Origin of the sequence: Agrobacterium tumefaciens str. B6, assembly GCF_001541315.1 — a bacterium.
Taxonomy (GTDB): Bacteria; Pseudomonadota; Alphaproteobacteria; order Rhizobiales; family Rhizobiaceae; genus Agrobacterium; species Agrobacterium radiobacter.
In genome coordinates this window covers 1-46,984 of the sequence record NZ_LMVK01000020.1, presented here as the reverse complement: position 1 = coordinate 46,984, position 46,984 = coordinate 1, and the positions used below count along the sequence as shown (strand labels likewise).

The window sequence follows — 46,984 nt, the reverse complement described above, 5'->3', positions numbered from 1 at the left end:
CCACCAGACCGCCCGGCGGCAGCGGCAGAGGTGTCTGAGAGCCAGCCCCCATCCCGGAAACAGACCCCCCGCGGCCGTGACGGGGTGCGCCCAACCCGTGATACCGAACGGCGGGATGGCCACAATGACGGCCGCCAGAAGATAGCGACACGGAAGCGCACCGGCAGTCCTTGTCCAGAGGAGTGTATGCAGGGTGACAAAGCTGAAGGAAGCACACAACCAGAGCAATAAACCCGGCCAGAGATCTGACGAATAGAACGCCGCAACGCCCTGCGGCAATCCGCGTGATGCTGCCAGAAAATATCCAGATGACACAAGCATTGCCTCCGGTCTGCTTCGTGCTTTCGACCACAGGATTGGAAACGCCAGGGCGACGGGAAGGAGCAGGGTATAGCCGCTCCAGCCCACCGCACCTGCGATGGCCGCAGCCCCTGTCAGAAGCATCGATTGAAGGCGCTTACGGCGCATAGGTGAGTACCTCCTGCGCCAGACCGAGGATAGCTGAGGCAGGCAGGGGACCGAAATATCGGGAGTCGTAGGAACCGGGAAAGGCGGAATGCAGGAAAACATGTTCTGGGGGCACGATACCACTGGCAAACGGCGGCAACCTCCGACCCGTTCCATCGTGTTGCGCGAGACGTGAAGAGGAAACCATGCGCCCGTCCACGCTGACGCTGGCACCGATTTCGACATGCTGTCCCGCGACTGCGATCACCGTCTTGATGAGAGGCGCAAGACCGGCCGGGCAAAGACCGAAGCGGAGATAGCCACGCGCTTTCGCGTCCCGCATTTCCGCTGTTTCCGGTGGGCATATAAACACGATGTCGCCGACACCCACGGGTCGATGGAGCGGGGCAATGTGCCATATACCGAGCGGCTTGCTTTGGGTCAGATTAATGCGGTAGCCACCGGCAAAGGCGACGACCGTCGCCAGAATGGCCACCATCGCCGCAATTGAAATGATCACGATCGCTCGCCGCTGTTGCGGTGTCATGGCCCGGCGTGTTTCGACACAGATCGTCATTTGAGCGATAGCCCCCGGTTCTTCGTCTGGCGCAGCGTCTCCGCCTGCCTGAGCGCCTCGGTGGTGCGTTGATGCGCGGAAAGTAGCTGTATGGTGCGCATGAAGTTCCACGCGCTCTGGACCTCCGCCTTCTGGCCGCCGGTCATGCCTGCCGTGACGGTTTCGAAGGTCTTGCCATCGGTGTCTTTTGCGGCCAGCGGCAGGAAGGTCCGTTCGCCAAAGCGTCCGGCGACAGCCCTGGCGAACCCTTCGAGCTCCGCCTTCACCATCTTGTCGGCCAGCGCATATTCGAGGCCGGCGGGTAGATCGTTGCGATCGATCGCATCGCGGACGCGTTCGAGCGTTTGCCGGGCCAAGGGTGAGAGCGCCGGGATGTCGACCGACACCTTCAAGCGTACGGCACGCTCCTCCGTCTCATGCTTGTGTTCCGCCTCTGCCCGCCCACGAAGGTAGCGTTCAAGGTTTCGGGCGAGCGCCGGCACATTGGCGATGGCTTTTTCCCGATCCTGTCTGTCCGTGCGACTGGCCCGAAGGCCGGTCTTGCCCTTCAGCGCACCGAAGCTCTCGGCTTCGCCAGCGATCCTTGCAAGGATGGCCTGCGCGACCGATTGCTCCTTGAGCATGGCGTCGACATTGATCGCCTTGAAGGCTGCTTCCGGCTGCGCGTAAACGAGATGGAAGCGGGTCGACACATCCTCCCATTGCTTCTTGAGGCCGGGATCGGCGGCGAGCCTGTCCTCTACGGCCTGCGCGAGTGATTTAGCGAAAGTGGTGATGCCTGAGACCATGGGTTTCGTCTCCGTGAAGGGTCTGGAATCCGATTGGGTTGCTGTGCGCCTGAAGCCGATCTTTTCGCCAATTGCGGCAAGGCGGGCGGTGAGACCGGCCAGCCTCTGTTTCTGCCGAACCGTCCGATCGAGCCGGTCGCGAACCAGGTTTCGGGCGACCCTGACGAGATCGAGGCCGCGAGCTTCGGCATAACGAAGTGCCTGGCGGTAGAAGGGACCAGCCGAGTAATCGAGGGTCGTCTCTTTTGCATTTTTCCGCGACAGGATCGGGATCAGCCCGCCCGCCTTGGCAAAAGACCGTCGACCGTAGTAGACGCCAAGATCTTCTCGATGACGGGTCATGGCGACATAGGTGAGATGCCGGTCAAGCGACAGTGATGCGAGCACCTTGACGCGATCGACGGTCGCACCCTGGCTCTTGTGGATTGTCGTCGCGTAACCGTGATCGATGTTGCCATAGAAGCGCTGCTCGACCGCGACCTGACGGCGGTGGTCACTCTCCCCGATCTCAGCGACGATAGAGCCAGGCGCCGCCTCGACAACCTTTGCCAGCATGCCGTTCCTGACGCCCAGCGAGCCTTCGTTCTTCAAGAATACGATCTGGTCGCCGACGGCGAACTTGCGCGTTCCGTCCTCGGTCCTGAAGACAAAACCTTCGGCGACGATGCCGCGTTCGACCAGCATGGCCCGCGCCATATCGTTGAGCATCCGAACGTCGCGGCGCAGGTGGGCGAGGATCAGGCTGGTCTTCGAGGGATCGTAGTCGCGGTTCCAATCGGCGATCAGACTTTCGACCGCGTGTGCCTTGAGGTCCAACCCGTTGAAATGCCCGTGGACGTGATAGGCGTCGATCGCTCGACCAACATTGCCGCGCGCAAGATCGAGCGAGGCGTCGCGCATCCACTGCTCGCGCTGGCGATAGATGGTCTCGAGTTCCGCATAGCCGATCCGGTCTGCGATCGCGCGGAAGGCGGCGCCCGCCTCGATCGGCTGCAACTGTTCCGGATCACCGACCAGAACCAGCTTGGCTCCGGTCTTCGTTACGGCTTCGACGAATAGTGCCATCTGCCGTGACGACACCATGCCGGCCTCGTCCAGCACGAACACCGTCTTGTCATCAAGCTGGTTGCGGCCATCGCTCCAGCGGAGCTCCCAGGACGACAGGGTGCGAGAGACGATGCCGGCTTCCTTCTCCAGTCCCTCGGCTGCCTTGCCGGCAAGCGCGCCACCGACGACGCGAAAGCCTGCTGCTTCCCAGGCTTCACGCGCTGCCTTCATCATCGTCGTTTTGCCGGCGCCGGCGCGGCCGACCACCGCAGCAATCCGCTCGGGTCCTGCGACATGCTCGATCGCTGTTTCCTGCTCATCCGAAAGCCGGTCATGACGTGCCAGGGTCGCCGAGAGCACGACGTTGCGGACGCCATACGAGGACCGCTGCGACAGCCAGATCGCACGACTGGCCATCTCGGCTTCCAGTCGGATCATTTCACGCGTGGTGTATTTTGCCGGCGCCCGGATACCCGTTGCAAGACCGATCCGCTCTCGTTCGAGACGAAGTGCTTCCGGGCTCTGCAGGATCCTCGCCATCAGGCTTTGGAAGAGTCCTGCATCGTCGATATAGCGGTGGAGGATCTTTGCCACATCGCGTTCGTCGAAGACGCTTCTCTCCCGCGTGATCAGGTCCAGCACGATTTCAGGATGCCGCTGGATGCGACGTGCGTTCTCGGCACGGCGCTCTTCCTGGAGTTCGATGCGTTCGACCTTGCCGGCAATATCCTCCTGCCTGTCACCGGATCGATCCGCCTTGCGCTCGATCGCCTTCGTGCCGACGCCCAGGTGAATGGTTGGTTCGAGATCGATCCCTTGTTTTTCGAAGGAACGGCCATCAATCCTGATATCAAGACCGGCGAGCGCCAGATGCTTGCTCTGGCAGACAAACCAGCCATTGCGAAACGCGTTGAAATCTTCAAGGCTTCCGGCCCAAAGCTCATAGACGATCCTGCCGGCATCGTTGCGCATCGGCGCGCCGTCCGGACCGGACACAGCGATCTTTTTCGCGCCGAGCCCGTCTTTAGTAAGTGGCCGCAAGGTGGTCATGAGATGGACGTGCGGATTGCCCGGCGCATCGTGATAGACCCAGTCGGCGACCATTCCCTGCGGCGTTATATGTCGTTCCACAAAATCGCGCATCAGCGCGATGTTCTGTTCGCAGGTCAGCTCGAGCGGCAAAGCGATGGTGACATCCTTGGCGAGTTGCGCATCGGAGCGCTTCTCAAACGCTTCCACCTTGTTCCAGAAAGCCTCGGACGCACCGGCGACCGAGCGATCGGCGATCATCGTTCGCAGCCATCCCGGGGCATCGGCAGGGATGACGAACTCTTCGTGGACGAGACCCTGCTTGGCGCGATAGTCGACGGTGCGAGCCTCCCGCTCGAACTCCATCCTGGCGCAGTGCCGATAGGCGGCCGACAGGACAGCGCTACGGCCGGAGCCGCGGGCGACGACACTGACAGAGAAATGGGGGATGGCCACGGCAGAATTCTTTCCCGGTTGCAAACGAGATCAATTGGTTCGTCGGAAGTAACGGCCCCGCCGGGGCGGAAAAGCAGAGCGTCGCGCCAGCGACGTATAATTGCGCCCTTGGAAGCCGCTTCTTCGAAACGGCCGGGATCATTCACCAAAGCATCGCCCTTGGCGATTGCAGGATTAACAGTAGTGCGTTCCGCACCCTGTTGCGAAAAACTGGGTTCGAAAGACAGGCTTTCTCACCCAGGGAGACGAACGGAATGAAGAAACCATCCTCGAAAATCCGCGATGAAATCGCCAGGCTGCAGGAACAACTCAAGCTTGCCGAGACAAGGGAAGCCGAGCGCATCGGCCGTATCGCGCTCAAGGCGGGCCTTGGGGACATCGAGATCGATGAGGGGGAGCTTCAGGCGACCTTCGAGGACGTGACCAGACGGTTTCGCGAAAGCAGGCCTGCTTCGATCGGAAAAGAAAGGGGAGGATCAGTTATCGCCTCGCAGCAAACCGCACCGATCCCGGCTGGTGCGGATGCGGGCGGGAATGGCGAGGCTTGAGCGGATGGCGAGGACGATGACATCCGAGGCCCGCAAGAAGGATACGCGGGAAAAGATCGAGCTTGGCGGCCTGATCGTCAAAGCCGGACTGCGCTACCAGAAGCGAGCGCTGCTGCTCGGTGCGCTGATCGACATCGCCCGCCGCATCGAGGGCGACGAGGGCGAGCGGTCGAGGCTCATTGCGATCGGGGCGGAGGCCTTCGGCAATGACGCTCAATAGGATTGCGCTTATTGTCGTGCCAGCGGCGCTGATGATCCTGGTCGTGATCGGAATGACCGGGATCGAGCACCGGCTTTCCGGCCTCGGCAACACAGAAGCCGCACGACTGGCATGGGGGCGGGCGGGCATTGCCTTGCCCTATGTGGCCAGCGCGGCGATCGGGATCGTCTTTCTATTCGCAAGTGCCGGTTCGATCAGTATCAGGCAGGCAGGTTGGGGCGTCGTTGCAGGGAGCAGCGGGGCAGCCTTGATTGCAGCCATCCGCGAAACAATCCGACTTTCTGCCTTCGCAAAGACACTGCCGTCCGACAAGACGGTCTTCGCTTATCTCGATCCAGCAACGTCGATTGGAGCGAGCGCCACGTTTCTCTCTGCCTGCTTCGCGCCCCGCGTTGTGTTGATCGGCAACTCGGCCTTTGCAAGCGTCGCGCCGAAACGCATTCGGGGGAAGCGAGCACTTCATGGCGAGGCGGACTGGATGACGCTCGCAGAAGCGGCAAAGCTGTTTCCGGACGCCGGCGGCATGGTCATTGGCGAACGTTATCGGGTCGACAAGGAGGCTATCGCCGCCCACGCGTTTCGAGCCGATAATGCAGAGACCTGGGGTGCCGGCGGGAAGTCACCCTTGCTGTGCTTCGGCGGTTCTTTTGGCTCGGCGCACGGGGTCGTCCTTGCCGGGTCCGGCGGTTTCAAGACAACCTCGGGGACAATACCGACGGCGCCCAAATGGGGTGGCACGTTGATCGTGCTCGACCCTTCGAACGAGGTTGCACCGATGGTCTCAGCGTATCGCAGCGGAGCGGGAAGGGACATGTTCGTCCTCGATCCGAGGAAACCCGACGTCGGCTTCAATGTGCTGGACTGGGTTGGCCGTTTCGGCGGAACGAAGGAAGAGGACATCGCCTCGGTCGCGTCATGGGTCATGAGCGAGGGCGGCGGGCCGCGGGGTGTTCGTGACGATTTTTTCCGGGCATCGGCGCTGCAGTTGCTCACCGCGCTCATCGCCGATGTCTGCCTCTCCGGTTACACGGATGAGAGGGATCAGACGCTTCGGCGGGTGCGCAGGAATCTTTCAGAGCCCGAGCCGACGTTGCGCAAGCGGCTGCAGGAAATCTACGAGAATTCCGGCTCGAACTTTGTGAAGGAAAATGTCGCGGCCTTCGTCAACATGACGCCGGAGACCTTCTCCGGCGTCTACGCCAATACCGTGAAGGAAACACACTGGCTTTCCTATCCGAACTACGCGGCACTTGTCTCAGGCCGGAAATTCTCGACCAGCGACGTCGCCGCTGGAAACAGCGATGTCTTCATCAACCTCGACCTCAAGACATTGGAGACCCATGCCGGCCTCGCGCGCGTGATCATCGGCTCGCTTCTCAACGCGATCTACAATCTTGACGGCCAGATCGAGGGACGCGCGCTGTTCCTCCTCGATGAGGTCGCCCGCCTTGGCTACATGCGAATCCTGGAAACCGCGCGCGACGCGGGTCGCAAATACGGGATCACGTTGACGATGATCTATCAGTCGCTCGGCCAGATGCGCGAGACCTATGGGGGTCGCGATGCGACGAGCAAGTGGTTCGAGAGCGCCAGCTGGATATCGTTTGCAGCGATCAACGATCCCGAGACCGCCGACTACATATCGAAACGATGCGGTATGACCACGGTCGAGGTTGACCAGGTCAGCCGTAGTTTTCAGGCAAAGGGATCGTCGCGGACGCGCTCGAAGCAGCTTGCCGCAAGAGCGCTGATCCAGCCGCATGAGGTCCTGCGCATGCGTGCGGATGAACAGATCGTCTTCACCGCCGGCAACGCACCGCTCCGCTGTGGCCGCGCGCTCTGGTTTCGACGTGATGACATGAAGGCATGCGTCGGCGAAAACCGGTTTCATTCACTCCCGGAAACGTGAAGGACTGGTGGTACTCGACACATGCCGCAAAGACGATGCAACTGCGAGCAATATAACGTCTGCCATCGAGAAAGGGGGAGAGTTTGGTGCAGAAGACCGTCGTATCATCCAGGAAAAATCGCAAACCCGACAACCACCGTTTCGACCTTGGTCGTCTCGCCCGAACAATCGTTTTGGTTACACGAAACATCACGACGATGAATCGATTGACACCCAATGATTCAAAACTGTCGTTGGACGTGTTGCTGCCGATCGGCGAATCTGTGCCGATGATGATCCAACCCTACCAACTCTACGTCGAACGTATTGACGCTGCGAAGAACATGGCCCGTTTCTACGCCATGCAGATTTCCGTATCGCTGTTCGGGGAAACCTGTCTGACCAGACGATGGGGAAGAATCGGAACATCGGGGCAAATGATGATCCAAAATTTTGGACGGGAGGAAGAGGCGGTCAGACTGTTTCTCGACCTTACGCGGCAGAAGAGGGCACGAGGCTACCGACCGAGAGCTATTGCACAACGACCATTGAGCTGATTGATAGCGGCGTCGAAGCCGGAACAAAAAAGAGCGGCCGCCGAAACGGCCATGGCCAGAGCTTTCCCTTGCGGAAAAGCGAACGATCACCTTGCCGGGATTGCAAAACGACACCCATGGCGACGAGGAATCTGGCGAGTTTTTGCATCGGAGATTCTGCTTTCGAATTGGCGATGTCGCGGCATCGAAAGTTGGTCGGGGCGGGTGATCGTTCTTCATCGAGTCCGTCAGTCGAACAGGCAACCTCGGGCGATCCAAGCCGCGTCCTTCGTCTCCATATCTCACCGAAAGGCCGGAACCGGGCTCGATGCCTTGGTACCGCCTTCTCCTGTAGTTTGAAGAGGCCCCGCCCGTGGGCGGAGCCTCGAGGACTTCAGTCACGGTTGGGTCGGGACCATATGAGCTGGAAGCCGTCTTCACCTTCGACTTCGGAGAGGGTAGCGTAGATCGGAGCCGGAAAGCTCGGGTCGTCCAGCTTGACCGAGAGGTAGTCGCGTTCGGTCTCTGCGGAACGCTTCTGCCAGGCTGCACCCAGTTCGACGTTACCCGCATAGATGCGGAAGTGCGGGCCTCTGTCGGAGGGGCTTTCGATGCGGGCGATGCGAGCCTTGACGTTGAGGGCCAGCGTGCGGATGGAGCCGTTGAAGCCGCTTTCAGAGGTGGTGAAGGTGCCGATGGTTGCCATTATCATGTTCCTTTCGTTTGTTTCGGACCGCGCCCTTCGCGGCCTCGATGGCTGTCGCAAAGATCGGGGACGATTGGACCGCACCTGCAAGGACGAAACAACGTGGAGGGCGGCCCGGAGGAGCTTTGTTGTTGCGCGAGGAATGCGGCAAAGCCGCAGGGGAAGAAAGTTTCGGAGGGTCGTTGCGGGAGAACGATCGAGGCGAAGCCGCTCACCGATCAGACATGCCTCATCGAGCCCGCGAAGGACGTGGCCCGTGACACTGATGGAAGGAACCGGCAATGTCGGCACTTGTCACCAGCTTGCCGCGCTGAAACGGTCCCCGGGGCGAATTCTTTGCCCATTCTCCACGCCGGGCGGTAGAACCCGGTCGAGTGGTTGCCGGGCAGGGAGTTGCGCTTCTTCCAGCGGATAGCGTGGGCCCTCCCGCGCTCCCTCCATACGCACTGGAGCTGTTATTGTAAGGTTACTAACGATGCGACACAGGCGGCTGATTACGCCCGTTCAGCTTACTCTGCCGGCCCGCGAGGACGGTCAGATTGCATCTCGGCATGCAATTTGCGAAAGTAAGAGCACAAATGGAGGCTCAAGTATTTGGGTAGTCAACAATCTAACGGATCGTCGAACCTCAGACGTGTACGCGTATTTGAGCTTCTTTGGTTTCCGTTGAGAACTTCACTTGTCGTTACGCCGGTGTGGGCCGTCTACGGGCTCTTCCAACGATTTTCTCCTGGCGATGTAACGGGGCTTTATGATTTTGCGCTATGGCTGAGTTTCGGATTGGTATTGCTCAGCACCGGTCGAACGATTGTGGCGGTGAGGGGACAACCGGACAGTCTTCTGCTTCGTGGTGCCGGACACTCGGCTCGTTTGCCCAAACGATCAAACCCGCAAAGAGCTATTCTGACCTTTCGTGGACTGCGGGCCGACGTTTATTTCTCGGATCCGCTGCCAGCCGAAGATGTGAAAGTATTGCGCAGGTTGGAGCTGTTTCTTTTGACTCCATTGCGCATTCTGGCCGGAACCATTGTCTTCTGGATCGTGAACAACCTGGTTGTGTTTTTGACAGCGGGAGCGGGCCTAACTTTCGTGTTCAACATACTTTGGTACACTATTGTCATTCTCTACGTGATCTATGTTGCCCTTCAGGCCATCGTCCCCATTATTGCGTCCGGCGGGCCAGGATTTGATGATGCACTCAGGGTGCGGGCGTGGTTTAGGCACTTTCGCAGATAATTGGAGCCATAGTCCAGTGTTTCGCGGGTGCCATGCCAACCGCGCTGAGTTTCTCGAAAATCCTGTGATACCGATTTGTTCCGGGGCGTCGCGGTACGACGTGTTTCGCGGTCGCCCCGCCAGACGGTCGCAATTCTTGGGGAGGTGCGGTTCATGGATGAACTCCAAAGGCGAGGCCACGGGCAAGACCGATAAGCGCGCTCGCAGCCAACACGGTCAGAAGACCAGTTTTGAAGCGGAAGACCGCGATGACGGGTGGCCACGCCTTCCTATATGGCGGGCAAGATACCACCTCACGACCCTTCGGTACTGCCGGAGGGAGGGCATCGTCACGTGCTCGCTGCGGACAGGCCGCACCGGCAGTGGCAGATGCGTGATGCGGCGAGGAGGGAAGAACCCGGAGGCTGTGGGCCACGGTGGTGGTCAATAATCCTGCCGCAATGCGCATGGGCGCTGATTGGCATGGGGGTGACGATGATCGCCAAGCCCGACGCTCTTTCCTATCTGGAAAGCGCGGATCTGACGCGGGTTCTGCCCCATTGGTATGCCGATGCCCGGGCCGATCTCGATCTACTACGCCAACCGTACGCTTCTGCCGCTAAAACTCGCGTTTTCATCGATTTCGTCGTGGAAGCCTTCCAGCGTGAAAAGTGGCCGGAACGCTTTGCCGGAAGTATGGGATAGTGAAACAGTTTTCGGACATTCCGTCGCGGCACAGAAGGAAGATCAGCGCCTGAGCGCGATCAGTTGTAGCGGAGATGTTGCAACCGTCCTGGTCCAAGATACACAGCTGAAAATGCGGCATAGCCTAGAATTTTTGCGTTCTATTGATTTGAGTTTTTATTTGTCTTCAGTCGATTGATTTGCTCATCATGTTGATAATAATATGAAATTACAGTTTCATAAAAATTGGCATGAAATCTGCATCCTCTTTTTCGACTGGGCAGGGCCCAGGGGTAAACAAAAAGAGGGAACAGCATGATGCAGATATCCGGGAAGATGCCTCCTATGGTGAAAGGTCTGCGGATGGCGGCGCTGGCGGGCGGCGCCATAGTTTCGCTGATGGCCGGGCATGTGTCTGAAGCCCTGGCGGCGGGGACGCTTCGTATCGGCATGACCGCCTCCGATATACCGCTCACCACAGGCCAGACCGACCAGGGCGGCGAAGGCCAGCGCTTCATGGGGTACACACTCTATAATGCCTTGATTGAATGGGACCTTTCGAGCGCAGACAAGCCCTCTGCTCTGATCCCGGCGCTTGCGACTTCGTGGGACGTCGATCAGAATGACAAGACCAAGTGGACGTTCAAGCTGCGTGATGGCGTGAAATTTCATGACGGCAGCACATTCGATGCCGCGGCAGTGGTCTGGAACCTTGACAAACTGCTGGTGACGGATGCGCCGCAGTTCGACAAGCGTCAGTCAGCACAGGGCAAGTCTCGCATTCCGGCGGTTGCCTCCTACAGGGTCATCGATCCGCTGACGGTTGAGATCATCACCAAGAGCCCCGATGCGACGCTTCCCTATCAGTTGAGTTGGGTTCTCATGTCCTCCCCGGCAAACTGGGAAGCGCAGGGCAAGAACTGGGATGCCGTTGCCCAGAAGCCTTCCGGTACCGGGCCGTGGAAGATGGAAAGCGGCTTTACACCACGTGAGCGCGCTGAACTGACACCCAACAAGGACTATTGGGACAAGGCGCGTGTGCCGAAGCTCGACAAACTGGTGCTTGTCCCGCTTCCAGAACCCAACACGCGCGTGGCGGCTCTGCGGTCTGGTCAGGTCGACTGGATCGAGGCGCCCGCGCCGGATTCCGTCAAGTCGCTGAAGAGTGCCGGATTCAACATCGTCACCAATTCCTATCCGCATAACTGGACATGGCATCTTTCGCGCGTCGAAGGGTCGCCCTGGAACGATATCCGCGTTCGCAAGGCTGCCAACCTTGCCGTTGACCGTGAAGGCCTCAATGAACTGCTCGGCGGCCTCTCTGTCCCGGCTCAGGGTTATCTGCCTCCTGGCCATCAGTGGTTCGGCAAGCCGACCTTCAAGCTCGAATATAACGTCGAGGAAGCCAAGCGGCTGATGGCCGAAGCTGGTTATGGCCCGGACAAGCCCATCACCACAAAGGTTGTGATTTCTTCCTCCGGTTCTGGCCAGATGTTGCCGCTCGCCATGAACGAATACATCCAGCAGACCCTGTCGGAAATCGGTATCAATGTCGAATACGAGGTTGCCGACTGGAACACGGTCATCAACATCTGGCGCGCCGGCGCCAAAGACCCAAGTGCAAAGGGTGCGACGGCCGTCAACTACAGCTACTTCATCCAGGACCCTTTCACAGCGTTGATCCGCCAGTCGCAGTGTAATCTGGCGCCGCCGAACGGCACCAACTGGGGTTTTTACTGTGATCCGGATATGGATGCCCTGTTCAGTCAGGTACGCACCACCTTCGATGCGGCAGAGCAGGACAAGGTGCTCCAGAAGATCCATGAGAAATATGTCGATGACGCGCTCTTCCTGATGGTGACACACGACGTCAACCCGCGCGCCATGTCCACCAAGGTCAAGGGCTTTGTTCAGGCACAGAACTGGTTCCAGGATTTTTCGACGATCTCCATCGATCCCTGATTTTTGCGCGGTGGCAGGGCGGGTTCGTTACCCGCCCTGCCATTTTCGATGCCCGATCTGACTCTCACGAGGACATCATGCTGCTCTACGCACTAAAACGACTGTTGCATGTCATTCCCGTCACGATCGGCGTGAGCATTGTCTGCTTCATGCTGATCCATATCGCCCCCGGTGATCCGCTTGCTGCGATCCTGCCTTCGGACGCCTCCGCCGACATGCAGGCGCAGATGCGTGCGTTCTACGGTCTCGACCGTCCTTTGCCGGTCCAATATGCGCTTTGGGTATGGCATGCCGTGCAGGGCGATCTGGGTACGTCGATTGCAACAGGGCGTCCTGTTCTCGCCGACATCATTGATGCATCGATCAATTCGATCATTCTTGCCCTGTCCGCGGCGGTGATCGGCTTCGTCGGCGGAGCAACACTCGGGTTTCTTGCCGGTGTTTTTCGCGGTGGGTGGGTCGATCGCCTGTCATCGGGAATATCCATGCTCGGCGTGAGCGTGCCGCATTATTGGCTGGGCATGGTGCTGGTCATCACCTTTTCCGTTACGCTGGGCTGGCTGCCGGCAATGGGGGGCGGTCCGGGTGGGTCGTCGGGTCGAAGCTTCAGTTGGGATTATCTCCAGTATCTCGTGCTGCCGGCAGTCACCATGTCGGTCATTCCAATGGGCATCATTGCCCGTACAATCCGCTCTCTGGTGGCAGATATTCTTGCCCAGGATTTCACCCAGGCGCTTGCGGCCAAGGGATTGTTGCGAGGTCATATTCTGCGCCACGTGGTACGGAATGCCGCGCCAACAGCACTTTCCGTCATGGGTCTGCAACTGGGATATCTTCTCGGTGGGTCAATCCTGATCGAGACGGTGTTTTCCTGGCCTGGCACGGGCTTTCTTCTGAACGGTGCAATTTTCACCCGTGACCTGCCGATCCTGCAAGGCACCATCCTGGTGCTGGCAATGTTTTTCGTCGTCCTCAATCTTCTGGTCGACGTCTTGCAGAGCGCCATCGATCCCCGCATTCAGAGGAGCTGACCATGGTTGCCATCACCACAGCATCCGAAATTCCCGTCGAGAGAATTGCCAAGTCCCCCGGTTTTTGGAGCGGCGTTTTGAGGCGCCTCAGTCGCGATCCGGTCGCGATGGCGGCGCTGGCACTTCTCGTTGTTCTCGTCCTGATCGCCCTTTTCGCTCCCTATCTCGCGCCTTACGACCCAGCGAAGGGTAGTGTGATCCGCCGCCTGAAACCGATTGGAACGGAGGGATATATTCTCGGTACCGATGAACTCGGCCGCGATATGCTGTCGCGTTTGATCTATGGCGCGCGGCTGTCGCTGATCATGGGCGTCGTGCCGGTGCCGATCGCGTTTGTAATCGGTTCGGCAATCGGTATCACCGCCGGTTACGCTGGTGGTTTGACAAACACCCTGATCATGCGCACGGTTGATGTGTTTTATGCCTTTCCATCCGTGCTGCTTGCCGTCGCGCTTTCGGGAGCACTCGGGTCCGGTCTCACCAACGCGCTGGTGTCTTTGACGGTTGTATTTATTCCGCAGATCGCCCGCGTCGCCGAAAGCGTGACAACACAGGTGCGCAAGCTGGATTATGTCGATGCGGCACGCGCATCGGGTGCTGCGGCCTTCACCATCATTCGTGTCCATATCCTTGGAAACGTCCTCAGTCCGATCTTCGTCTTCGCCACGAGCCTGATTTCGGTGTCGATGATCCTTGCCTCCGGCCTGTCGTTCCTTGGGCTTGGAGTGCGCCCGCCTGATGCAGAATGGGGCCTGATGCTCAACACGCTGCGCACGGCGATTTATACCAATCCCTTCGTCGCGGCTCTTCCCGGCGTGATGATCTTCATCACTTCGATCTGCTTCAACCTTTTCTCAGACGGGCTGCGCACAGCCATGGACGTGAAGTCATGATCAGCATCGTAGGAAAACCGGCTTTCGCACTGCCAGTTGGTGAACGGGGCGGCCCTGCCCAGCCGTTGATCTCCGCTCGCGGGCTCCTCAAACACTTCCCGGTCAAGGGCAGCGGCTTTCTCAAGCCAAAGAAAGTGGTACGCGCGGTAGACGGGGTCGATTTCGATATCCTGAAGGGCGAGACGCTGGGCGTCGTCGGTGAAAGCGGCTGCGGCAAGTCGACGACGGCGCGACTTCTCATGCAACTGATCGAACCGGACGCAGGCGAAATTCTCTTCGACGGTGAAACGGTTGGAGGTGCCCTGCCGCTTTCGGCCTATCGCCGTCAGGTCCAGATGGTTTTTCAGGATAGTTACGCCTCCCTCAATCCGAGGCTGACAATCGAGGAATCCATTGCCTTTGCCCCAAAAGTTCATGGAACGCCGGCCGCAAAGGCAATTGCGGCGGCTCATGATCTGCTGCACCGCGTTGGCCTCGAGCCGTCCCGGTTCGCAGGCCGCTATCCACATGAGCTTTCTGGCGGTCAGCGCCAACGCGTCAATATCGCCCGCGCCCTGGCGATAAAGCCTCGCCTCGTCATTCTGGATGAGGCGGTCTCGGCCCTCGACAAATCGGTGGAGGCGCAGGTGCTCAACTTGCTTCTCGATCTCAAACGCGACTTCGGCCTGACTTATCTGTTCATCTCGCATGACCTCAACGTCGTCCGCTTCATGTGCGATCGGGTCATGGTCATGTATCTCGGCAAGGTGGCGGAAGTCGGCAGTCGCAACGCGATTTACGGCAATACGACTCACCCCTATTCGGCGGCGCTTTTGGCCTCTATGCCGAAAATGGACCCGGCCGAGCGAACCGAAGCGCCGCCGTTGACGGGCGATCCGCCGAACCCGATCGATCCACCGTCCGGTTGCCGTTTCCACCCCCGCTGCAGTCTTGCGGAGGATGTCTGTCAACGGACGTTGCCACCATTGACCGATATTTCCGTTGATCAGGCGGCAGCCTGTCTCACGGCGGTGCCTGGCTCCGGTCATAGCCGCGCGCCTGTAATGATGGAGGCATGACCCATGCAGAATGATGCGATGATCGATATCAGCAGCCTTTCGGTGACATTTCGGCGTGGCGGAAAGACGGTAAAGGCCGTCAGCGGTGTTAGCCTGTCCGTAAAACCAGGAGAAGTGGTCGCACTGCTTGGTGAATCCGGTTCGGGCAAGAGCGTGACGATGCGCTCGTTGCTGCGGCTTCACCCCAGGGGGACGCTGATCGAAGGTGGCATGACCATCGATGGGCGTGATGTCTTGGGGCTGTCCAACCGTGCGCTTGCCGATTTGCGAGGGGCTGTGGTCTCCATGGTTTTTCAGGAGCCTCGTCTTGCACTTGATCCCGTCTACACAGTTGGTCGGCAGATCGAGGAAACCATCATGCGGCATGAAAAAGTGTCTCGCAGTGTGGCCGCTGCGCGGGCGCTTGCGCTGTTCCAGAAAGTCCGTATTCCCTCGCCAGAGCGGCGCCTTGCCAATTATCCTCACGAAATGTCGGGTGGTATGCTTCAGCGTGCCATGATCGCAATGGCGCTTGCCTGCAATCCCAAGGTCTTGCTGGCCGACGAGCCGACGACCGCACTCGATGCGACGGTTCAAATCCAGATCTTGCTGCTCATTAGAGAGCTACAACGGGAATATGGCCTGTCAGTCATCTTCGTCACCCATGACATCGGCGTGGCGGCCGAGGTAGCGGACCGTGTCGCGGTCATGTATGCCGGTCGTATTGTGGAGGAGGGGCTGGTCGGCGATATCATCCGCAATCCGCGTCATCCCTATACGAAGGGCCTGCTTGGCGCCCGCGTCGAACTCGCCGATGGACGTGACCGATTGATCACCATTCCTGGGGCACCACCCGATCTGGCCGCCATGCCACCGGGGTGTGCTTTTGCACCACGCTGTACACAGGTCAAGGATCTCTGCCGCACGCAGGTTCCGCCACTCGCTCCACTTTCCGGCCGGGCGGGTGTCGCATGTCTTTTCCCGAATTGAACGCGCGTAAGCGCCGGTCGCCATAGAAACCAGATAGGGCGGGTGACCCCTCGTGGTCTCGCAGGAATGATGAAACGCATAGGACTTATCAACCCGAATACGTCGCACGCCACCACGGCGATGATGACCAACATCGCCCGCAGCTACCTGCCGGGGAGCTTTGAAATTGAGGGGGTGACGGCAGGGCGTGGCGTGCCGATGATCCTCAATGATGCCCAATTGGCTGCCGCCGCCGATGGCGTCGTGGAAATGGGGCTCGAACTGGCAGGTCGTAACGACGGTTTGATCGTCTGCGCGTTCGGCGATCCGGGTTTGGAGCGTCTCGCGGCCGTAACCGGTCTGCCGTCGGTCGGGATTTGCCATGCCAGCATGATGGAGGCTTCAGCCGGTGGGCGACGTTTCGGGATCGCCACTGTGACGCCCGACCTTGTCGAGAGTTTTGCTGCCAAGGCGCAGACATTCGGCGTCGCATCGTTCTTCACCGGCACCCGATTGACGAAGGGAGATCCGCAACGACTTGCTTCAGATCCTGAGGCGTTACACGCGGCGCTCGAAATCGCGGCTCGGGAATGTATCGAAAAGGACGGTGCCGATGTGGTTATCATCGGCGGCGGGCCGCTCGGCCAGGCGGCCGATGATCTGCAACGCGTCCTCTCGGCGCCCCTTATCGCACCGATCCGTTCGGCGGTGGAACGTCTTGTTGAGGTGTTGGAAATGGAAAGCCACGCATCGACCTTGCAGCGGTGATGGATATCCGACGTTGTCGATCGTGCACCTCGTTGCTTTTTCTGTTGCAAGCCGTGTGACGGCGGCTGAAGCTTGGTGCGTTGAGAGTTTGCCGGAGTATCCCGTGCCAAAGGAAAGATCGTTTCTGTTTCGCGTCAGGCAGGCCCTGCCGGAGCTTCATCCCGCCGAAAAGCGGATTGGAGAGTTTGTCTGCGATTTCCCTGGCGAACTCGCCAGTTACTCAGCTCAGGAGCTTGCAGCCCTCGCGCATGTTTCCAAGGCAACGGTAACACGTTTCATCAAGCGGCTTGGATACGAGAATTACGAAGAAGCCAGACGCCACGCCCGGGCGGAAAAGCAAACGGGCTCCCGGCTCTTCCTGGCAAGCGCTACCGATGTCGGGGCGGAACAATCGATCAAGGCACATGTCGCACAGGCTGTTGCCAATCTGGAAGCAACATTTCTCGGAATTTCGGAAAGCCAACTCGACGGCGCCGTCACCGCGCTGCTTCATGCACGCAAGGTCTGGGTAATAGGCTTCCGCAGCAGCCACCCCTTTGCAGCCTATCTGCAATGGCAGCTTACACAGGTCATCGAAAGCATCGCTGTCATCCCGGGTGCCGGACAGACCATGGGCGAACATCTGGTCAGCGTCGGCGAAAATGATGTCGTGGTTTTCTTCGGGCTGCGTCGCAGAACCACCCAATCCAATGCAATCATTGATCATATCCGACGCACAAAGGCGCAGCTTCTTTACGTGACCGACGAGGGAGCCCCCTTTGAGACGAATGCGGCTTGGCATTTTCAGTGCCAGACGCTGGCGCCAGGCCCGCTGTTCAATCATACGGCAGTGATGGCCCTTTGCCATATTCTCATCACCCGTTGCCTTGAAAAGGCTGGTACGAATGGCCGTATCCGCCTGCGCAGTATCGAGTCACTCAACGAAACACTGGACGAACTGTGACACTCGACTTGTATCTCCAGGGAAATCAGAAAACCGATGCCGCGCACAACGACAGTGGATTAAGTCCGTCCACGCAACAAGTCCAGTTTATGCACCTGACGTTCGATCAGCTTTTCGATTTCCTTTACGGCAAGCACACTTAGCGCCGGACCCGGACGACGCTGGGTCGCGCTGGCGATAGCGCCGCGTTTTGCCAGAACATGTTTTCGCACTGCAAGGCCAAGACCGGGCTGCTGTTCGTAGCGCATCAGCGGCAGATAGGCGTCGAACAAGTCCTGTGCGGCCTCGTATCTGCCCTCATTGCTGAGACGGACGACATCCACCATCATTTCCGGATAGGCGAAGCCGGTCATGGCACCATCGGCGCCACGTTGCATTTCCTCGGTCAGAAAAACACCGGCATTGCCGCACAGGATCGAGGTGCGGCGACGACCTTTGGCCTCCGCTTCACGCAGGTCGGTGATCTTCTGTAAACCCGGCCAATCCTCGTGCTTGAGCATGACGATGCTGGGATGGGCCTCGAAGATGACGCCCAGCGTTTTCGAGCTTATCTGAACGCCGGTGGAGAGCGGGAAGTCCTGCAGCACCACAGGCACGTCGGCGCCGACAGTATCGACCACGTTGCGGTAATAGGTGATGATCTGCTCGTCGGTGCGTAGTGCGGATGGTGGAGCGACCATGACACCGGCGGCACCCAGATCCATGGCTGCCTTTGTCAGCTCGCCGATAGCGGCAAGGCCGAGTGCGGAGACGCCAACCACCACCGGCTTTCCTTCGGAACGCTTCAGCGTCAGCTTCGTGACTTCGATCGATTCCGCCTGGGTGAGCTTGGGTGCTTCTCCCATCATGCCGAGGATAGTCAGCCCGTCTGCGCCTTTTTCATAATAGAAGTCGACCATGCGGCCGATGCTTTCGCCGTCGAGCGCACCGTCTTCGGCAAACGGTGTGCAGGCAATGACGAACACACCCTTGGTACTGGAGTTTATGAGTGACATGACATGTTCCTATTTGAGCCGCCTGTGTTGCAAGGGTTCTGTTCCAACCCGTGGGGTTGACCGCAGCGGCGCCGGGTCGGTTGGCGATTTCGCTGCCGATCCGGAACGGACCGCAGCAGCGTGACGGATCTGGGTGGATGTCGGCCTTGCGCAGGGGAGCGTGTTGGCCGGCAAACCGTTTGCGTCAATTATTCGCCAGCATATCCGGAACGATCGAAACGATTTCCGGGAAGATGGCGATGAGCAGGACAAAGGCGCACATGATGAAGAAGAACGGCATAGTCGCCCGGGTGATGCGGGCCATGCTGTCGCCGGTCAGGCGCTGGATGACGGTGAGGTTGAAACCGACGGGCGGCGAGACCTGCGCCATCTCCACCACGATGACGATGAATACGCCGAACCAGACCTTGCTGTAACCGGCCGCCATGACCAGCGGCAGGGTGATCGGCAGCGTCATGACGATGCAGCCCAGCCCTTCCATCACCGTGCCGAGGATGATGTAGAAGATCAGGAGCACGATGATAAGCATGAATGGCGAAAGGCCCCAGCCCTCGATGATGCCGGCGATGTAGCGCGGCATGCCGAGATAACCGATGACGGTCGACAGGAACATCGCGCCGACCATGATGAGGCCGATCATGGCACAGGAATCGGCCGCCTGTTTCGCGGCCTGCATGAGGTTTGAAAGGTTCAGCGTCTTCTGGAAAGCGCCGATGAGGATTGCGCCGCCGACGCCGACCGCGGCCGCTTCCGTCGGAGAGGCGATGCCACCATACATCGAGCCGACCACGCCGATGATGAGCAGCAGCAGCGGTCCCAGATCCTTCAACGCCACCAGCTTTTCAATGAAGGTGGTGGGCGCAAGGGCCTCCCCGACGAGGGCAGGATTCATCAGCGCCCTGACGCCGATATAGCCCATATAGGATGCGGCCATCAGCAGGCCCGGCAGGATGCCCGCCATGAACAGCTTCAGGATCGATTCTTCCGCCATGACCCCGTAGATGATCATGATCGTCGATGGCGGAATGAGAAAGCCCAGCGTTCCCGCTCCTGCAAGGCTGCCAGTGATGAGGTCGCGGTTATAACCGCGCGAAATAAGTTCTTTTGCGGTGATGCGCCCGACCGTTGCCGTGGTGGCCGCGGATGAGCCGCAGACGGATGCGAAAAGCGTGCAGCCGAGAACGGTGATATGGGCAAGCCGACCGGGCACATGCCGAAGCCAGGGGGCAAGGCCGGAGAACAGCGCTTCTGAAATCTTCGTTCGGAACAGGATTTCCGCCATGAAGATAAAGAGCGGCAGGGCCAGCATTTCCGGCGAAACCAGGGTGTTCCAGGTTTGCTGGGCCAGTAGTTTGAAAAGCGGCAAAGCGGGGCGATAGAGTGCTGCCAGCGCAGCTCCCGTGCCGACCAGGCCAAGGCCGATCCAGACCCCAGTGCCCAGAATGAGCGTCATCAGGCCGAGCAGGCTGAAGGTGATCTTTCCCATGATTTATTCCAGTCCCGGGCCGGTTGAAAGTGTTTCGCCGCGAAGAAGCCGCAGGAACTGCACCAGCATCTGCAAATTCAGGATGATCGCGCCGATTGCGAGTGCGCTCTGCGGATAGACGAGCGGAATGCGGGTGACCGATGAGGAGGTTGAACCGCGCAGCGCGGAAAGGATGGTCATGTCCGTCAATGCGACCGAAAGCGCAATGCAGATAACAAGACCGACAAGGCATGCCACCATATCCAGCCGCCTCGCGCCGGTTGAAGAAAGCGCCTCGCCTATTGCGGTGACGCGGACATGTGAACCGGATTTCAGCGCGCTGGCGCCGGCGAGCATGAAGCTCGTGGCCATCAGGTAGGCGGCGACATCCCAGGCGAATGGCAGGGAGTAGCCGGCAAGATTTCTGAGAAGGATTTCGCAGGCGATGAGAATGAAAATGCCGAGGAGAGACAGGGCTGCAAGCAGGTTTGCAGCCTCCGTCAACCGGTCGATCGGCGTTATGATGGCTGCGAATGCGGGACTGGCTGGATTTCTCATGATGTTTCTCCGGAGTGCGCAGAAGGAGGCGGACAGCCGGCCGGGATTGCCGGCTGCCCTTTCATTTCCTACGGGAGAAAGTCAGTTACGCGCCTTCAGATAGGCTTCGACATAGGGCGCCGCATCGGGCACGCGCTTGAGAAAATCGTCCCACAGCGGCTTGGCGCGCTCGATGAGGGCGGCCTTGAGTTCGGGAGAAGGTGACGTGACGGTAATGCCCTTTTCCTTCAGGGTGGCGAGCTTGGTTTCGTCCTCGGCCCGGCTGACCAGCCAGAATTCGCCTTCGAGTTTCTTTGATGCCTGTTCGATCGCCGCCTGATTTTCAGGCGACAGGGCCTTCCAGGCATCGAGATTGACGGTGACGATGTTGGAAGATGCCTGCCAGTTGAAGGTGCTCATGTTTTTCATGAACTCCCAGAAAGCGCCATCGACACCGGACGACGAGGAGGTAGTGACACCGTTGATGGTGCCGGCGGCAAGCGATGGGACGACTTCGCCCCATGGCATCTGGACGGGAAGAGCGCCAAGGGCGTGGAAGAAATTATGGCCGTTCGCATCGACGACGCGGATCTTGAGGCCGTTGACGTCTTCAATTTTTTCGATCGGTTTCGGCGCATAGATGGCCTGTCCTGGCCACGGCACCATGTAAAGCAGCTTCTGGTTCATCGAGGTTGCGACTTCCTCGATCTTGGGGCGGAAAAATTTGTGCAGCAGCGCAAGGTCAGGCATCGTGGGGGCCAGATATGGCAGCGTCTCGACACCCAGTACCGGTGCTTCACCCACCTGCTGGCTCATCAGAATATCGGCGACGGGAACGATGCCGTCGCGCACGGCGGTCATGCCTTCCGGGCCCTTGATGCCAAGTGACCCGCCGGAATGCACGGTGATGGCGACCTCGCCATTCGTGACGGTCTTTACGGTTTCAGCGAATTTTATCGCGTTCTTGGTGTGAAAATTACCCTCTGGCCAAACGACCGACATGTCCCAGGCCGTTTCGGCGGATGCGGAGGTTGCAAAGCTGGCAATCGTCAAAGTCAGCCCAGCGAGAATTGCGTTTTTCATGGTTGTGATCCCCTCACTTATTGTTTCCGGCTCTTCCTGCTCCTTGGCGACGGAACGGCGCGGTTATTTTCGGTATACAGCACGTACTCCGAATGACGGGGACTATATGGGCGTTTTTTGAGCGGCGCAATAAGGTGATTAATCTTTGTTCGATTTCGAGCGGATTCCCTTGCCCACCGGCCTTTGTATGGCGCTGGCGGCAATGGAATGCATTTCAGAGAATTACCGAAAAGGCGTGGATCGGCAGGAGCGTTCAGCCTGCGCGGCGGGTCGCGCGCAACCGATATCGGCGTCACGTCATTTTCGATGCAAGGCTGCCGTGAGAGTGTCCGGCAAGGCGTTGCCGCTATGCGCCGGGCAGGGGGCAGGCTTGTGGAGCCGCCGGGCGCGGCGGCTCCACTGCATGCGGACTGAAAATCAGATCGCCGACGCAAGGCGGGTTTTTATGTAAAGCTCACGCAGTGTCTTCGACACCGGACCTGGCTTGCCGCCACCGATGATGGCTTCATCGATCTTGACGACCGGCATGGCGAAATTTGTCGCCGATGTGATAAAGGCTTCGGCTGCGTCCTTTGCCTCATCCACCGTAAAGGCGCGCTGTTCGACGGCAATTCCGGCGCCCTGCGCAAGATCGAGAATGCTTCCGCGGGTGATACCGTGCAAAAGTGCGTTGGAAAGTTCGCGCGTGACCAGCGTGCCGTCCTTTTTGACGATATGCGCATTGGCGGCGCTGCCTTCGGTCACGAAACCATCCTCCACCAGCCATGCATCGTCCGCGCCGCGTTTGAGCGCCTCCATCTTGGCCATCGAGGGGTAGAGAAGCTGTACCGTCTTGATGTCGCGCCGCTCCCAGCGCCAGTCCGGCATGGTGGCGATGGCAATGCCGGTTTCCGTGCGCGGATTGTCCAGCACGGGTTTTGTCTGGGTGAAGAGGGTTATCGTCGGCGTGGCATTGGCCGGAAAAGCGAAATCGCGATCCGCCACACCGCGGGAGATTTGCAGATAGATCAGACCTTCGTCCATTTGGTTCAGGCGCACGATTTCACGGTGGACGGCCAGAAGTTCCTCCGCTTCGAGCGGGCAGGTCAAGCCGAGTTCGGCGAGCGAGCGCTGAAGGCGGGCGCTGTGGCCGGCATAATCGATCAGCTTCCCGCCGATCACGGCGGTGACTTCATAGATGGCGTCCGCAAACAGAAAGCCGCGGTCGAAAACGGAAACCTTGGCGTCGGCTTCGGCAAGCCAGTCGCCGTTCAGATAAACAATACGTGTCAATGGAACGTCCCCGGATCAGGTGTTTGATGTGGCGAAAGGAGCAAATTGCAGCCCGTGTCGGGCGAGCGATGAACGAAGGGCGCGCGCCATATCCACGGCGCCGCGCGTATCGCCGTGAACGCAGATGGTGGCGGCTTCCACCGGCAGTTTTTTTCCGCCCGTTGTCGGGATTACGCCGTCGCAGACCATGGACAGAACCTGATCCACACTCTGGTTGGGATCGTGGATCACTGCACCCTGCATCTGCCGGGAGGTGAGCATTCCCGTATCGTCATAGGTGCGGTCGGCATAGACTTCGCAGGCAACGCGCAGCCCCGCTCTTTCGGCGGCCTTCATGGTTTCCGAATAGGGCAGCGTAATAAAGACCAGCGACGGATCCACCGCTTTGATGGCCCGGATGCAGACCTGCGCGAGATCTTGATCGACGGCAGCCATGTTGCCCAGCGCCCCATGTGTTTTGACATGGGTGATGGGCCAGGAAAGCGCCGCGGCCATGCCCTGCATCGCGGCAATCTGATAGATCAGCTGGGCCTCCACATCCTCGGGGCGTTCGCCGGATATACGGCGGCGGCCGAAGCCGTAAATATCCATGAAAGACGGGTGGGCGCCGACCGCGATGCCCCTTGCCTTGGCAGCAAGAATGGTGTCGCGCATGACAACCGGATCGCCGGCATGAAAACCGCAGGCGATGTTTGCCGTCGTAATCAGCTCCATCATTGCTTCGTCTTCGCCCATGGTCCATGCCCCGAAGCTTTCTCCCATATCGCAGTTCAGATCGATCGTCGCCATAGCCCCTCTTTCCGGGCGAGATGGCACCCGGTCCCGTCCAGTTTATACGCGTGATATCAGGCAGCACGCATTCATTGCATCTTTTCATTGACATACAATTGGTATACTGAAATAGCAAGGAAGGATTGGCGGGAGAATCGAATTCGCATGCGTGGACGTGAGGGAGTGTAATCGATGGGCGGCAAATTTCCGCGCATTCTTGCTTGTGGTGACAGCGCCCTGTCCGTTGAACTCGCCGATACCATCGATGAAACGGTGAGCGAGCGCATCATCGCACTTACGGCAGATCTCTCTGCAACGCCTGTGGAAGGCGTCGAGGAGCTGGTGCCGACCTACCGGTCCCTCATGGTCATCTATGATCCGTCCGTCATTCGCGGCCATGCGCTTGACCGGGAGTTGCACCGGCGCCTGATGACGTTGACGGTGAACAGCGTTCCGGCCAGACGCTTCGATGTTCCTGTGGTTTATGGCGGATCGGTCGGGCTTGACCTGCAGGAACTGGCGGACATGAAGGAAATGACGCCTGCCGCCCTGATAGACCTGCACGCATCCGCTGAATATCGTGTCTATATGATCGGTTTCGCGCCGGGTTTTGCCTATCTCGGCGGCCTGCCCGAAAAATTGCATACGCCGCGTCTTGCCACGCCGCGCCAGCGGATCGAGGCAAGTGCGATTGGAATTGGCGGCAAGCAGGCAAGCATCAATTCCGTGCCGGGGCCGAGCGGATGGCGTTTCATCGGCCGCACGCCGCTTCGGCTTTTCGACCCGCATCGCCCGCAGCCGTTTCTGTTGCAGGCCGGAGACCGGGTCCGTTTTTGGCCGGTGAGCGAAGACGAGGCCGCAGAGCTCGACCGGGCGGTCGCCGCCGGCCAGCCCGTCATGGAGGCGCAGCTTTCATGAGTTTTCTCGTCATCCAGCAGATAGGGCCGATGGCCACTGTTCAGGATCTCGGCCGCAGGGGATTGAGCCATGCCGGCGTTTCCGGTTCAGGCCCCATGGATATGCCTTCTTTCCGAATTGCGAACGCGCTGGTCGGCAATGTCGAAAACAGCGCGGCAATAGAATTTGGCGGCACCGGGGGCAGCTTTTCCGTTTTGCGGCCGGCACGCATCGCCGTGACCGGAGGCGCCGTCGATATCCGCCTCGGCAAACGAAAGCTGTCGCCCTGGGAGAGCTATACTCTTTTGCCCGATGATGTGCTTTCGATCGGCGCCCTGCGCGATTGCGTCTGGGGCTATCTCGCCGTCTCCGGCGGCGTGGATACCGTACCTGTGCTCGGTTCGCGTGCCACCCATGTGCGAACGGGTCTCGGCGGTTACGAAGGACGTCGTTTGCAGGCGGGTGACCGCCTGCTGCTCGGCCGGGATAATCCCGGCGCCAATCTGGCGCTCCGGCAACTCTGGCGGCGGTCCGGTGGTCCCGTCCGCATTGTTCCCGGCCCACAGGACGACTATTTCTCTGCCGAAACCCAGCGGGCTTTCCTGAAAGCCTCCTTCATCGTTTCGCCCGCCCGGGATCGCATGGCGCAGATGCTGGACGGACACGCCGTTCATGCCGAAGGCGGGCACGATATCGTCTCCGACGGAACCTGCGCGGGATCGATACAGGTCCCGGCGTCGGGACGGCCCATCGTGCTGATGGCGGAGCGCCAGACGACAGGCGGCTATCCGAAAATCGCAACGGTCGCCACCGTCGATCTGCCCCGGCTTGCCCAGGTTCCGAGCGGCCGACATGTCTCTTTCGCGGCCATTTCACGGGAAAAAGCCGAAGAGCTTCTGATTGCGGAGCGCGCGGCCTTGCGCGAACGCCTGGCAAATCTGGTAGAAAAGTCGGAAACGAACGATGTTTCAGGAGGTATGCCATCATGAATCAGCCACTCGCCAAGCAGGCTTACGGGAAGATCATCGAAATGATCCTGTCCGGTGCGCTGACGCCGGGTGACGCTTTGCAGGAAGCGAAACTGGGTGATCTGCTGGACATGTCCCGGACGCCCGTGCGTGAGGCGATCAAGCGGATCGAGGCCGAGGGTCTCGCCACGCAGGAAGGACGGTTTCTCAAAATTCGCCGGCTGAAGGCGGAGGAGGTCGAGGAGATTTTCTTCCTTCGTCAGGTGCTGGAGACTCATTGCGCCAGACAGGCGGCGATGGCCCGGCCGGAGCTTGGCGAGCTGGAAGCCCGGATACGGCATTTGCAACAGCATGGCCCCGGCGAGGACGATGAGCAGCGCCGCGTGGACGATGCTTTCCACCGGACGCTCGCGCTTTCCACAGGCAGCGAGATGATGGTGAGCACGATCGAGGATTTGCGCCGCCGTACCTGCATGTTCGATCATGCCCAGGTGCCGGATCGTTTTCTGAAAAGCTGCGACGAACATCTGGAGATGATTGCCGCCCTGCGCGCCGGCGACGGGGAACGGGCAGGCGCGCTCATGGCCCGCCATATCGTTCACGCCCGCGACGCCATTCTTGAAAAACTGGAACAATTTCCCGAAAGGAACAGGGACGCATGAAATGCCTTATTGTCCAGCCTATTCATGCCGACGGCCTCGCCCTTCTGCGCGAGGCGGGGGTTGAACCGGTTTTGTGTCCAAAACCGGACATGGCGACCGTGGCCGCAATGATCAAGGGTTGCGACGCCGTCATCACGCGCGATGCGGGCCTGTCTGCATCGGCCATCGAGGCGGGCGACAGACTGCGGGTCATCGCCGTTCACGGCACGGGCCATGACGCTGTCGACAAGGAAGCGGCGACGGCGAAGGGCGTTCTGGTCTGCAACACCCCCGGCGCCAATGCCCGCTCGGTTTCCGAGCTGGCGCTCGGTCTGGCTTTAGCCGCCGCAAGACGTATTCCTGCTGCCGACCGCAGCGAAAGAGCCGGGGTCCGTGGCTTTCGCGAGACGGAGAGTTTTTCCGAAGTGTCCGGCAAGACCGCCCTTATCGTCGGCTGGGGAGCGACCGGTGCCGGGCTCGGCCGGATGCTGAAGGCCGCTCTGGATATGCGGGTGCTGGTCCATTCGCCGCGGGTGGCCGATCTCGATGGCTTCGAACGGGCTGACAATCTTGAAGACGGGCTGAGGCAGGCCGATCTGATTTCCCTGCATACGCCGCTCCGTGCGGAAACACGCGGCCTGTTCGGAGAGCAGGCCATTTCAGCGGTGAAACCGGGCGCGATACTTATCAACACGGCACGGGCGGGACTGGTGGATGAGGCTGCCCTTGCCCGCGCCATCGACACCGGCCGCATAGCCGCAGCCGGGCTGGATGTTTATTCGCCTGGCGCGCCGACCGGACCTCTGGCCGCTGGCGGCCGGGTGATTTTCACACCGCATCTTGGTGGCACGACGCTGGAAGCGCTTCGCCGCGTGGCTCTTGGCTCTGCAAGGCATGTCTTGACGGCGCTTGCGGGCGAACGCCCGGTCACCGCGCTCAATGCGCCGCAGGAGATGATGGTATGACGCAAACCGTGATCGCAGAGACGGTCAACCGTCTGCTGGACCGCATCAATGCCATTTCAGCGGAAGGCCCCGGTTTTACCCGGCCTTCCTACAGTGCGCTGGAAAGCAAAGCGCATCAGGTGATTGCCGAAGAATGTGAAGCCCTTGGCCTCACTGTTACGCAAGATGCCGCGCTGAACCTTTTTGCCCGGCTGCCCGGCAGAGACCGGCAGGCCACGCCGCTTTATATCGGCTCGCATCTCGATACCGTACCAATGGGCGGCGCCTATGATGGCACGGCAGGTGTGGTGGGCGCCATGGCACTCGTCACCGCATTTGTGAAAAGCGGGCAGGCGCCGCCGGCAGATATTGTCGTGACGGTGACGAGAGCGGAGGAAAGCGTCTGGTTTCCAGTCTCCTATATCGGGTCGCGCGCGGCGCTTGGCCGGCTCACGGCGCCGGAAATGCAGGCGCGCCGCGCCGACAGCGGCAGAACACTCGCCGAGCACATGAAGGAACTCGGGGGCGACCCGGACGCCGTCCTGCGCGGGCCGGGACTGCCGCCGGCGCGCTTCGTGGAATTGCATATCGAGCAGGGGCCGGTGCTTGACAATGCCGGCGAGGCTTTCGGCGTCGTTGATGGCGTGCGCGGCGGCCTGCGTTACCGTGAAGCGCGGATTGAAGGGGTCTGGGCCCATTCGGGCGGCGCGCCGCGTGATGCCCGCTCGGATGCCGTTTTTGCCCTTGCGGATCTCATCGTCGCCATGGACAGGGCCTGGGAAGGAATTCTGGCGGAAGGGAACGATCTTGCCGTTACCTTCGGCCGGGTGGATGCGGCAAGCAGTGAACATGCTTTCGCCAAGGTTCCGGGCCGGGTGGATTTCTGCATCGATATCCGCAGCGCCGATGATGCGGTGCTGGACCGGGCGGATAGCATTTTCCGACAGGAAATCGAGAAGATCGAAAAACGAAGGGGCGTGCGCGTCGTCACCGGCGTTCAGTCCCGCAGCAAGCCCACCCGTCTGTCCTCCGCCCTCGGCCGGCAGATAGCCGCTGCGGCCGAGCGAACCGGCATCTCGCCCCGGCAGATGTTATCGGGCGGCGGGCATGATGCCGCGGCATTTGCCCAGGCGGGATGGGAATCGGTGATGGTCTTTCTTCGGAACTGGAACGGCAGCCATAACCCGGATGAGGCCATGGATCCGGCCGATCTGGCGCATGCCGTTGATATTCTGCAACAGACCTGGTCGGCTCGGTAAAGGGGAGAGAGCATGAGCGAAAAGGAAACTTTGACCCAGCAGGCCTATACGGATGTCAAACAACGCATTCTGGAGGGGAAGTTCAAAGCCGGTGACGTTCTGACGGAGAGAGCCCTGGCGCTCGAATCCGGCATTTCCCGCACGCCGCTCAGGGCGGCAGTCTCCCGGCTTGAAAAAGAGGGCGTGATTTCGCGGCTCGCCAATGGCGCATTGATGGTTCGGCCCGTCACGGTGGAGCAGTTGCTGGAAATCGTGCAGATACGGCGCTTGCTGGAGAGCGCTGCTGCGGCCCGCGCCGCTGATCGCCCCTTTCCCGAGGCGCTCGAACATTCGCGGCAAATCATGCAGGCTTATGCGGATGGCAGGAACGTGGCCTTCGATCAGTTCTGGCTGGACGACGACCAGTTTCACGAGGCCGTGGCCGCCGCCGCCGGGCTTGAGCTTTTGCCTGCCATGCTGACCGAAATGCGCAGTATCGCCCGACGCTGCACAATCACCCGCACGCATGACCGTTTTGCCGAGCAGGCGCGCGAACATATTGCGGTTATCGACGCCATTGAAGCGCAGGATCCGCAGAAGGCTTCCGCCGCCATGGAGGCGCATTTCGAAAGCGTGAAAAGCCGTTTTCTGGGATGGTTGAGCCGCCCCTGAAACCGGCACCCGCCAGCGTTTTTTCTTTCTTCATTCCGGTCTTGAGACGCTTTTGCCAGCTTCTCATGCAAAAGCCGAGCACGACGATATGGACAGTTTCATGCAGGAATTCGCCGATTTGCAGGGGTGTGACGCCTCTTTCCCCGGGGAGGAGTTCGCCGCGAGGCAAGATCGTGCGCGCACCGCCATCCGCAATGCGGGTCATGAAGCGCTCGTCGTCACCGGTCCTGAAAACATCTACTGGCTGACCGGGCGGCAGACGGCCGGATATTTCGCTTTCCAGGCGTTGATCATGCCGGTGAATGGACCGCCGACGCTTCTCGTCCGGCAGCTTGAACTGGCAGGATCCATCGCCAATACCTGGCTGGACGACGTCGTCGCCTATCAGGATGGCGCAAACCCGGCGGTCGCCTTGGGCGACCTCTTGAAAAAGCGGCATATCGAGCGGCCGGCCATAGAACTGGACGGCTGGTTTGTTTCTCCGGTACTTGCCGCAAAAATCGCGGAGCAGATGGGTGTTGCGTCCATCCCGGACGGTTCCTCCATTCTCTCGCCGCTGCGGACGATAAAGTCCGCAGCCGAGCTGGAGGCCATTCGGCTGGCGGCGGGTTATACCGAGGCGGGGCTTTCGGCCGGCATCGCCGCCTGCGCCGCCGGAACCGACGAAAACGCGATAGCCGCCGCCATACTGGATGCCGCCACAAGGGCGGGCTCGGAGGTCATGGCCATGGAGCCGCTCGTATCTTCCGGGCCGCGCAGCGGTTTGCCCCACATGACCTGGCGACGCCGCAAGCTTGAGAATGGCGATGCGGTTTTTCTGGAACTCGCCGCCTGCCATGCGCGCTATCACGCCGCGCTGATGCGTACCGTGTGGATCGGTTCTCCGCCCGCCGAAGCCCGGCGAATGATGGATTGCGCGTTGAAAGCCCTCGATGCGGCGCTGGCCGCCATTCGGCCCGGTGTTTCATGTGCCGAACCCCATGAGGCCGCGCAACGTGTGATCGACGCGGCAGGTTACAATGCCGCCTTCCGCAAACGCATCGGTTATTCCATGGGAACCGCTTTTGCGCCGGACTGGGGCGAAGGCGCGCTGTTGAGCCTGTTTACCGGCGTCGACAGGATAATCGAACCCGGCATGGTGTTCCACCTGCCAGCCACCCTGCGCAGCTATGGCGTGTGGACGGTTGGCGCATCCGAAACAGTCATCGTGACAGAGACGGGGGCGGAACCTCTCTCCAGCCTGCCGCGTGACCTGACCATCCGCTGATGGCCCGATAGCGGCCATTTCCCTTTAAAAATTGAAAGGAGTCTGAAATGCGTTCACTTTTTCACCTTGCCTATCACGTCACCGACCTTGACGAAACGCGTCGCTTCTATGGCGGCGTTCTCGGGTGCGAGGAGGGCCGTTCCACCGATAGCTGGGTGGATTTCGACTTTTTCGGCCACCAGATTTCGATGCATCTGGGCAAGCCGTTCGAGGTTACCCGGACCGGCAAGGTCGGCAATCACATGGTGATGATGCCGCATCTCGGTGTCGTACTGCCTCTCGATGACTGGTTCGCGCTTTCGAAGCGTCTGGAAGATGCCGGTGTGGCCTTCGATATTCCGCCGGTCATCCGCTTTGAAGGCGAGCCGGGGGAGCAGCGCACCATGTTCTTCTTCGATCCGAGCGGCAATCCGATCGAGGTGAAGGGCTTTAAGGATTTCGACGGCGTTTTCGCCCACTAAAATAAAAGACAAGGGCGGCGGCTGATGGCCGCCCCCGATGAACTCTGTAGCCGCATGCCGACCGTCGCTTGCGGGAAAATTACCACCAGTGGCTGGGCGAACGGGTCAGAAGCTCGTTGCCGTCGCGCCCGACGATGATGATATCCTCATAAAAAGCCGCGCCGACACCGTCGAGCGAAAGGAAGGATTCGATACCGAACACCATGTTTTCCTCGGCCATATCTTCAGGCTGCGACATGCTGGTTGAAATTCTCGGCTGTTCGAAGCCGAGACCGATGCTGTGGCCATAAAACGGGAAGTTCTTCATGATGGCGGATACCGAGCCTCCGAAGGCCTGCGTCAGACGGTCGCCTTCAGCGGCAATATCGATGAGCTTCACGCCCGGCCGCATCATGTCGGAAAGACGATGAACGATGTTGGCCGCAGCTTCGATCAGCCGTTGCTGGTCCGCTGTCGGTTTGCCGCATATGCCGGTGCGGCCGGGGTCGAGATAATAGCCCTGAAAAAATGCCGCATGGATGGTGCCCGTAACGATGTCGCCGGTCTTTGGTGTGTCCGCGCTATAGCCGGTCAGGGGAAAACGCTGGTCGAAACCAAGCGTTTCGCCATGGTTGCAGCCGATCATCTGCAGCCGGCCGCCGCGCCGCACCACTTCACGGGCCGCCTCTCCCGCCGCTTCCTGCTCGGAAAGGCCGCCAGTCAGGCCTTCCATCAACCTGTTCAGGCCGGCCGTCGCGCCTTCGCCGGCAACGCGATAGCACTCCAGTTCCTTCAGGCTTTTGATGCGCCGGACGGAGCGGATCAGATCGTCCTCGGCTACCCACTCAATGTCTGGAGCGTCCTGAAGCAATTGCTGGTAATATTTGACGGGGATGAACTGCGTGCCGATTATTGCGACACGCCCTTTGATGCCCCTTTCGACCAGGGCTTTCGCCACGCTTCGGAAAGGATGGCTGGAACAATGCGTATCGCGGATAGAGACGAGATCGGTGCGCACTTCCGGCTCATCGATATGAAGCTGCGGCTCTTGACCCTGCTGTAGAATGATCCCGGAAAAGGACCGTGCGGTCCATATCAGGGAATCCATGCCGCCGCTGATGGCGTAGTGGTTGGAAAGATAGAGTATGTCGCCGCAATTGTCAGTGGTTCCGCCGCCGCGGCCGAAGACCACCGCAGTTTCATAGCCACGGCGCTGCATTTCGCGCAAAACCCGCTGCCAGCGGCTTTGATATTCCTCGATTGCAAAATACCGGATCACGCGTTCCACTCCATTCAATCTGCTGTTTGGCCGGGCGGTCTTCGCGCGCCGATCCACCGGGACCTTCGGCAAACTCGGACAGCATTCCATCAATGCCAATCCTTCCGGAAGCTCGCATTTGCGGATTTCAACCGGAAGACCGCTCGGTCGAATTTTTAGGTACACCAAACGTATCCCGCAATCGATGGCAGTGCAAGCGAATGGTGCGGGACGCATAAATGATGCAATCTTGTGCATCTTACTGCTCGATTTGTGGCTGTTTAGCCTAATATATTTGCTATAAATAGTTGAAAATCTTTATTGAATTCCGTTGGTATACTGAATATAAATTGTTTCGACCGAGCGGTGTCGATCCGGGTCTATCGCCTGCTTACCGCCGTCTCGCCGGTTTCAGCATTCCTTCCAACGGTGTCCGATGACTGAAAATGTGCAGAATTTATTGGCCGGTCATGGCGCAGCCTATCGCATGCTGGCCGGCGAGGTGGCCATCGTTACGAATTCCCACGGAAACCAGGTCGTGGATGCGTGGGCTGTTGCGGCAGCCGATCCATCTGAGATGAGCTCGATGGATCATACGCGCTCGGTTAACGGTAATATTTTCATTGAGCGCGGCATGGGTGTCTTCAGCAACCGCAGAAGACCCATGATGACGCTGGTGAGCGACAGTGCCGCCCTGCGGCATGATACGCTGCTCTGCCCATGCAATGCGGATCTTTACCGGCAACTGGGATTCGAGGGTTTTCATCGCAGCTGTTCCGGAAATTTCCATGAGGCGCTGGCGGAGAAGGGTATTGTCGCCGCCCAGACGCCGGCGTCTCTCAACCTTTTCATGAATGTGGCGGTGAACGCCGATGGCGGTCTCGACCGTCGCCCGCCGGCATCCGCGGCGGGTGACCATGTGGCGCTGAGGGCCGAGATGGATCTGCTGCTCGTGCTGTCCGCCTGTCCCCAGGACATTACGGAGATCAACGGTGTGGACCGCACGCCGAGGGATGTCGCGGTGCAGATCGTCGATGAATACAAGGAGACGACCCCATGACCGGACCGGTTTTGAACCTGCGGGATATCCACAAGAGCTTCGGGGAAAACGAGGTTCTGAAAGGCGTTTCGCTCAGTGTCGAACCGGGTGAGGTGGTATCCATCATCGGCGCGAGCGGTTCGGGCAAGAGCACCTTCCTGCGTTCGATAAACGGTCTCGAAATGCCCCAGTCGGGCTATCTCGAATTCGACAACCTGTCTTTCGATTTCCGACCGGAATCGCGATTTTTCCCGACGCCCTCGCAGCTGCAGGCCCTGCGCGCCCGCGTCGGCATGGTGTTTCAGAGTTACAATCTCTGGCCGCATATGACGGTTCTGGAAAATGTCATCCATGCTCCGGTCCGGCTGCTGAAACGACCCAAAAGCCAGGCTGTCGAAGAGGCGGAGGCCCTGCTTTCCCGCATCGGCCTTTATGAGAAACGCCACAGCTATCCGGCACGCCTGTCCGGCGGCCAGCAGCAGCGCGTCGCCATCGCCCGGGCGCTCGCCATGAAACCGCGCCTGATGCTTTTCGACGAGGTGACCTCCGCGCTCGATCCCGAACTTGTCCATGAGGTGCTGGTGCTGATGGCTTCCCTGGCCGCGGACGGCATGACCATGCTGCTGGTGACCCATGAAATTGCCTTTGCGCGCGACGTTTCATCGCGTGTGCTCTTTTTCGACAAGGGCGTCATCGCTGAAACCGGCGCGCCCGACATTCTTCGCAACCCGCAGAGCGATCGCCTGCGGCAATTTCTTCACCGCATTTTGCATGACCAGCTTGCCCCCAGCGGCGCAGCAGATGGCGCCGGGGGAGCGTGACGACGATGGCGAATTTTATCGACGAAGTGCAGCTTTACGGTCCGGGCTTTCTGCTGGCTGCCTGGACGGTGTTCTGGTTGACGATCCTGACCATTATCGTCAGCTGGGGCTGCGGCCTGCTTGCGGCGCTCAGCCATCGTTCGCCGTGGCGCGCGGTGCGTGCCGCCTCCGCCTTCTACGTCTGGTTCGTTCGGGGCACGCCAACCCTGATCCAGGTCTTCATCATCTATTTCGGCCTGCCGCAATTCGGCGTGAAGCTCTCGCCCTTCACCGCCGGCGTGCTGGCGCTCGGCGTTAATAGCGGCGCCTATGTCGCGGAAATCATCCGGGGAGGCCTGTCCGCCATCCCGCGCGGGCAAACGGAATCGGCTCTGGCGCTGGGGTTCAGCCCGGCGGAAACCATGCGCAGCATTGTCCTGCCGCAGGTATTCCGCATCATCCTGCCTTCAGTCACGAATGAAGCCATTTCGACGTTGAAGAATACATCGCTGCTATCGACGATCACCGTCGTGGAGCTGACGCTTTATGCCCAGACGCTGATTGCCGCAACATTCAGGCCTTTCGAGTTCTACATCGCCGTGGCCGTCATCTATCTCCTGCTTACGACGGTGCTGACACAGCTCGCAGCCTTGCTGGAACGCCGTTATGCCCTTTCAAGCTGAGGCCCCGACGGTTCTCAGCAATACCTGAAATATCCGGCGGAGCGATCCGCAGGATCGACTGCGGGTGACGCCAATGCCTCCCGACGAACAGGAAAATGCAAAAAATCAATAAGGGAACGAGTCATGAAATTCAAATCTATCGCATTTGCCGTCGCGGCGCTCGCTGCGACCATCCCCAACGCTCCGGTCTTTGCCGCAGAACTTGAATTGCTGGAGCCCGGGAAGCTGCAGGTCGCAACGGAAGGAACCTTTTCGCCCTTCAGCATGCGTGCCCCGGATGGAACGCTCGACGGTCTGGAAATTCGTGTGATGAAGGAAGTGGCAAAGCGCCTCGACCTCACCTACACGCCGGTCCTGATCAAATGGGACTCCCTGCTGGTCGGCCTTCAGGCGGACCAGTACGATATCATCAGCGCTTCGATGGATATAACCGAAGAGCGGCAGAAGCGCGTTACCTTTGCCAATGGCTGGTTGGAATCGGGCGGTCGCATCGTCGTCCAGAAAGGCTCGGCCATCAAAAGTGCCGCTGATCTAAAAGGCAAGACCGTCGGTGCGCTCGTCTCTTCCACCTTCGCAAAAATCGCCGAGGAAAAGGGTGCGGTCGTCAAAGGATACAAGGCTGAATCGGACGCGATGCAGGACCTCGTCAACGGCAATATCGACGCGACCATTACCGATGCGATCGCCGGTGCATGGGCGATCAAGAATTCCGGCCTTCCCCTCGAAATGACGCCGGATTTCGTCAGCCACGTCCAGAAAGGTTTCGCCATCAAGAAGGGCAAGCCCGAGCTGGTGAAGGCGGTGAACAAGGCGCTCGCCGACATCGTGGCCGACGGCACCTATACGAAACTGACCGTCGAGCTCGTGGGCTTCGATCCGGCGCCGAAAGACCCGATCAAGAGCCTCGAATAAGCGCCCGGTCGCTAAGACCGCTTCCCGGTTTGCCGGGGCGAGGAACGTTCAGGGTCGAACAGGCGAAGGCAGTGTCGCCTGTTCGATGTGGCGTCTCCGATGCCCGGAACGGCGATTGCGATGAAACGGCACTTAGCCGTTTCGACCTCCTCGGCCCCAATACATTCCGGCTCTCGCAGTCAAAAGCATCATCATTCCTCGCCGGAGGATGCCCAGATATCTTGAAAAAATGTCACGCATGGCTTTTCCTTTCCTCTTGTTTGATCGATCGGATATAGGCGCGCCAACCGCCAAGGCCTGTCACTTCCAAAGCACCCTTGAGCGCATAGGGTTCGCACAGGAAGCCGGAGATTTGTGACCCGTCGTCCAGCGTCACCTTGCCGATGCCGAGCGGGGCGGGGATGTTCTGCACGAAACGTCCGAAGGCTTCGGGCGTCACCTTCCAGACCTCCACCTCCAGACCCGCGCCTTCAAAGCCGGGCTCCCGCAGCAGGCCGGGTTTCGGTGGAACGGTATTCGGCAAGACGAATAGCCGGTAGTCGCCGGTCGTGCGGCAGGATTTCATCAGCCGGCCGCCGGGGCCTGTGAGTTCGTGATTGAGCGGCATGCCGGTGAGATGGGCGCCGACAACGACAATCGGCACCAGCCCGTCATCGGTATCCGCCACTTTCGAAGCTTCCGGCAGGGCAGCCTTGCGGTCCTTGCCCATGCCGGGCTGCAATGCGCGGTGCAGCATATCGGCAAATGGCGCCAGCGCATCGTCGGAAAAGGCCGGACCGAACAGGGTGACACCCGCCGGCAAATGATCCGCGGCATCGAAGCCCGCGGGAATAGCGATGGCCGCATAGCCGAACAGATTGGCGAAATTGGTATATCGCCCGAAATGGCCGTTCTTCGCGATCGGATCTGCGCGCATCTCCTCCACCGTGTAGGTGGTCGGCGATGTCGGCAGCATCAACACGTCGGCTTTCGCCCATTCCGCTGATGCCTTCTGGCGAAGCGCCTCAAGCCCGTATAGTCCCTCGAAGGCGTCGACGGCATCGTATCGCCTTGCCCCCTCGATGATTGCCCTTACGGTGGGATCGAAATCGTCGGTATTGGTCCCAAGGAAATGCTTCACCGCCGCCAGACGCTCGGCCACCCACGGACCGTTATAGAGCAGCTCGGCGGCCTGACGGAACGGCGCATAGTCGAAGTAGACGATGTCTGCGCCGAGCATTTTCGCTTTTTCGACAGCTGCGTCATAAAGCGCCTCGAAAGCGGCATTGCCGAAAAATTCGCGTTCCCCGGGCTCAAGCACACCAATGCGCAGCCCGGCAGCCGGCAGGGCGGCCGGCTTTGCCCTGCGCGAGAATGGATCGCCGGGGTCATAACCGTCCATGACCCTGCGCACCTCCACGCCGTCGCCTACCGTGGCGGAAAAAACGGTCACGACATCCACCGAGCGGCATGCGGGTACGACGCCGACGTTCGGCACCAGTCCGGGCGTGGGCTTGATACCGACAATATTGTTGAAGGCGGCGGGCACGCGGCCGGAACCGGCCGTATCCGGGCCGAGCGCGAAACTGGCAAGGCCAGACGCCACCGCCACGGCGGAGCCGGAAGACGAGCCTCCCGAAACATAAGACTTGTCGAAGACGGAGCGCGGAGCGCCGTGAGGCGAGCGCGTGCCGTTCAGCCCGGTGGCGAACTGGTCGAGATTGGTCTTGCCTGTGACGATTGCACCTGCGGCCTTCAGCCGGGCGATGACGGTCGCATCCTGTTGCGGCCGGTAGGCAAAGGCCGGGCAGGCGGCCGTCGTCGGCAGGTCGGCCACGTCGATGTTGTCCTTGACGGCAAAAGGCACGCCCCACAGCGGCAGGCTGTTGGCCTTGGGGGCACGTGCCAGGAGGTCGCGGGCGGCGGCGCGCAGATCCTCGTCCGGCGTCTTCGTTATGAAGATCGCCGGATCGTCCGACGCCTCGATGCGAAGAATTATCTCCTCGACGAGATCGAGCGGGCTCAGCCCCTTTGCATAGGCATCTTTCAGCGACGCGATATCGAGAATGATCGGCAACATTAAATGGTCTCCAGAACGACCAGCACATCGCCGGCCCTGACATTGCGGCCCGGCCCGGCGCGGAGATCGCGCACCTTGCCCGCGGCGTGCGCGTTGACGGTGATTTCCATCTTCATGGATTCGATGATGGCGAGCGTTTCTCCGGCCGCCACCTTCTGCCCTTTTTCCACCAGCACTTTCCAGACATTGCCCGGCACGGCACTTTCAATGCCGAAGCAGCCATCGGGAATATCGCCCCCGAGGCCGGGACCGATGCCTTCATCGACAACGAAACTGTCGAGCCCCTGATCTTTCCAGCGTTGGCGTTCCGCCTCGAAGGCGGCCTGCTGGCCCGTCTTGAATGCGCCGATTGCGGCGGCATTCTTCTGAAGCTCCGCCTCGTAATCCGCATAGGAAAACTCGCCCTCTTCGATACGGACGGGATAACCCCCATGGGGAAAGGCGGCGCGGGCTTCGGTCAATTCGCCGTGGCTGACGGGAAAGAAACGGACTTGATCGAAGAAATCGAGCAGCCAGGGTTTGTCCTTGCCGAAGACCGGGGTTTGGCGCCACGTATTCCACATCTGGATGGTGCGCCCGAACAGCTGATAGCCGCCCGGTCCCTCCATACCGTAGATGCACATATAGGCGCCGCCGATGCCGACGGCGTTTTCCGGCGTCCACGTGCGTGCCGGATTATATTTTGTCGTGACAAGGCGATGGCGCGGGTCGAGAGGAGTGGCAACCGGGGCGCCGAGATAGACATCGCCAAGCCCCATGACGAGATAGGAGGCGTCGAAGATTTTGTCTTTCACCGCCCGCTCGTCGTCCAGACCGTTGATGCGGCGGATGAATTCAATATTCGAGGGGCACCAGGGCGCATTGGGGCGTACCAGCTCCTGATATTTGCGCATCGCCAGCGCCGCATCCGGATCGTCCCAGGACAGCGGCAGCCAAACGGTGCGGCTCGGCACCTTTACCGAGTGAACGGGAGGCATGCCGCTTTCGATCTCGGAAAGAAGACCGAGCAACCGGCCACGCGTCACATGCGATCCATCATAGTGAATCTGTAGCGAACGGATGCCGGGCGTCAGGTCTATGAGGCCGGGGACGCCGGCTTCCCGCACCGCCTGCATCAAAAGATGGCTGCGCAGGCGCAGGCTGACATCGAGCTGCATCGGCCCATATTCGACCAGAAGGGTGCCATCGCCCGGCCGGCGATAAACGACGGGAACCTCGCCGTCATCAAGACGGCCGAGAATGGGGGAGCCGGCATTCTCCCCAATACGTTTGACGATGGGACCAGCGATGGGATCTTCCGCCCGCGCAACTGGATGAAAGCGGATTTTGTCGCCCGGTTTGAACTGTCCCATCTTCCATTGCTCATCCGCGGCAATCACCGCCGGGCAAACGAAGCCGCCGAGGGACGGGCCGTCCGGCCCGAGAATGATCGGCATATCGCCCGTAAAATCTATCGCGCCGATGGCATAGGCATTGTCGTGGAGGTTCGAGGGGTGAAGTCCGGCTTCCCCGCCGTCCTCGCGCGCCCATTTCGGCGCAGGGCCGATGAGGCGTATACCCGTGCGGGCAGAATTGAAATGCACCTCATATTCGGTCGCAAACAGGGTCTCGATATCGTCCTCAAGGAAGAAATCCGGTGCGCCATGGGGGCCATAGAGCACGCCCATCGACCATTCGCGGGTCAGGTCGGCAGGTTCCGAGGCGGCTTTCATATCGGCCTGAGGCGCGCGGGCGAGGCGGAGGACCTGGCCGGCGCGCAAAGTGCCGGTGGCGTTGCCGCCGAACTGGCCAAGCCCGAAAGTGGCGCGCGAGCCGAACACGACCGGCGCATCAAAACCGCCGGCCACCGCCAGATAGGCCCGCTGCCCCGCGCCGCCGATCTGGCCGATGGTAAGCGTTTGCCCGGCCCTGATGGTGATCGGGGTATTATGCAGAACGGGTTCACCGTCGCACGTCATCGGCATTTCCGCGCCGGCAAGGGCCACCGTCACATCCGCAAAGAACCTGAGCACCGGCCCGGAAACGGTGATTTCCAGCGCCGCCGTATGGTCATGATTGCCGACCAGCCGGTTCGCATGCCGGAAAGACCGTTCGTCCAGAGGCCCGCTCGGCGGCACACCGACATGCCACAGGCCAAGACGGCCAGGCAGTTCCTGAAGGCTCGATTGCGCTCCGGGCGCAATAACCTCGACCACGGCAGGCACGAAGGAGAAATCCTTCAGCGCCGTGGTCGCGACATTGCCGGTTCGGAAAAGGTCGGAGCCGGCAATCGCCTTGAGATAGTCTAGGTTGGTCTCGATGCCTGAAATCGCGGTGTGCGACAGGGCAGAACCGAGACTGGCGATCGCTGCCTTGCGATCCGCGCCCGTGACAATGATCTTGGCAAGCATGGGATCATAAAAAGGCGTTACCTCCGTGCCGGTCTCTATCCAGCCGTCGATCCGGGCATCTTCGGGAAAGACCACCTCGGTCAGAAGACCGGCGCTCGGGCGAAAATCGGCATGCGGCATTTCCGCATAAACACGCGCCTCGATGGCCGCTCCCTTCGGTATCAGGTGCTCGGCACCGGTCAGGACATCCTCACCGGCGGCCTGACGGATCATCCATTCGACCAGATCGATGCCGAAGACGGCTTCGGTCACGGGATGCTCCACCTGCAGCCTCGTATTGACCTCCAGGAAATAGAATTCCTCGCGGGCCGGATCGTAAATGAACTCGACGGTGCCGGCGGAGCGATAACTCACCTGTTTTCCGAGCGAGACGGCCGCCGCGTGCAGGCGCGACCGAACCTCATCGGAAAGCCCGGGGGCGGGTGTCTCCTCGATGACCTTCTGGTTGCGGCGCTGAAGCGAGCAGTCGCGTTCGCCAAGCGCGATCACCCGTCCCTTGCCGTCGCCGAATATCTGCACCTCGACATGACGGGCCTTGGCCACGAACCGTTCCAGATAGACGCGGGCGTCGCCAAAGCTTGCTTTCGCCGTACGCTGCACGCTTTCAAAAGCCGCTTCCAGCGCGGCGTCATCGGCGCAGAGCTGCATGCCGATGCCGCCCCCGCCGGCGGTGGATTTCAGCATGACCGGATAACCGACGGTTTCCGCCGCGGCGAGCGCCTCTTTGACCGAGCCAAGCAGGCCGGATCCCGGAAGCAGAGGCACGTCGCTTCTCTGCGCCAGTTCCCGGGCGGTGTGCTTCAGGCCGAAATCGGCGATGTTTTCCGGTGTCGGGCCGATGAAGACGATGCCTTCGGCCGCCAGCCTTTCGGCAAAGCCGATATTTTCGGAAAGAAAGCCGTAACCAGGATGGACCGCTTCCGCCCCCGTCTTTTTGCAGGCGGCAATCACCGCTTCGACATCGAGATAACTTTCTGCGGAGGGCGCCGGTCCGATGCGTATGGCTTCATCCGCCGTGAGCGCGGCTTTCGTAAAGCGGTCGGCGTCGGAATAGACCGCGACCGAGGCAATACCCATGTCCCGGAGTGTCCTGATGATGCGGACGGCGATTTCGCCACGATTGGCGATGAGGACTTTCTTGAACAACGGCTCAATCCTCCTCGTTCCAAACGAGCACCCGGATCGGCGTCGGATCGAAACCATTGCAGGGATTGTTGATCTGCGGGCAGTTGGAGATGACCAGCAGCACATCCATCTCGGCCACCAGTTCGACGTAGTCGCCGGGCGCCGAAATGCCATCAACGATCGTCATGCCGCCATTGGGCGAGATAGGCACGTTCATGAAGAGGTTGATATTGGAAACGACATCGCGTTTACCCATGCCGTATTTCGCGACCTCGGCGACGAAATTGTCCCGGCAGGCATGAAGATATTTCGTTCCATGGCCGAAACGCACCGTGTTGCTTTCGCAGGAGCAGGCGCCGGCGGAGGTATCGTGACGGCCGCAGCTGTCGGCGGTCACTGTCAGCATCGCACGGCCCTCACTCGACATGATTTTCGTGCCGGTCGAAATATAGGCCACGCCCTGCGCCCGCACCGTATCCTGACTGGAGTAACGTTCGGAAAAGTCTCGAGCGTTGTAAAACAGCGTATCGATGGCCTGCTGGCCGTAAGTGTCTTCGATCCGAACCGTGGCGCCCTTGCGGATGAAGGTGGAGAAGGGTTTTTCAGCCGGAACGTAGTGGTCTTGTGCTGCATTTTCGCATGTGCGCGACGAAACGGTTTCAATGAAATCGGTCATGTTCGTTTCTCCCGGCTCAAAGGTTGGAAAGCGCGTTGTTCTCGAAACCACGCACGGCCTCGGCGGTGGCGGTCCGGCAAAGGTCGTCGGCGGCGACCGGAGCGGCCGCAAGGCGGGTGACCGTCACCGGGTTCGGCGCATAGGCCGGGTTGGGATCCAGCGGATGCGGGCAATTGGAAAAACCGACGAGCATGTCCATTTCCGCACGCAGCTCAACATAGTCCCCGCCGTTGAGCAGGGCCGGGTTCCAGAAAAACCGGCCTTCGGCATCAACACGCACAGGTGCGAAAAGCGTCAGCGCGGCAGGAATGTCACGGCGGTCGAGGCCGAGCTTCATCGCCAGCTTGATGAAATTATCGCGCGTATCGCGCACATGTGCGCCCTCATAACGGGCGTTGCTCTGCGCGTTCGAGCCGCCGACAAGGCAATCATGCGCGCCGGAACTGTCCTCGGTAATCGAAAACATCACACGCCCCATGTCGGAAAAGATGACGCGGCCTTTGGAAAGTCCCGTCGTCCACTGCACCTTGATCGTGTCGGGCAGATTGATGCGTTCCGAGGTGTCGGCGGCATTCCAGGCGATGAGCGCAATCGAGGAGAAGCCGTGGCTCAGGCTGATGCGCAGCACCTCTTCCCTGCGCAGCCTGGTCGTCCAGTACCAGCCGCCGGGAATGATTTCGCGGTTAAGGATTTTCGTTTCGTTGAGCGCGGGTTCGGGCAGGAGGCTGAAGCCGGGCAGCGCCTTGGGTGCGAATTCCAGCCCCTTTTTCTGGTGATCTTCATAACGGGCGCGGTTGGCGGCGATTTCTTCGGGCGAACGTCTTTGGTGCATAAGGTGCTCCATGGCGGTTGAGTTCGGGTCGTCCCGGTGTCTGCCCTTGTTTGCCGGGTCGTCCCGGCGGGCCGTCGGAAGCAATTCCGGCAGGGGGTTTTGAGCCGCCCCTCTATCCGCAACTGCGCAGTCGACATCAGGGCTTGGCCCTGATGCATATCGTTTCAGGCGGCGACGCCGCCGGCCCGGCGCGGCGGCCAGATTGAAATGTCGCGGGTGACCGTTGCGCCATAGCGCAGTTTTTCCTCCGGGCGGTCCCGTGGGCGCTCGAAAGCGATGACACGGGTGGCAAGCGTGAAGGCCTCACGCATGTCATGCGTCACCATCACCACCGTCATCTGCGCTTCGTTCCACAGCCGTTTCATCAACTGATGGATTTCGGCGCGAATGCCGGGGTCGAGTGCCCCGAAAGGTTCATCGAGCAGCAGGACTTTCGGGCGCATCAGCAGCGTCTGGGCAAGCGCCAAACGCTGCTGCATGCCGCCGGAAAGCTGGGCAGGATATTTGTCTTCCGACCCTGAAAGGCCGACATCGGCGATCATGGTGCGGGCCTCGTCGATCGCGGTCCGGCGGGCGGCGCCGAACAGCCTGCCGCTGACGGGTGAGGCGGCAAGTTCCTTGCCGATCAGGACGTTACCGAGCACGGTCAGATGCGGAAACACCGAATATTTCTGGAACACAACACCACGGTCCGGTCCCGGTTCGCCCGGCAGCGGTTTGCCGTCGAGCAGGATCGTGCCGCGGCTCGGCCGCTCCTGGCCAAGGATCATGCGCAGGAAAGTGGTCTTGCCGCAGCCGGACGGACCGACAAGCGCAACGAAAGCGCGGGATTCGATGTCGAGCGAAATATTCTCCAGCACGATCTGATCACCATATTCCTTCCAGACATTGTTGATGGTCAGCGTGCTCATGCCTTGTTCTCCGTTGCCGACCAGGGAAATAGGGCAAGGCGCAGCCGCTCCAGCAGCCAGTCGGTCAGCACGGCGATAAGCGTGATCCAGATGACATAGGGAAAAATCACATCCATCGCGAGATAGCGGCGAACGAGGAAGATGCGATAACCGAGCCCCGCATCCGACGAAATCGCTTCCGCCGCGATCAGGAAAAGCCAGGCGGGTCCGAGTTGGAGACGCAGACAGGTGATGAGCCGCGGCAAGACCTGCGGCAACACCACGCGCAGCGCGATCTGCCATGAGTTTGCCCCGAGTGTCTCGGCTTTGATGATCTGTTCGCGCGGCAGTTCGATGGCCCTCAGCGCCAGATCGCGGATCATCACGGGCGCTACACCGATGACGATGAGAGCGATCTTGGAAATTTCGCCAAGGCCAAGCAGAATGAAAAGGATGGGCAAAAGCGCCAGCGGCGGCACCATGGAAATGGCGCCGACGAAGGGCGAAAGCAGTGATCGGGCGTAAGGCAGCATGCCGATCAGCATGCCGATGGCCAATGCCATCGCTGTGGCTATTCCCAATCCCGAAAACAGGCGGACGAGGCTTGCGGCCGTATCCGACCATAGAAGAATATCACCCGTGCGGGCATCTGGGATGACGGCCAACCGGTTGATGGCGTCGGCAAGGCCGGCAAAGCCCGGCAGAAGCTTGTCATTGGCGTTTTCGGCAAGCCGTGCCGCGGAGCCGACTGTGTAAGCGATCAGCACGGCCGCAAAGGGCAGGACGGCAAGTCCAAGTCGGGCGCCGTTCGAAGGACGCGAATTGATCCAGCGCATGGGAAACTCCGGGGTGATGGCAGGGTGGAAGACCGGGCCGGGGCGCGGTGGTGCTGCTCCTCAGAGCATTCCCTTGGCTGCTTCGGCCATGTAGTCCGTCGTGAAGCGGAACTTGACGTTGGACGCGTCACCGCGGACGGCCCCATCCGGGAACGCGATGCCGATCGCGTCCGCCGATGAGGCGCCGTTGCCAAGCAGGCTCTTGTCGAACAGGAAATGCCGCACCCGGTCCATGGTCTTCGGCAGGTCCGGCGAAGCCGTGAAGGCGAGTGCATCCTGGGGCTTGTCGAACAGTTTGGTGGCCGCCATCTGGGCTTCGAAACCGGCAAGATCCGTGCCGGATGCCTTACCCATCGCCTCGCGCGCAGTTTTGCCTTCCGCGCTTTCGGCGGTCATCACCTTCATCGTATCGTACCAGATGCCCGCGAGCGCCTTGCCGAAATCGGGATTATCCGTCAGCACATCGGTATGGGCGACCATCAGATCGATGATCTCGCCGGGGACTTTGGAACTGTCGAAGACCTTGTTGGCCGAGGAATTCTGGAGAATGGTCGAAACCAGCGGATTCCACGTCACGACAGCGGAAACCTCCGGTGTCTGGTAAGCGGCGACCATGTCCGCGTCGGACGTATTGACGACTTTCACATCGCGTTCGGATGAGCCGATGGTTTCGAGCGCCCGTGCAAGCAGATAATGCGACACGGAGAACTCCACGAGATTGATGTTCTGGCCCTTGATCTCGGTAAGGTCTTTTTTGTCCTTGAGGATGACGGCATCGTTTCCGTTGGAGAAGTCACCGACGATGACGGCGGTTGTATCGACGCCGCCGGCAGCGGGAATGGACAGGCCGTCCATATTGGTCAGCGTCACGGCGTCATAGGCGCCTGCCGTATACTGGTTCATCGATTCCACATAATCGTTGAACTGCGTGACCTCGATATTGATGCCGTATTTGTCTGCCCATTTCTTCACGATGCCATGGTCGGCGGCATAACCCCAGGGCATCCAGCCGACATAGATCGACCAGGCGACCTTGAAATCCTTTTTTGACGCAGCATCCGCTGTCGAAACGAGCGGGAGCGCAAGAAGGCCCCCCAGTACGGAAATGGAAATGATCGTTTTGAAAGTCTGCATTGGTATTCCCCTTTTGCTTGTTCTCAAAAAGGGATCGGCATAGACCAACGCCGCCAATCCCTTGGCTAACGAGGTCTCCCGGGCTTTTGTCCCGCCGTGCATCCGTGCGAGATTTCTCCTCGCACAGTGGCTGCTCTCGGACCAGTCATGCAAACCTGCACCGGAACCCTAGCGGCCAACTCGGAATTAACGAAGCAAACCGCGTGCCAGATTGGATTCCGGACTCTGACGCGCGATTTCGTAAAAATGCGAAGAATAGTGCCTGATTTGTGTTCTTGCCGATGGGCTTCCAAGCTTATTTTTTAGGCGCAGCTTCGGCCAGCCGCCGTTTCGTGGCTTTCGTCAGGCCATTCCGTCCCCGATGGCTGTCTCGGTTGTCGGGATGGGAGGTGTAAATCAGCAGTTCTTCCCGACGTCGGATCGGCCTGAGGTTCTCGTCGAAGTTCGCGTGCCTGAAGGCACGAGCATCGAAAGCACTACGGCCGCAGTGGCGAAAGTTGAGGACTGGCTACAAAGGCAGCCGGAAACAAAGGTTGCCACCCAGCTACGGTGTGGTTCCGGATCAAGCCTCCAAAGCACGCTGCCCGCGGTTAATCCCTGTCAGTTTGCGGGTTGCGCGCGGTGACGATCCACGCCGCGCCGTTGATCATCACCGATCGCTCACCGGGGCACCCCGCGAAGGCGGCACGAACCGCAGCCGAGGCGCGGGCGCGAATATCGTCGGTCTGATCAGCAAGTGCGCGCGCCAGTGGGCCGACCTCAAGTGTCATGTTCACTGCGTCGTCGAGCGCCGCGTCCCGTGTCGCGCCCTCGCCAAACGAGACTGAAGCATCGAAAGGCTCGATAGCGATATCGGTGAACCCTGCCTTCGTCAGGATGCGCTCCACACGCTCCTGGTCGCCAAACGAGAACGCGCCGGGCGCTTCGGGATGGGGGGGAGCCATCGGCGGGAGGATGCCCTTGATCGCACCCATCGGCAGGCGCACCCAATCATTCTCGGCCATGCTGCGCCAGCAGACGAAAGCGACCCGCGCGCCCGGCTTGAGCGCACACCGCATATGAGCGAACGCTGCTGCAGGATCCTCAAAGAACATCACGCCAAAGCGGGAGAACAGGATGTCGAACGTACCCTCAGGCCATTCGGTGCTGCTGGCGTCAGCCAACTGGAATATGGCCGGCGTATCCTGCGGCGCTAGCCTGCGCGCTCTCTCGATCAGCGGCTCGGATATGTCCACGCCGAGCACATGGCCTCCTGCACCAACGCGAACGGCCAGTTCCAAACTAGTCGCCCCCGCGCCACAGCCGATGTCCAATACGCGTTCGCCCGTGACTGGCGCAGCAGCTTCGATCGCGGCCTGGCCAAACACCGCCATCATGGTATCAAGCCGTGCCTGGTAAGCAACCCAGCGCTCTCCG

42 protein-coding genes, 3 pseudogenes and 1 riboswitch are annotated in these 46,984 nt (G+C 60.2%); of the genes and pseudogenes, 26 read left to right on the top strand and 19 right to left on the bottom strand.

The window, feature by feature from the left end; translation table 11 throughout:
- The 3 genes from ASB65_RS27430 to traA all read right to left on the bottom strand — a co-directional run.
- Nucleotides 1-468, bottom strand: a 468-nt coding sequence (locus ASB65_RS27430; protein WP_280940400.1) for a nitrilase-related carbon-nitrogen hydrolase, incomplete at its 3' end; no start/stop codon positions are given.
- The gene (gene traF, locus ASB65_RS15825) at nucleotides 458-1,024 is read right to left on the bottom strand and encodes a conjugative transfer signal peptidase TraF (protein ID WP_060724612.1); all 567 of its coding nucleotides are present in this window, start codon (nucleotides 1,022-1,024) and stop codon (nucleotides 458-460) included. The genes ASB65_RS27430 and traF, both read right to left, overlap by 11 nt.
- Nucleotides 1,021-4,344 carry a Ti-type conjugative transfer relaxase TraA gene (gene traA, locus ASB65_RS15820; RefSeq protein ID WP_060724611.1) on the bottom strand — a complete coding sequence of 1,108 codons (3,324 nt, stop codon included), beginning with the start codon at nucleotides 4,342-4,344 and terminating at the stop codon, nucleotides 1,021-1,023. The genes traF and traA overlap by 4 nt, the downstream gene beginning before the upstream one ends.
- Nucleotides 4,345-4,598: 254 nt before the next feature.
- Here traA and traC point away from each other — a divergent pair, with 254 nt between their 5' ends.
- From traC to ASB65_RS15800, 4 genes are all read left to right on the top strand, one after another.
- Nucleotides 4,599-4,892 (top strand): conjugal transfer protein TraC, encoded by a 294-nt coding sequence (gene traC, locus ASB65_RS15815; protein WP_060724610.1) that lies wholly within the window; start codon nucleotides 4,599-4,601, stop codon nucleotides 4,890-4,892.
- A gap of 4 nt (nucleotides 4,893-4,896) precedes the next feature.
- Nucleotides 4,897-5,112, top strand: coding sequence for a type IV conjugative transfer system coupling protein TraD (gene traD, locus ASB65_RS15810; protein WP_060724609.1), 216 nt, complete (start codon nucleotides 4,897-4,899; stop codon nucleotides 5,110-5,112).
- Nucleotides 5,099-7,021, top strand: a complete 1,923-nt coding sequence (gene traG / locus ASB65_RS15805; protein ID WP_060724608.1) for a Ti-type conjugative transfer system protein TraG — start codon at nucleotides 5,099-5,101, stop codon at nucleotides 7,019-7,021. Before traD ends, traG begins: the two co-directional genes overlap by 14 nt.
- 86 nt (nucleotides 7,022-7,107) lie before the next feature.
- Nucleotides 7,108-7,557, top strand: a complete 450-nt coding sequence (locus ASB65_RS15800) for a WGR domain-containing protein (RefSeq protein WP_323131286.1) — start codon at nucleotides 7,108-7,110, stop codon at nucleotides 7,555-7,557.
- Between the two features lie 373 nt (nucleotides 7,558-7,930).
- Here the strand turns inward: ASB65_RS15800 and ASB65_RS15795 are convergent, their stop codons facing one another.
- Nucleotides 7,931-8,242 (bottom strand): DUF736 domain-containing protein, encoded by a 312-nt coding sequence (locus tag ASB65_RS15795; protein WP_060724607.1) that lies wholly within the window; start codon nucleotides 8,240-8,242, stop codon nucleotides 7,931-7,933.
- A 594-nt stretch (nucleotides 8,243-8,836) separates the two neighbouring features.
- Here ASB65_RS15795 and ASB65_RS15790 point away from each other — a divergent pair.
- The 9 genes and pseudogenes from ASB65_RS15790 to ASB65_RS15750 all read left to right on the top strand — a co-directional run bounded on the left by ASB65_RS15790 (nucleotide 8,837) and on the right by ASB65_RS15750 (nucleotide 17,744).
- The gene (locus tag ASB65_RS15790; protein ID WP_139786541.1) at nucleotides 8,837-9,478 is read left to right on the top strand and encodes a hypothetical protein; all 642 of its coding nucleotides are present in this window, start codon (nucleotides 8,837-8,839) and stop codon (nucleotides 9,476-9,478) included.
- A 255-nt stretch (nucleotides 9,479-9,733) separates the two neighbouring features.
- Nucleotides 9,734-10,162: pseudogene (locus ASB65_RS29235) on the top strand (LysR substrate-binding domain-containing protein); the annotation flags it as partial.
- Between the two features lie 342 nt (nucleotides 10,163-10,504).
- Nucleotides 10,505-12,103, top strand: a complete 1,599-nt coding sequence (locus ASB65_RS15780) for an ABC transporter substrate-binding protein (protein ID WP_376905488.1) — start codon at nucleotides 10,505-10,507, stop codon at nucleotides 12,101-12,103.
- A gap of 77 nt (nucleotides 12,104-12,180) precedes the next feature.
- Nucleotides 12,181-13,134: an ABC transporter permease gene (locus tag ASB65_RS15775; protein WP_060724603.1), complete on the top strand. Its 954-nt coding sequence runs from the start codon at nucleotides 12,181-12,183 to the stop codon at nucleotides 13,132-13,134.
- Between the two features lie 2 nt (nucleotides 13,135-13,136).
- A complete protein-coding gene (locus tag ASB65_RS15770) occupies nucleotides 13,137-14,027 on the top strand; it encodes an ABC transporter permease (RefSeq protein ID WP_060724602.1) in 891 nt (296 codons plus the stop codon).
- Nucleotides 14,024-15,085, top strand: a complete 1,062-nt coding sequence (locus ASB65_RS15765; protein ID WP_111797991.1) for an ABC transporter ATP-binding protein — start codon at nucleotides 14,024-14,026, stop codon at nucleotides 15,083-15,085. The genes ASB65_RS15770 and ASB65_RS15765 overlap by 4 nt, the downstream gene beginning before the upstream one ends.
- A 3-nt stretch (nucleotides 15,086-15,088) precedes the next feature.
- Nucleotides 15,089-16,054 (top strand): ABC transporter ATP-binding protein, encoded by a 966-nt coding sequence (locus ASB65_RS15760; protein WP_060724601.1) that lies wholly within the window; start codon nucleotides 15,089-15,091, stop codon nucleotides 16,052-16,054.
- Nucleotides 16,055-16,123: 69 nt separating this feature from the next.
- Nucleotides 16,124-16,801, top strand: a complete 678-nt coding sequence (locus ASB65_RS15755) for an aspartate/glutamate racemase family protein (RefSeq protein WP_060724600.1) — start codon at nucleotides 16,124-16,126, stop codon at nucleotides 16,799-16,801.
- A gap of 103 nt (nucleotides 16,802-16,904) precedes the next feature.
- Nucleotides 16,905-17,744 carry a MurR/RpiR family transcriptional regulator gene (locus tag ASB65_RS15750; RefSeq protein ID WP_060724599.1) on the top strand — a complete coding sequence of 280 codons (840 nt, stop codon included), beginning with the start codon at nucleotides 16,905-16,907 and terminating at the stop codon, nucleotides 17,742-17,744.
- 59 nt (nucleotides 17,745-17,803) lie between these two features.
- Here the strand turns inward: ASB65_RS15750 and ASB65_RS15745 are convergent, their stop codons facing one another.
- The 6 genes and pseudogenes from ASB65_RS15745 to ASB65_RS15720 all read right to left on the bottom strand — a co-directional run bounded on the left by ASB65_RS15745 (nucleotide 17,804) and on the right by ASB65_RS15720 (nucleotide 23,885).
- Complete coding sequence (locus ASB65_RS15745) at nucleotides 17,804-18,739, bottom strand: dihydrodipicolinate synthase family protein (protein ID WP_060724598.1); 936 nt, start codon at nucleotides 18,737-18,739, stop codon at nucleotides 17,804-17,806.
- A 184-nt stretch (nucleotides 18,740-18,923) separates the two neighbouring features.
- Nucleotides 18,924-20,207 (bottom strand): annotated as a pseudogene (locus ASB65_RS15740) (TRAP transporter large permease); the annotation flags it as partial.
- 21 nt (nucleotides 20,208-20,228) lie between these two features.
- Entirely contained in the window at nucleotides 20,229-20,762 is a 534-nt protein-coding gene (locus tag ASB65_RS15735; RefSeq protein ID WP_060724596.1) for a TRAP transporter small permease subunit, read from the bottom strand.
- Between the two features lie 81 nt (nucleotides 20,763-20,843).
- Nucleotides 20,844-21,824, bottom strand: a complete 981-nt coding sequence (locus ASB65_RS15730) for a TRAP transporter substrate-binding protein (RefSeq protein ID WP_060724595.1) — start codon at nucleotides 21,822-21,824, stop codon at nucleotides 20,844-20,846.
- Nucleotides 21,825-22,241: 417 nt separating this feature from the next.
- On the bottom strand, nucleotides 22,242-23,096 hold the full coding sequence (locus tag ASB65_RS15725) for a D-amino-acid transaminase (RefSeq protein ID WP_060724594.1): 855 nt from the start codon (nucleotides 23,094-23,096) through the stop codon (nucleotides 22,242-22,244).
- A 15-nt stretch (nucleotides 23,097-23,111) separates the two neighbouring features.
- Entirely contained in the window at nucleotides 23,112-23,885 is a 774-nt protein-coding gene (locus ASB65_RS15720; RefSeq protein ID WP_060724593.1) for a LamB/YcsF family protein, read from the bottom strand.
- A gap of 174 nt (nucleotides 23,886-24,059) precedes the next feature.
- Here ASB65_RS15720 and pxpB point away from each other — a divergent pair, with 174 nt between their 5' ends.
- The 8 genes from pxpB (at nucleotide 24,060) to ASB65_RS15680 (ending at nucleotide 30,955) form a co-directional block, all read left to right on the top strand.
- On the top strand, nucleotides 24,060-24,785 hold the full coding sequence (pxpB, locus tag ASB65_RS15715) for a 5-oxoprolinase subunit PxpB (RefSeq protein WP_060724592.1): 726 nt from the start codon (nucleotides 24,060-24,062) through the stop codon (nucleotides 24,783-24,785).
- Nucleotides 24,782-25,753: a biotin-dependent carboxyltransferase family protein gene (locus tag ASB65_RS15710; protein WP_060724591.1), complete on the top strand. Its 972-nt coding sequence runs from the start codon at nucleotides 24,782-24,784 to the stop codon at nucleotides 25,751-25,753. The genes pxpB and ASB65_RS15710 overlap by 4 nt, the downstream gene beginning before the upstream one ends.
- Entirely contained in the window at nucleotides 25,750-26,394 is a 645-nt protein-coding gene (locus tag ASB65_RS15705) for a GntR family transcriptional regulator (RefSeq protein WP_060724590.1), read from the top strand. Before ASB65_RS15710 ends, ASB65_RS15705 begins: the two co-directional genes overlap by 4 nt.
- On the top strand, nucleotides 26,391-27,338 hold the full coding sequence (locus tag ASB65_RS15700) for an NAD(P)-dependent oxidoreductase (RefSeq protein ID WP_060724589.1): 948 nt from the start codon (nucleotides 26,391-26,393) through the stop codon (nucleotides 27,336-27,338). Before ASB65_RS15705 ends, ASB65_RS15700 begins: the two co-directional genes overlap by 4 nt.
- Entirely contained in the window at nucleotides 27,335-28,576 is a 1,242-nt protein-coding gene (locus ASB65_RS15695) for a Zn-dependent hydrolase (RefSeq protein ID WP_060724588.1), read from the top strand. Before ASB65_RS15700 ends, ASB65_RS15695 begins: the two co-directional genes overlap by 4 nt.
- Nucleotides 28,577-28,588: 12 nt before the next feature.
- Nucleotides 28,589-29,227, top strand: a complete 639-nt coding sequence (locus ASB65_RS15690) for a GntR family transcriptional regulator (RefSeq protein WP_060724587.1) — start codon at nucleotides 28,589-28,591, stop codon at nucleotides 29,225-29,227.
- 100 nt (nucleotides 29,228-29,327) lie between these two features.
- Nucleotides 29,328-30,494: a M24 family metallopeptidase gene (locus tag ASB65_RS15685; RefSeq protein ID WP_139786539.1), complete on the top strand. Its 1,167-nt coding sequence runs from the start codon at nucleotides 29,328-29,330 to the stop codon at nucleotides 30,492-30,494.
- Nucleotides 30,495-30,541: 47 nt separating this feature from the next.
- A complete protein-coding gene (locus ASB65_RS15680; RefSeq protein ID WP_060724585.1) occupies nucleotides 30,542-30,955 on the top strand; it encodes a VOC family protein in 414 nt (137 codons plus the stop codon).
- A 79-nt stretch (nucleotides 30,956-31,034) separates the two neighbouring features.
- Here ASB65_RS15680 and ASB65_RS15675 read toward each other — a convergent pair whose 3' ends face one another.
- Nucleotides 31,035-32,213 (bottom strand): M24 family metallopeptidase, encoded by a 1,179-nt coding sequence (locus ASB65_RS15675; RefSeq protein WP_060724613.1) that lies wholly within the window; start codon nucleotides 32,211-32,213, stop codon nucleotides 31,035-31,037.
- Nucleotides 32,214-32,640: 427 nt separating this feature from the next.
- Between ASB65_RS15675 and ASB65_RS15670 the strand changes: the two genes are divergently transcribed.
- The 4 genes from ASB65_RS15670 to ASB65_RS15655 all read left to right on the top strand — a co-directional run bounded on the left by ASB65_RS15670 (nucleotide 32,641) and on the right by ASB65_RS15655 (nucleotide 35,626).
- Entirely contained in the window at nucleotides 32,641-33,252 is a 612-nt protein-coding gene (locus ASB65_RS15670; RefSeq protein WP_245301393.1) for a DUF1989 domain-containing protein, read from the top strand.
- Entirely contained in the window at nucleotides 33,249-34,052 is an 804-nt protein-coding gene (locus ASB65_RS15665) for an amino acid ABC transporter ATP-binding protein (RefSeq protein ID WP_060724583.1), read from the top strand. The genes ASB65_RS15670 and ASB65_RS15665 overlap by 4 nt, the downstream gene beginning before the upstream one ends.
- A 5-nt stretch (nucleotides 34,053-34,057) precedes the next feature.
- A complete protein-coding gene (locus ASB65_RS15660; protein WP_060724582.1) occupies nucleotides 34,058-34,714 on the top strand; it encodes an amino acid ABC transporter permease in 657 nt (218 codons plus the stop codon).
- Between the two features lie 123 nt (nucleotides 34,715-34,837).
- Nucleotides 34,838-35,626 carry a transporter substrate-binding domain-containing protein gene (locus ASB65_RS15655; RefSeq protein ID WP_060724581.1) on the top strand — a complete coding sequence of 263 codons (789 nt, stop codon included), beginning with the start codon at nucleotides 34,838-34,840 and terminating at the stop codon, nucleotides 35,624-35,626.
- A 232-nt stretch (nucleotides 35,627-35,858) separates the two neighbouring features.
- Here ASB65_RS15655 and atzF read toward each other — a convergent pair whose 3' ends face one another.
- From atzF to ASB65_RS15620, 7 genes are all read right to left on the bottom strand, one after another.
- The gene (gene atzF / locus ASB65_RS15650) at nucleotides 35,859-37,685 is read right to left on the bottom strand and encodes an allophanate hydrolase (RefSeq protein WP_060724580.1); all 1,827 of its coding nucleotides are present in this window, start codon (nucleotides 37,683-37,685) and stop codon (nucleotides 35,859-35,861) included.
- Nucleotides 37,685-41,221, bottom strand: coding sequence for an urea carboxylase (gene uca / locus ASB65_RS15645; RefSeq protein ID WP_060724579.1), 3,537 nt, complete (start codon nucleotides 41,219-41,221; stop codon nucleotides 37,685-37,687). Before uca ends, atzF begins: the two co-directional genes overlap by 1 nt.
- A 4-nt stretch (nucleotides 41,222-41,225) precedes the next feature.
- A complete protein-coding gene (locus tag ASB65_RS15640; RefSeq protein WP_060724578.1) occupies nucleotides 41,226-41,876 on the bottom strand; it encodes an urea amidolyase associated protein UAAP2 in 651 nt (216 codons plus the stop codon).
- Between the two features lie 16 nt (nucleotides 41,877-41,892).
- Nucleotides 41,893-42,708, bottom strand: a complete 816-nt coding sequence (locus ASB65_RS15635; RefSeq protein ID WP_080868764.1) for an urea amidolyase associated protein UAAP1 — start codon at nucleotides 42,706-42,708, stop codon at nucleotides 41,893-41,895.
- A 164-nt stretch (nucleotides 42,709-42,872) separates the two neighbouring features.
- On the bottom strand, nucleotides 42,873-43,619 hold the full coding sequence (locus ASB65_RS15630) for an ABC transporter ATP-binding protein (RefSeq protein WP_060724576.1): 747 nt from the start codon (nucleotides 43,617-43,619) through the stop codon (nucleotides 42,873-42,875).
- A complete protein-coding gene (locus ASB65_RS15625; protein WP_060724575.1) occupies nucleotides 43,616-44,434 on the bottom strand; it encodes an ABC transporter permease in 819 nt (272 codons plus the stop codon). The genes ASB65_RS15630 and ASB65_RS15625 overlap by 4 nt, the downstream gene beginning before the upstream one ends.
- A 60-nt stretch (nucleotides 44,435-44,494) precedes the next feature.
- Complete coding sequence (locus tag ASB65_RS15620; protein ID WP_060724574.1) at nucleotides 44,495-45,568, bottom strand: putative urea ABC transporter substrate-binding protein; 1,074 nt, start codon at nucleotides 45,566-45,568, stop codon at nucleotides 44,495-44,497.
- Between the two features lie 73 nt (nucleotides 45,569-45,641).
- Nucleotides 45,642-45,751: riboswitch (guanidine-I (ykkC/yxkD leader) on the bottom strand.
- Nucleotides 45,752-45,929: 178 nt separating this feature from the next.
- Between ASB65_RS15620 and ASB65_RS29230 the strand changes: the two are divergent.
- A pseudogene (locus tag ASB65_RS29230) lies at nucleotides 45,930-46,109 on the top strand (hypothetical protein); the annotation flags it as partial.
- 49 nt (nucleotides 46,110-46,158) lie between these two features.
- Here the strand turns inward: ASB65_RS29230 and ASB65_RS15615 are convergent.
- Nucleotides 46,159-46,984, bottom strand: an 826-nt coding sequence (locus tag ASB65_RS15615; RefSeq protein ID WP_060724573.1) for a class I SAM-dependent methyltransferase, incomplete at its 5' end; no start/stop codon positions are given.

Coding starts and splice junctions, on each gene's coding strand:
- ASB65_RS15775 (WP_060724603.1), top strand. CDS start 12,181: ATGCTGCTCTACGCACTAAAACGACTGTTGCATGTCATTCCCGTCACG.
- ASB65_RS15755 (WP_060724600.1), top strand. CDS start 16,124: ATGAAACGCATAGGACTTATCAACCCGAATACGTCGCACGCCACCACG.
- ASB65_RS15695 (WP_060724588.1), top strand. CDS start 27,335: ATGACGCAAACCGTGATCGCAGAGACGGTCAACCGTCTGCTGGACCGC.
- ASB65_RS15665 (WP_060724583.1), top strand. CDS start 33,249: ATGACCGGACCGGTTTTGAACCTGCGGGATATCCACAAGAGCTTCGGG.
- ASB65_RS15765 (WP_111797991.1), top strand. CDS start 14,024: ATGATCAGCATCGTAGGAAAACCGGCTTTCGCACTGCCAGTTGGTGAA.
- ASB65_RS15720 (WP_060724593.1), bottom strand. CDS start 23,885: ATGGCGACGATCGATCTGAACTGCGATATGGGAGAAAGCTTCGGGGCA.
- ASB65_RS15620 (WP_060724574.1), bottom strand. CDS start 45,568: ATGCAGACTTTCAAAACGATCATTTCCATTTCCGTACTGGGGGGCCTT.
- ASB65_RS15795 (WP_060724607.1), bottom strand. CDS start 8,242: ATGGCAACCATCGGCACCTTCACCACCTCTGAAAGCGGCTTCAACGGC.
- ASB65_RS15770 (WP_060724602.1), top strand. CDS start 13,137: ATGGTTGCCATCACCACAGCATCCGAAATTCCCGTCGAGAGAATTGCC.
- ASB65_RS15710 (WP_060724591.1), top strand. CDS start 24,782: ATGAGTTTTCTCGTCATCCAGCAGATAGGGCCGATGGCCACTGTTCAG.
- ASB65_RS15640 (WP_060724578.1), bottom strand. CDS start 41,876: ATGACCGATTTCATTGAAACCGTTTCGTCGCGCACATGCGAAAATGCA.
- traD (WP_060724609.1), top strand. CDS start 4,897: ATGGCGAGGACGATGACATCCGAGGCCCGCAAGAAGGATACGCGGGAA.
- ASB65_RS15700 (WP_060724589.1), top strand. CDS start 26,391: ATGAAATGCCTTATTGTCCAGCCTATTCATGCCGACGGCCTCGCCCTT.
- ASB65_RS15730 (WP_060724595.1), bottom strand. CDS start 21,824: ATGAAAAACGCAATTCTCGCTGGGCTGACTTTGACGATTGCCAGCTTT.
- traC (WP_060724610.1), top strand. CDS start 4,599: ATGAAGAAACCATCCTCGAAAATCCGCGATGAAATCGCCAGGCTGCAG.
- ASB65_RS15705 (WP_060724590.1), top strand. CDS start 25,750: ATGAATCAGCCACTCGCCAAGCAGGCTTACGGGAAGATCATCGAAATG.
- ASB65_RS15745 (WP_060724598.1), bottom strand. CDS start 18,739: ATGTCACTCATAAACTCCAGTACCAAGGGTGTGTTCGTCATTGCCTGC.
- traG (WP_060724608.1), top strand. CDS start 5,099: ATGACGCTCAATAGGATTGCGCTTATTGTCGTGCCAGCGGCGCTGATG.
- ASB65_RS15635 (WP_080868764.1), bottom strand. CDS start 42,708: ATGCACCAAAGACGTTCGCCCGAAGAAATCGCCGCCAACCGCGCCCGT.
- ASB65_RS15630 (WP_060724576.1), bottom strand. CDS start 43,619: ATGAGCACGCTGACCATCAACAATGTCTGGAAGGAATATGGTGATCAG.
- ASB65_RS15625 (WP_060724575.1), bottom strand. CDS start 44,434: ATGCGCTGGATCAATTCGCGTCCTTCGAACGGCGCCCGACTTGGACTT.
- traF (WP_060724612.1), bottom strand. CDS start 1,024: ATGACGATCTGTGTCGAAACACGCCGGGCCATGACACCGCAACAGCGG.
- ASB65_RS15685 (WP_139786539.1), top strand. CDS start 29,328: ATGCAGGAATTCGCCGATTTGCAGGGGTGTGACGCCTCTTTCCCCGGG.
- ASB65_RS15735 (WP_060724596.1), bottom strand. CDS start 20,762: ATGAGAAATCCAGCCAGTCCCGCATTCGCAGCCATCATAACGCCGATC.
- ASB65_RS15660 (WP_060724582.1), top strand. CDS start 34,058: ATGGCGAATTTTATCGACGAAGTGCAGCTTTACGGTCCGGGCTTTCTG.
- ASB65_RS15760 (WP_060724601.1), top strand. CDS start 15,089: ATGCAGAATGATGCGATGATCGATATCAGCAGCCTTTCGGTGACATTT.
- ASB65_RS15655 (WP_060724581.1), top strand. CDS start 34,838: ATGAAATTCAAATCTATCGCATTTGCCGTCGCGGCGCTCGCTGCGACC.
- pxpB (WP_060724592.1), top strand. CDS start 24,060: ATGGGCGGCAAATTTCCGCGCATTCTTGCTTGTGGTGACAGCGCCCTG.
- ASB65_RS15690 (WP_060724587.1), top strand. CDS start 28,589: ATGAGCGAAAAGGAAACTTTGACCCAGCAGGCCTATACGGATGTCAAA.
- atzF (WP_060724580.1), bottom strand. CDS start 37,685: ATGTTGCCGATCATTCTCGATATCGCGTCGCTGAAAGATGCCTATGCA.
- ASB65_RS15780 (WP_376905488.1), top strand. CDS start 10,505: ATGGCGGCGCTGGCGGGCGGCGCCATAGTTTCGCTGATGGCCGGGCAT.
- ASB65_RS15680 (WP_060724585.1), top strand. CDS start 30,542: ATGCGTTCACTTTTTCACCTTGCCTATCACGTCACCGACCTTGACGAA.